Source organism: Leucobacter sp. 1207-22, assembly GCF_052850455.1.
The window spans coordinates 1-57,671 of sequence record NZ_VXCR01000001.1 but is presented as its reverse complement, the minus strand read 5'-3'; the positions used below and the strand labels follow the sequence as shown (position 1 = coordinate 57,671).

Here is a 57,671-nt window from a genome sequence, read left to right as displayed (position 1 = left end):
GATTGCTCCAGCCCTCGCGTGGGAACCCCTGTGAAGGTAACCAACCGAGCCACTGCGACAGCAGCAGAATGCCAAGCAGACCCGCCCAGACAACGGGAATCGCCGATGCAAAGGTGCTTGAAGCTGTGACGATTCTTCCAGCGACGGAGTTTGCACGATACGCGGCAAACACGCCAAGTGGCAAGGCAACGATCAACATGATGATGAGCGAGAGACCGGTGAGGGGGAGGGTGACTTCTGCTTTCTCGAGCAAGCTTGCAGCAACGGGTTGGCCAGTCAGGGCTGAGGTGCCAAGGTCACCTCGCAGTACGCCGCCCATCCAGGAGGCGTACTGCGTCATCAACGGCTGGTTCAGCCCGAGCTGTTCGCGGAGTTCAGCGATGCGCTCTGGCGACGCATTTGTTCCGCCAATCACTTGAGCGACATCGCCAGGAAGCACGCGCAGCGTCGTAAAGATTACGACGCTGGCGAGCAGCCAGGCGAGGACGAGGAGTCCTGCCCGAGTGAGGATGAAACGAGTCACTCTATGAGAGTACCGGGCATTGACCCGGGCTACTTGACGGTGATACCAGCGAGGTTCACGCGGCTATTCGTGTTGACCTCTGGGAAACCAGCAACGTTCGTAGCGACGACGTTGGTCGGCGTGTAGTTGAAAAGCCACTTTGCCGGGGCGTCTTCTGCAACCAGCTTCGCGGCCTGCTGCAACAGGGCCTCCGAGTCTGCCTGATCTGTCGTTGCGAGTGCTTCAGCGTAGAGCTTCTGCACCTCGGCGTTGTCGTACCCGAAGTAGTAGTCCGGGTTTGCGTAGTTCGCAAAATCGCGAGCCTCAGCGTGGTCGACGTAGCTGAGCTGGAAATCGCGGTTCTGGTAAACCTCAGAGAGCCACGTTGCGAACTCGACTGACTTCACCTTTACGGAGACTCCGACTTCTGCCAACTGGCTCGTGACGAGATCGAGTGAGGTCGTGTCGTAGTGGTTCGGCGCGGTGATCGTCAGCGACAAGTTCGGGTGTCCTGCTTCAAGTAGCAGTTCACGTGCACGCTCAGGGTTGTAAGCGTTGACCGAAGTGAGGTCGACGTAGCCAGGTTCGAGCTCGGTGATAGGGCTGCCAATGACCTTTGCGTCGCCGTTCTGGGTGCCAAGTAGCGCCTCGCTGTCAATTGCCATGCTGAGCGCCTGACGAACCTTCGGGTCATTCAAGGGGGCCTGCTGTGAGTTATAGGCAAGCGTGAAGACATCTGAGCTCTCTGCGCGAACAAGCGAGAAGTTCGAGTTGTTTTCGAACTCTGCACGCAGCGGCGGCAAGAGCGCGGTGTGTACGTCAAGGTCGCCGTCCTTGAGCGCGTTCACTGCGGCGCGTCCCTCAGGGAAGAAGCGGAATACTGCGCGATCAAGGGTCGCTGGCTCACCCCAGTAATCTGCATTTCGTGCAAGCGTGAGGCTGTCGCCCTTCTTCCACTGTTCGAAGGTGTAAGGCCCGGTACCGTTTGCGGTGCTCTGCGGGTTGTTTGTTGCCGCGGTTTCAAGGATCAGTCCGCTCTGGTTCGCGAGGAACCACAGGAGCAGGTTATTTGGTTCTGTGAGCGATACCTTCACGGTCTGCGCATCAACCTTGGTCACGGTCGGGGTGAAGCCCACGGTGGAGTCGGTCAGCGATGCGGTGAGCGAATCAACGACGTCGTCCGCAGTCAGTTCGTTGCCAGAATGGAACTTGACCCCCGAATGAAGGGTGAACGTATACTCCCGACCGTCAGCGCTCACTTGTGGCAGCTCGGTGGCGAGAACAGGAACGATTTCAGAGACGGTTCCCGGCTTAATGCCAACGAGGCCCTGGTACACGTTGTCGATGAGGATTTGGCCGGTTGCGACACCGGTGTTCTCCCGCACGTCGAGACTGGAAGGTTCGAGGACGAGTCCGATGGTGATCTCGTTGTCAGCCGCGTTGCCGCCGCCCTTTGGCTTGGTGAGGAAGAACACTGCTGCACCGATGATGAGAGCAATAACTACGATTGCGGTGATGATGATCGGCGTACGCGACTTACCACGCTTGGCGTAGTTTGGCGCTGCGGGAGTGGATTCACTCACGTCGGTTCTCCTTGAAACATGTTCGTCTTCGACCGGTTGGCCGCAGACAGGGGTATGACTGTGCACGGCGCTTCACTGCGCGAGTGGATAACAGCTGACATTACGCGTCAGGCTGTCTCGCTGCCACAAAGATGTCGCCTTGTTGCAGTCTTGTTATCTCGGATCGAGTTCGCGAATGTGATTCGCAAGGTCAACCGGGACTGCTTCATGGAGGTTGTGCGGCCCTGCAATCGTGGCGATTGTTCCCGTCGGAAGTCTGTGCGCAAACTCCTGTGCGAGCGCGGGCGAAACCATCCCGTCTGCTGCGGGAAACAGGACGACACGACACGTCAGGGACTCGAGCGCATCCCACGCGCCGGCATATGGGTGTGGATCATTCGCTGCAGCTGGGTCGGTATCTGCTGGCGCAGCAGAGGGGAGACCGTCAAGATGTGCGAAGTGGTGTGTCCATTCCAGCCGTCCGTCCTCACGGGTCCGCGTGTTCAGTGCGACACCTCGAGTCAAGGCGGTGCGATCTGAACCGATACCAAACGCGACAGCGCGATCCACCGCTTCATCGACGGTCGCGAACGAACGTTGTCCCGTGATGAATTCAGCGACTCCACCGCCATCTGTGCTGGGCGAGACACTTGGGGTGATGTCAACAATCATGAGTTCAAGCAGCATGCCGGGGCGGAGCTTTTCGAACTTGGATGCGACGTACGCTGCAGTCAGGCCGCCAAGCGAATGACCGAGCAGCTTGAAGGGTGCGTCCGGTTGCCCGTCGGCGAGGGTAAGCAGGAATTCAAGGATTGCAGGCGCGAGCACCTCTGGTCGATAGTCGGCGTCTGCGCGCCAGCTGCTGCGGCCGTGGCCGGGGAGGTCAACGGAGATTGCGGGGCGATCGAGTGCCAGCACGAGCGGATCAAAACTGTGTGCGTTCAAGCCTGCGCCGTGCAGCAGCACCAGCTCTACGGGCTGATCAGGCGAAAATCGGAGGGCGCTGAGCGATCCGCCACCCACGCCGAGCGGAAACTCGGTACGCACGACGGTCGGCAGCGCAGCGGTGCGCTCGACACGCGCAGCATCACCAGTAAGGAATCGGAACTCAGATGCATCATTGGGCATTTCACGAGCGTATCCGAGCTTGGTCACAGCAGCGAGATTAGCGAAGGTATCCGCCGTCTTTCAGCCCTGCCTCGATTTCGAACCGGTTCTTGAGCGGATCCTGTCCGGCAAGGCCGTAGAGGAGGGGCATCGCGAGGCCGTAGTGGCGCCACTGTTCCTGATGGACGCGCTCGTGGCGCAGCACCGCCGGGGTGACATTGTTCCCGGTGAGGTAACAGCCGCCGACGCAGACGCCGCCGCGTTTATACGCCCATCTTGGTAGTCCCTGGAATACCCACAACCCATCAACCTTGCGGATCTTGCCCGTCGACATGATGAATCCCCAGGTGAATCCGACAGCCGTTGCGTACGCGTATCCGAGGCGGGCAAGTGGCCATGGCTTGCTCACTTGCTTCCACCAGCCGTGAGAGCGCCAAGGATCCGGAGCACAGTCGCCTGGTCATCTGCTGCTTGCTCCCGGCTTGCCGGCGCGAACCCGCAAATGGCTGCACTGGCGAGCGGGACAACATCGCGTGCCGCGCGGATCGTGTTGACAAGATCAGCGATGCTTAAGCCGAACGGCACCGGAGCGGTGACGGAAGCGAATTCCGCTGGGTCGAGTACATCGAGATCAACATGGATATAGAGCTGGCTTGGCTGCACTCTGTGGAGCCAGTCAACCACTTGCGTCGCGAGCGATAGATCTGGGTCCAGCATGAGGTCTGTCGCGGTGATCTGGCTCAGCCCAGCGTTCTCAATCGCTACAAACTCTGCTTCATCAGTGTCACGGGTACCGATGAGGAGAGTCTGGCTGCCTGCGACAGGGGTGGGAGATGCGAGATCGGGCGTTCCCTCGCCGAGCGCATGGCGCAACGTCATACCGGCTGCGGATCCGGAGGTCGTGGTTGTGGGATGCTGCATGTCTGCGTGGGCATCAAACCAGAGCACGGCAAGCTGCGAGTGTGTCGCTGCGGTGTGCTCCAGAACGCCGAGCGCAGACGCACAATCTCCACCAAGCGCAATGACCGGGCCAGACGTTCGACGCATCGCATCGCGCGTAGCGTCGAGCGTGGCAATGACGCTACTGAGTCGTGACACCTGGGTGCCGAGTGCATCGCCAGCCTTGTCAGGCACTGCGACCTCGATCACAGCAGAAGCTGGGAGATCTTCACGCAGAGATGTGGCGCCGTCGACAATGCGCAGCGCACGAGAGGCCGCAGAGCCTTGCCATTCAGGGATGAGAAGAAAACTCGCTGACACGGTAGTACCTCGTTGTCGCAGTGGACGGTGTGCCTCACATGGTACGCCGCATGACTACGAATTCGCTCCGTCCACGGTGACGAAATCGATGAGATGCTCAACACGGCCCACAAGTTCTGGCTCGAGATCGCGCCAGTCACGAACGCGACCGCGGATCCGCTGCCACGCCTGCGCGATATCGGCGATGTCATCAGATGGCCAGCCAAGTGCGCGACAGATACCGGTCTTCCAGTCGGTGCCACGAGGGATGCGCGGCCATGCCTGCATACCGACACGACTAGGCTTGACCGCTTCCCAGATGTCGATGTACGGATGCCCAACGATGAGGACGTGCTGGCCGTAGGGGCCGCGGGCGATCGCGTCTGCGATCCGCGTTTCCTTACTGCCGGTCACGAGATGGTCGAGGAGCACTCCTGCTCGACGCCCCTTTCCAGGGCCGAAGTCGCGCAGCACATCTTCAAGGTTGTCTGCGCCATCCAAAAGCTCAACAACCACACCCTCGACCCGCAAGTCATCGCCCCACACCTGCTCAACGAGTTCAGCATCGTGCTTGCCCTCTACGAAGATACGGCTTGGCATTGCGACGCGGGCTCTGGCCTGCGGGGCAGCAAACGAGCCAGATGCTGTGCGAGCACGAGCAACCTTCCGCTGCGGCATGACGAGCGTGACCGGCTTGCCCTCGATCATGAAGCCGTCTTGCATGGAAAAGGTGCGGACCTTGCCGCGGAAATCCTCGAGCTGTACGTACCCGTCACGTGCACCGACGACGGCGCCGCACCACTCAGTTTCGCTGTGCTCAACAATGAGTCCCTTTGCGAGCGGTACCGTGAGGCGTTGCACCGGGCCACGCTTGGCCTTCATCGCAGCAACGGGGTCGAGATCATAGCGTTCGTCAAACATCGATACCCAGCCTACGGTGTAGCACCGCCTCTGACACGAAGGCACAGCCCGGGTATAGCCTGGGGCAGTGGTCAACGAAGAACAGCACGCAAAACGTACATCAATGCTCGTTGACCTGACGCCGCTACGTGAGAGCCCGGCGTTTGCACGACTCTGGATTGGCAGCTCAGTCGCCAACATCGGCTCGCAGGTCACGATCGTTGCCGTTGGACTGCACATTTACCAGATCACTGGTTCGACCTTCGCCGTCTCTCTCGTGGCGCTGTGGTCACTCGGCCCCATGATTGTCGCAGGACTACTGGGTGGTGCACTCGCAGACCGTTACGACCGGCGGCTCGTAGCGCTCATCACTGCGCTCCTCGCCTGGGCAAGCATTGGCACGATGACACTCATCGCATTCGTCGGCGTGGAACTGACCTGGCCGTACTATGCGCTCGCCGCAGTGAATGCGGCCTCGGCCACCATCCTTGGCGCAACCAGGGGAGCGATTCTGCCGCGCTTGCTGCTGCCGCAGACGCTGCCAGCGGCAGCAGCACTCAACGGCATCACGATGGGCTTGTCCGTAACGGTCGGGCCGGCGGTCGCTGGTGTGCTTGTCGCAACGGTCGGTGTCCCGTGGACCTATCTGCTTGACGTCGTCCTGTTTACTGCTGCGTTTGTCGGCATCGTTGGGCTACCGAGCATCACTCCAGAGGGCAGTCGTGCGGCACCGGTGCTGCAATCCATGCGTGACAGCATGCGATTCCTGCGTCAGGCTCCCAACGTTCGATCCACGTTTGTGTATGACATCATCGCGATGACCTTCGGAAGCCCACGCGTTGTTTTCCCCGCGGCAGGCGCCCTGATTCTTGGTGGCGGGCCGATTACCGTTGGCGCGCTCACCGCCAGCTTTGCTATCGGGGCGCTGGTCTGTTCGTTGCTCTCTGGCAAGCTCGGCAACGTCAGGTATCAGGGACGTGCGGTTACCATTGCCATCGCTGTACACGGTCTCTGTATTGCACTCTTCGGGCTGGTGCTCCTCGTCTCGACCCTCACCCTTGGGCTCGGGCTGACGGTCCCTGCGACAGAACTCACCGAACCTCGCATCGTTGCGATTGTGCTTGCGGGACTTGCCCTTGCAGGCTCCGGCGCTGCCGATAATGTCAGCTCGATTTTCCGCACCACGATTCTGCAAACCGCAGCCCCAGATGAGGTGCGCGGGCGCATGCAGGGCATCTTTTTCGTCGTCGTTGCTGGTGGGCCACGAGTTGGCGACCTGTTCGCTGGCGCACTCGCAACGGCTGCAGCGATATGGGCGCCACCGCTCTTTGGCGGGCTCGTCGTTATTGCGCTTATGGTGTTCCTCGCTCGGCTACGCCCGGGCTTCCAACGCTACGACGCACACGCTCCACACCCCTAAAACTTCGGGCCGCCTGCTAGCGTGCAAGGTATGGAACACGTGACTGAGACGCCGGTGCTCGTCCATCGCGATGGTGCGATCACTCGTATCACGCTGAACCGCCCCCGAGCGATTAACGCGCTTAACAGCGAAATGCTCGTGCTCATGCGCGAAGCGATCTGCGCGGCGAACAGTGATGGCTCGCGTGCGATCGTGATTGCAGGAGCTGGTGAACGTGGACTTTGCGGCGGCGGTGACATCAAGGAGATCCGCGCCACAAATCAGGCAGAGTACTTCGAGCTGGAGTACGGCGTTGACTACCTGATTCATATCTCGCAGGTGCCGGTTATTGCGTTCATGGATGGCATCGTTATGGGCGGCGGCATCGGAATATCGGGTCACGCTGCGCATCGTGTGGTCACGGAGCGTTCGCGGCTTGCGATGCCTGAGGTGCGGATCGGCATCGTCCCAGACGTTGGCGGTCACCTGTTGCTTGCGCGAGCACCCCGCAGGATGGGGGAGTACCTCGCCGTGACAGCGGGTGAGTTTGGCGCGGCTGACGCAATTGCACTGGGTTTTGCAGACTCGTACGTTCCTAGTTCTCGACTCGTCGAGCTTGCGAATTCGCTCGTTGCTGGCGTAGAACCGGCAGCTGCGATCGCGGTGCTCAGTGAAGAGCCACCAGCAGGACACCTCGACGCTGTCGCACAGTGGTGGCAGCCGCTCGTCGAAGATGTTTTGGCTGCGCATGATCCGCTTTCCGAACCAGTGCTTGCCGCTCAGACGCTGCTTGCTGCGCTGGACGCGAGCCCGCATGCTGACGCACGCAAAACCGCAGACACGATGCGCGGCATGTGCCCCAATTCACTCGCAGTCACACTTGCGCAGCTTGCACGCACGCGGAAGGAAAACCTCGACCTCGCTGCGGTACTTCAGGATGATTTTCGTGTGCTGACTCGTATCGGGAGTCGCTACGACTTCATCGAGGGCGTGCGTGCGCAGGTCATTCACAAAGACCGTAACCCAGCCTGGCAGCCTGCGACGCTCGACGCACTCGATAGCGATGATGTGCGTGCTCAGCTCGCTCCTTCTCGCGCTGATGAGTCCGTGCTTGAACTGACAACATGCAGCACACGTTAGATTCCGCAGGCCTCCCCATCTCACTCGACAGAGAGGCTGAGGCGCCACTCCCTGTTCAGCTCGCTGCTGCACTGCGTGACGCAATTGACCGGTCGCTGGTGCTCCCTGGCGAGAGCCTTCCGGCGACACGCTCGCTTGCAACCCGGCTCGGGGTCGCACGCGGAGTTGTTGTTGCCGCCTACGAGCAACTCATTGGTGAAGGGTACCTCGCAGCACATCGCGGTCGTGGGACCGTTGTGCATCCGGAACTTGCTGGTGGACCAGCCACCGTAGTGACGCGGGGCGACGAACGTCCGGTTGCGGAGACAACGGCGAACGGGGCAAACGGGGCGAACGATCGCACTTCGGCACACGGAAGTGATGCGCCACTTCCGCTCGCACCTGGCAACCCCATTGCGAGTGCCATCGAGAGTCCAGCGTGGCGTGCAGCATGGCGTGATGCTGCGGCTGAAGCCCTCATGATTGCTCCCGCTCTCGGTGACGAAGGCCTGCGCGCTGAGGTTGCCGATCACTTGCGCCGCATGCGTGCAACGGTACGCGCACCCGAAGAAGTGATCGTGACAGCTGGTACCCGAGACGGCCTCGGGCTGCTCCTCACCGCGCTTGGCTCAACACGGGGTCGAGACCTTGCGGTTGGTGTCGAAGATCCAGGCCTTCCGACGCTGCGAGGTGTTGCTTCGCGCTACGGGGCACGTGTCGTAGGACTCCCCACTGATGCCGATGGTCTTGATACCTCCCGCCTGCCAGAGGGCATACTTGATGTGCTGATTGTGACGCCGAGTCATCAGTACCCGCTCGGTGGCTCGCTTTCGCTGCAACGGCGACGTGAGCTGCTTGCGTGGGCCCAGCGCACGGGAGTGGTCATCGTCGAGGACGACTTCGACTCTGAACTTCGTTTTACTGGCAGCCCATTGCCTGCGCTTGCCGCGCTTGACGATCCGGTCAACGGATCCGTCGTGTTGCTTGGAACGTTCTCGCGCACGGTCGCCCCCGCGATCTCGGCCGGCTATCTTGTCGCACCGAACCACTTGCGCAGTCAGATCACTGCGGTGCGCAATGATCTTGGCGGTCCTGTCTCCGCCGTCGTGCAGCGCGCGCTTGCGCGCTACCTCGCGAGTGGTGAGCTGCGTCGGCATACGGCGAGGCTGCTGCGAAGGTACGCGGATCGCCGAGATCGTGTTTCGGATTTGCTCGCCGGCATCCCGGGGGTGCGTGTCCGTCCGATGGATGGCGGTCTACACGCGGTTATCGAGTTCTTGCCGACGTCGCAAGCGACGACTGGCATGAGCCTGGGGGAGCTGGAACGCCTCTCGCTCGAACGTGCAGCCGTTGCGGGCCTCGGTGTTGCGCCGCTTGGGGCATACTGGCAGCGTGCTGGCGCCGGTCGGTCGGGGCTGGTCATTGGCATGGGCGGATCCGACGACAGCTCATTCGTGGCGGGTCTTGCTGAGCTCCGAGTCATCTTGAGCGGGCTCTTTCCCCGCGAGACGCGAAAGTGAAGTACGGAACGCCGCATCTGGAAATTGATCGGTAGCGAGTAGCCTAGACCTGTGCGCGTCGATGATCTCTCACCTAGTATGCAAAATTACCTCAAGGTTATTTGGAGTCTTGAGGAGTGGTCAGACGACCCCGTCACGAACTCGGCGATCTCTGAGGCTGCTGGCGTGCGACTCTCAACAGTCTCTGATGCGCTGAAAAAGCTTTCCGATCTCGAACTCATTGATCACAAGCGATACGGTTCGGTCTCGCTCACTGACCTGGGGCGCCAGCACGCAGTGTCGATGATCCGCCGCCACCGGCTGCTTGAAACGTTTCTCGTGCGAATGCTTGACTACACCTGGGACGAGGTGCATGATGAGGCGGATCGGCTCGAACACGCAGTGTCCGACGAGCTGATCGACCGCATCGATCGGGTGCTGGGGTGGCCCACACGTGATCCGCACGGTGACCCTATTCCGGGTGCAGACGGATCGGTGCATCGACCGGACGCAGTCCAGCTCGGCGACGCACCAGCGCCGTGCCGTGTGCGGGTTGAACGTATTTCAGACGCCGACAATGCGATGTTGCAGTACTTCCAGTCTCGAGGAATCGTCGTTGATGCCGAGCTTGACATGTTGCCTGGCGAACCGTTCTCCGAAACGGTGACGGTGGTCGTGAATGGTCAACCAGTAAGCCTGGGTACGGCCGCCGCGAGTGCAGTGTGGGCCTCGGTGTTGTAAGAAAACCCTGAGCATAGGGAATAATCGTAAGCAGTACGGCGTGGTCACAGCGCCGAAGGCTGTATTGAGAGGGGCGACGTGTTCGGAATCTTTTCGAAGCGCCAAAACGGCAAGCGTGGAGGGTCGGCAAAGAAGCCGCCACGACGTCTGCCGCGTCGTGTTCTCGCGCCCGTAGAGGAAATTGTCGAACAGGGACTTCTCGTTGCCGATGTTGCAGTTCGGATGGAAGTGAAGAACAGCATCATCATGAATGCGCTGAAGCGTCATGAGGATTACGATCGTGAGCGGATCCGCACGCTCGTGCACGACGCCGCGATTGAGCTCGCGGAAGAACGCGAGAAGGACGCCCGTCACATCGCACGTATGCGTGACGAGATTCGTGACACAGGGCGCAGCGCCTGGATCGAGTCCGAGTACGGTAACGAAGACAACCGCACGCTTCGTCATCGGCAGGAAGTATACGAGCGGGTCGCAGAAGAACTTCGTCGGCGCGCTGCTGACGAGGCGTATCTGAACGACACTGCTGAGCGCGCCAGAGCGCTTGCGTGGGACGAAGTGGGCAACTCGCTCAAGGAGCGTGCCTCACACCCGTATTACGCTGGCGGCGGCAGTGCGGATTATCAGGAGCATCGAGATGAGCGCATTCAGCAGCTCATTGACAAGGACCTCACTGAACTCCTGCACGACCGCGCACCGAAGCCTGAAAAGGTGCGGCGAGGGTTCCGACGCGGCTCGAAGGACGCCGACTAGTTACGACGAACTAGCTGCGGCGAAATTCGGGATGCTTCTTGAGGTACCCGTCGATAAACCAGCAGGACGCGAGCGTGCGTCGATCCGCGGCAATATCGGAGGATACGGCAGCGTGCGCAAGCAGACCGGAGAGCCCGGTACCGCGGAGTTCTGGGTCAACAAACGTGTGGTCGAAGTTGATCGTCGCGTCAGGAGACCCGGGCTCGCCACTGAGCGTGTAATGTGCTTCACCGAGCTTGCGCGTTTTCGTTTCGGTTGTGCGGTACAACGCGAACTCTGACTTGCGTGGCTCGTGAACGATCGTGAATCCGTCGGCAGCGGCGGCTTCTTCGGTGAGGTATCTGGCCATGGGGCAAGCATAGCTCGCGGTAATCTAGTGTGTATGAAGCGATTCACCCTAGCTCTCGGTGTTGGTACAGCTGCGGTGTTGGCCACGGGACTCAGTGGTTGCACGTCTGCGGCCCCAGAGCCAGAGCCAGAGCCAGAGACCCTCACGCTTTCTGAAGCGGGAACACGGTACCTAGACGTCGTGTGTCCTGTGAATGCGGCGTGGGATGCGGTTGACCTTGAAATCGACCGATTGCAGATCGGGATCACTCGCGGAGAAGACGATACGCGCTTGTATGCAGAAGCACTCGGCAAGCTCGCAGATGCGAGCAGCGCTGCTGCGAAGGAACTGCAGTCTGCTGACATGGTGTGGCCAGAAGCGGCAGCCCCACTAATCGACAACGTGAGTGCTTCGCTCAGTGCCGACGCGAAGGCAGTTCCTGCCGCGCGCAAACTCACAGCGACCGCGATCATTAGCTACGAATGGCCAGGCGCAACCGAAAGCGGGAAGATCGCCGCGGAAGCACGCGCCGCGCTTGATCTGCCTGAAGACGCATCGGCTGCCTGTGCTGCGCGAGCCGAACAGATCGCCGAAGAACGTGCTGCAGCGCAAGCAAAGAAAGAGGCAGCTCAAGAGGAAGAAAGCGACTCTCAGGCGCCTGAACCTCGTGGTGAAGGTGCCGAGACAGGCTCTTCGTCTAGAAAGGCTTAGGCGCGGAGCGCGAGCAGAGATTATTCGAACAAGAATTCGACTGAGAGGCAAAAATATCGTAAGGTTGAAGACTTATGTCTGAAACCTACGAACGAACTTTTGGCCCAGTAGAGCGCCTCGCCGTATGGCTGCTCCTGGGTTCTGCATTTGTTGTCATCCTCAATGAGACCGTCATGGGCGTTGCGCTGCCGGTACTTATGAGTGACCTCGGTATCACCGCTGCTGCTGGCCAGTGGCTGACTACCGCATTCTTGCTCACTATGAGTGTGGTCATTCCGATCACGGGCATGCTCATTCAGCGTGTGCGAACCCGTACGCTGTTTGGCGTCGCTATGACCCTGTTCTCAATTGGTACGTTGCTTGGCGCAATCGCCTCTGGATTTGGCTTGCTCTTGGTAGCACGCGTCGTCCAGGCGAGTGGTACAGCGATCATGATGCCATTGCTGATGACGACAGTGGTCACCCTGGTTCCTGAACGCCAGCGCGGCGCAATTGTGGGGCGGATCGCGATCGTCATGTCTGTCGCCCCAGCACTTGGCCCTACCATTTCGGGTATGGTGCTGCAGTCGTTGAGTTGGCGCTGGCTCTTCATCATCATGCTTCCAATCGCGCTGATCGCCCTGGTCGTTGGTGTGCTGCGAATGCCAAACGTCGGCGTAACGAGCAAAGCTCCCATCGACGCGCTTTCGGTCGTGCTTTCTGCGCTTGCATTTGGCGGACTCGTCTACGGCCTGAGCGCTGTTGGCGCGGCGGCGAACGGAGCGGCTGGTATCAACCCGCTCATTCCTGTCGGTGTTGGCGTGGTATCGCTCGCGCTCTTTGTTTGGCGACAGCTTTCACTACAGCGCACAAATCGCGCGCTGCTTGACCTCCGAACCTTCCAAAGTCGACCCTTCGCGCTTTCAGTCATCCTGTTTGTGGTGAGCTCAATGGCGCTGTTTGGGTCGCTGATCCTGCTGCCAATTTACGTGCAAAACGTGCTCGGCTACGCCCCGCTCGAAACCGGACTGGTGATGCTGCCTGGCGGTCTCATCATGGGGCTCCTTGGGCCCATCGTTGGACGTATCGTCGATACTCGCGGCCCGCGTATTGCGCTTATTCCGGGTATGACGGTTACGGCAATCGCACTCTGGCTTATGGGGCTATTTACTGCAGACACCAGTATCTGGATGGTTCTCGCGGTCTACCTCGTGCTCAGTATCGGTCTCGCTGGTGTCTTCACGCCACTCTTTGCGGTATCGCTTGGCTCGCTCCCGATGCATCTCGCTTCGCATGGCAGCGCAACAATCTCGACGCTGCAGCAGGTTGCCGGTGCGGCGGGTACCGCCTTGTTTGTTACCGTGATGACGCTTGTGTCTGTGTCCGCGGCTCAGGAACCCGGCGTGGCAGCCATCGACGCGCTTGCGCAGGGAACTCAAGCGGCGTTCATTATTGGCGGGGCGATTGCGACAGTCGGCATCGTCATCGCGTGCTTCGTGCGTCCTGCGACGTCACCCGCGGCGGTCTCTTCCGCGACGGGCGACGTTCAGGTTATCGGCGAATAGCAACGTGGTGAGCGATTCACGACCTCGACATTATTACTAGTCGAGGTCGTGAATCGTACGCCGCACTGCCTCTGAGAGGTGCATGATTGGAGCATCTGCACCCTTCGAAACTGGTGCGGCGAGTATGAGCTCTCGAGAGAATCGAGAAGACTGAATGGGGCGCAAGACCACGCCCTCTGGCGGGTGCGCTCGCATCAAGCTGGGGATGAGTGCGACACCCATTCCTGCGGCGATGAGGCCAAGAACGACGGCGTAGTCGTCGCTTCTCACTGCCGTTGTGAGCGGCTTGCCTGCGCCAACTACCTCACGCACGATTTCATCAACGGCATCACCCGGTGTGGATCCCAACACCCAAGTCTCAGAAACGAGTTGAGCGAGATCTGCCTCGCTTATCGTGTCTGCACCTGCGAGTTTGTGCGTTGCGGGCAGCGCAAGGAGCAGCGGATCAGTCAGTAGATGCAGTGACCGTACCTCGGGGCGGAAAGGCATGTCGAACCCTGGGATGCGGTAGAGCAGTGCTGCGTCGAGTTCGCGTCGGTTCACCTGCTCGAGGAGGTTCGGGACCTCAGCGAGTGTGGTGTCGAGCTCGATGCCGCGGTTGCCGAGCAGCGCGGCGATGCCTGGGAGCAGCCTCGCTGCTGCGGTGGGGAACGTACCAAAGCGAAGCTTGGTACGTCCAACGGCGGCAAGGTCGCGAACGTCGGTGAGCGCACGATCCGCCAGATTGAGGATCTCCTCTCCGCGCTCGCGCATGAGTTGTCCCGGCGCCGTCAATTGGCTCCCGCGACTACTGCGGCTGGTGAGCGGAATCCTGGCGAGCCGATCGAGATTCTTGAGGTGATAGTCGACGGTGGGCTGGCTCCAACCGAGACGGACGGCAGCGCGGGCGACCGAGCCTTCCTCAGCAACGGCGATGAGGGCTTGGATCTGACGGAGATCGATCATAGTGATCCATATCTTATATGGTGCCAGTCAGGAAAATCGCGCTTCCGTGCAAATGAATTCTTGTCCACTCTGGAAGTATGAAGACTTCAATCAATGCAGCTGGGATCCGTGCGGGTGAAGGTGCTCGCATGGACGCCGTAGCTCAGCAGGAAATGCCCTACGTTGATGCGATCAAGCGCTATGCGGCAGCGGGCCCAGAAAACGTTATGGTTCCAGGCCACGGCTGCAACCCCACCGGTGGTGGAGCTCATCTTGCAGAGGTGTTCGGACCGCGCGTCGTTGAACTCGACGTGCCGCTGATGCTCGATGGAATTGACCTTGGCGAGAATTCGCCAATGGAGCAGGCACGTGTGCTCGCGGCAGACGCTTGGGGTGCAAAGCGTACGTGGTTCCTCACCAACGGCGCTTCGCAGGGCAACCGAACCGCAGCATTTGCGGTTCGTTCGCTCGGCGAACGTGTGCTCATGCAGCGCAGCTCGCATTCAAGCTTTACCGATGGCGTATTGCTTGCAGGGCTTCTCCCCGCATTTGTGAAGCCAAGCGTTGATGAAGCGCATGGCATCGCTCACGGCCTCACCCCAGCCGCGCTCGATGACGCGCTGCGAGAGGAGCACGCTGCGGGTCGCGAGGTCTCGAGCGTGTATGTTGTTTCGCCAAGCTACTTCGGTTCGACCGCAGACGTCGCTGGACTCGCTGCCGTCGCCCACTCGTATGGAGCGGCGTTGATCGTTGACGGTGCATGGGGCGCGCACTTCGGCTTCCACCCTGATCTGCCTGAATCGCCAGCGCGCCTTGGCGCAGATCTCGTGATCTCGAGCACCCACAAGCTTGCAGGGTCGCTGACGCAGTCAGCTATGTTGCACCTCGGTGATACTGAGTTTGCTGATCGACTGCTTCCATTCGTGGACCGTGCATTCACCATGACCGCCTCGACCTCGGCGAGCGGCATTTTGACCGGTTCGCTTGATGCAGCGCGTCACGCGCTTGCAAACGGTGAAGCACAGGTTGGCGAGTCCATTCGACTTGCAGAAGAATTCCGTGCGCGCCTCCGGGCAAGTGGACACTTCTCAGTGGTCAGCGACCACTTCGATGCGTTTGACGACATCGTCGAAACTGATCCGCTGCGCATCCCCATTGATGTTTCAGCGCTGGGGGAAAGCGGTCACTGGGTTCGCGATCGTCTGACAAACGATCATCATGTCTACTTCGAGATGTCGACTGCAACGACGATTGTTGCGGTGTTTGGCGCACTCGCGACTCCAGATTTGGATCGCATCATGGCCGCGCTCGAAACGGTTGCCAATGAGGCACTCGCAGCGAAGGCGGCAGCTGGCGCGGAAGCAACTGTGCCAGAAAAGTTCCCTTCGCTGCCCGATGCTGGCACCCTGCGAATGCTTCCTCGAGCTGCCTTCTTCAGTGAAGCCGAGCTGGTTCCTGCCGCAGAGGCTGTCGGTCGCATCTCAGCAGATACGCTCGCGGCATACCCGCCAGGCATTCCGAACCTGGTTCCTGGCGAAGAGATCACCGCAGAGACCGTTGGCTTCTTGCAGGCTGTCGCTGCATCGCCGACAGGGCACGTTCGCGGTGCTGCAGACGCGAGTGTCAGCATGTTCCGTGTCGTACGTGATCCGCTTACCGCAACTGCAAACTAGGCACTTACACCCGTACGCACGAAGGCCCCGGCTCCTGAGGAGACCGGGGCCTTCGTGCGTAGGGGAAAGCGTGTGCGAAGGTGCTGAGACGTGATTTCACGTCTGCGAGCGACGCTGTAATGACACCCCGCGGCAAAATAACTGAGCGGGCGACCAGCATCTGCCGATCGCCCGCTCAGTTATGACGCAGAAACTGAGTTCTACTTCTTCTTCTCGAAGAGATTGCCGATGCCGGTCGAGAGCAGCAGCACGGCTGCGAGGAGCACGAGCATCACGATCGAGATAGCGACCATGTTGTGCGAGTTGCCTGCAGTCGAGAACATTGCGTGGAAGTCGATCTTCTCGCCCTCGGTCGAAGCGAAAGCGGGAGCCGCGATGAACACCGATGCGATTGCGGCGGTCACAGCGGTGGCGATGCGGGTGAAAATCTTCACAGTATCTCCTCGTAAGTCTGGAAGTCGACGAAAATGTCGACACATTACTATTCTGCCCTGAACTGGCGCTGTTTGCGAACTGCCACGCATAGGCTATTTCGTATGACTGATATTTCTGCACCTGTGCAATCGCTTCGATGCCCGTGCCGGAGCGGTGCAAATTATGCAGAATGCTGCGAGGCTATTCACACGGGGGAACGCGATGCGCCTACGGCCGAACGACTCATGCGGTCGAGGTACTCTGCGTTCGTTCTCGAGAACTCAGCGTATCTCCTAGCTTCCTGGCACCCAACGACTCGACCGGCAACGCTTGAACTTGACCCGGCTGTTCGTTGGCTTGGTCTGGTTATTGAAGAAACTGTTTCAGGCGGCCCATTTGACGCTGAGGGTGTTGTTGAGTTCACGGCGATTGGTCGTGACACAGACGGACGCTTCGAACAGCGAGAACGGAGCAATTTCTCGCGCGTCGACGGGCGTTGGGTATATGTGGATGGTGCCAGCGCCTAAGCCCCCTTCACAGAAAACAAGAGCGGGGCTCTCACCGCGTCAATCGGTGAGAGCCCCGCTCTCGTGTGAACGTCTAGTTTGAGCCGGATGGGCGCTGTGCTCGACGCTGGCCGCCGCTTCGGCGCTGACCGGCTTGCTCGCTGCCGCCCTGACGCTGTCCGCTTTGGCTTCGATTCTGGTTGCCGCGCTGCCCATTGCCCTGGCCGCGGTGTTCGCCACCGTTGCTCTGGCCACGTGTCTGACGCTGGCCACCCTGGCCGCCACTGCGCCCTGATGACTGCTGAGCGGCACCGTTGCCTGCGCCGCTACCACGCCCGCTGCGCGCACGTTTGCGCTTCGCGTTTGCGCCCTGCGACTTGCCTGCGCCTGATGGCGCATGGCCTGCAGCGCGCTGCTGCTCCGCCTGAGCCTCTGCGCGGCGACGCTCGGTCTCCTTCGGGTTCACTCGCGGCGCAACCTCGCCAATGAGCGCAAGGATGTCAGGATCGATGTTCTTTGCGAGAGTGTCGACCTGTTTCGGCGTGACGCGGATCTTCGCTGCGCGCATGATCTGCTTCATTTCACCGCGCTGCTCTGGGAGCACGATCGTGACAACATCACCTTCATTGCCTGCACGAGCTGTGCGTCCTGAGCGGTGCAGGTACGCCTTGTGCTCTACAGGGGGGTCAATGTGTACGACGAGTTCGACGCCATCAACGTGGACGCCACGTGCTGCGACGTCGGTCGCAACAAGAACCTTTGCCTCGCCGGAGACGAATTCAGCAAGGTTTCGGTCGCGCGCGTTTTGCGACAGATTTCCCTGAAGTTCAACGGCCGGGATTCCCGCAGCAGTCAGCTGCTTCGCAAGCTTCTTCGCCTGATGCTTCATACGGGTAAAGAAGATTCGGCGTGCAGTGCCCGAAGCGAGCGCTTCAATGAGCGCGTCCTTCTGGCCCTTGCCGGAAACCTCGAAAACGTGGTGTGTGAGGAGGGGGACCGGGCTTTCTGCAGTATCAACGGAGTGCAAGATTGGATCGTGGAGGTACTTCTTCACGATGTTGTCGATGCCGTTGTCAAGGGTCGCAGAGAAGAGGAGTCGCTGGCCTTGCTTTGGCGTCTTGTTCAAGATGCGCGTAACGACGGGCAAGAAGCCCATGTCGGCCATATGGTCTGCCTCGTCGAGAACGGTGATCTCGACGCCGGAGAGGTCGACGAGGTTCTGACGCATGAGATCGTCAAGGCGGCCAGGTGCAGCGACGACGATGTCGACGCCTGCCTCAAGTGCGGCCTCTTGACGTCGCTGGGGAATGCCACCAAAAATTGTCGTAACCTTCACGCCGACAGGGTCGGCGAGCATCTTCACCGTCTCGGCAATCTGGGTGACGAGCTCGCGGGTCGGTGCAAGCACGATCGCGCGTGGCCGACTCGGCTTCCGCTTCTTGGCTGCGTCGTCAGCGAGGTTCGCAACAAGCGGGATGCCAAATGCGATGGTCTTGCCCGAGCCAGTACGTCCACGGCCGAGCACGTCACGGCCTGCCAGCGTGTCAGGAAGCGTGTCGCGCTGAATCGGGAACGGCTCAGTTTTGCCATTCTTCTCGAGTGCTGCCGCGATGGGTGCGGGAACGCCGAGGTCGAGGAAGGATGGGGTGTTGGGGGTCTGTTCAGTCACAGAAACCTTTCAAAGGGGGCAGCGTGAAGTTGCCTAAAACACGTTCGGCTATCAATGCCGTGAATCGCTGCTGGGTCGGCGAGTGCGCGGAACTGCGCATTCGTTCGCCGCGGATAGAAAGTGCACCTTCAAAGGCGCAAACGCGATACCGATGAAGGTACTTGCGCGCATAACATCAGCGACGATAGGGGGAGTGAGAGACTGCCCCGTGCCCTCCAGCCTACGTCATCGCTCGAAGGAGCGCGAGGAAATTGCGATACTTGCTCGACTACTTTCGTCGGGGCATGCCCTGCTGCCCTGCAATGTCAGTGCTACCGGGTAACGTCGTTCGCATCATCTTGTATCTAAGGAGCAGACATGTTCATGCAGCATCGCAGCGGCGGCGGAACTCGCATTATGACGAGTGCAAGCGACCTGACCGCTGCGAGTATGTGCGAATTTGCATTCTTGCGCAGGGTGGATGCCAAGCTGGGGAGAAACGTCGCGGTGCCTGCCGATGATGATCCCATGCTGGCGCGTGCAGCCGCGCTGGGCAACGCTCATGAAGAGCGCGTTCTCGAGCAGTATCGTGCTGAATTTGCTCCTGGGGAAGCCGGGCATGCTGGCGGGGTAGTAGAGATCGCGCGCTGTGATCCACGCGACGAGATTGCGCTTACTCTCGCAGCACAGGCGACGCGAGAAAGTTTGCTCGGGCAAACCGAAGTTGTCTTTCAAGCGACATTCTTCGACCCCGCACAAAAGAGCGTGGCGACAGAGTCTGGCGAAATGGAGCTTGGGTTCCTAGGCTTCGCAGATTTTCTCAAGCTGCAGCCAAACGGCGATTATGAGGTACAAGACACCAAGCTTGCCCGCCGAGCCAAGGTGACTGCGCTCATGCAACTCGCAGCGTATGCCGAGCAACTCGAGCGTATCGGGGTTCCAGTTTCGCCCGAGGCTGTGCTGATTATGGGCGACGGCGCAGAGTCTCGACATAAGGTTGCTGATATCGCTCCCGTCTTTCGAGCACGGAGAGAACGACTGCACCGAATGCTCTTTGACCGAGTGTGTGCGGTGGGGAATGATGGAACGCCAGCCAGCGCCGAACCAGTGCGCTGGGGTGACGCCTCAATTTCGGCGTGCGGCACATGTGAGGTGTGCGAGCCTGAAGTGACGGCTTCACGTGACCCGTTGCTCATCGCTGGAATCACGCGGCGGCAGCGTGACCTCCTGCGCGTTTCGGGGTATGAAACTATCGATTCAGTTGCTGCGCTTGAACATCAGCTGCCCGAAATCGATGGTATTGCTCATGGCGTATTGGAACGCACGGTCGCGCAGGCTGCGGTGCAGCTTGAAACCTCACTCAGTGGCACCTTGGCCGTGCGGGTCGTCGATGCGCAGGCGCTGGCTGCGATTCCTGCGCCAAGCGAGGGCGACCTTTTCTTCGACTTTGAGGGCGACCCGCTGTATCGGGAACCTCAAGGACACCGTTGGGGCATTGATTACTTGTTCGGCATGGTCGATGTCAACGAGCGTTTCACTTCGTTCTGGGCGCACGACTTAGAAGCCGAGAAGCAAGCCCTGCGCGACTTTCTCGATTTTGTGAACGAACGTCGAAGCCGCTGGCCCGACATGAAGATCTATCACTACGCGGCATATGAAAAGTCACATCTCCTGTCGATTGCTGCTCGCCATGGGGTTGGCGAGGTTGAAGTTGATCAACTGCTTCGAGAACACGTGCTTGTTGACCTGTACCCGATCGTTCGACGTGCGCTGCGAGTCGGCTCACGGTCATACTCGATCAAGAAACTTGAACCCTTGTATATGGGCAATGAATTGCGGGATCAAGAGGGGGTGACCTCCGGTGCGCAATCGGTATCTGAATATGCCGAAGCGAGCGCTCAACTCGCATCCAGCGATCTGAACAATCAAGAACTGGGGCAGCGCCGGCTTGACGCCATTGCTGACTACAACCGCTATGACTGCGTGTCAACACTTCGTCTCCGTGACTGGCTTCTATCACTCGCTCGCGCCCACGATGTCGTTCCGTTTTCCCCGACTGAGCTACTTCCCGCAGAGACGCTCCCGAACGTTGAACTCAGCGAGGTCGGTAGCGAGTTGCTCGAACTCGCAGATGCAGAGTTTGACCCGGCCCGAGCGCAAGCTCTGCGGCTTGCTTCGAGCGCGATTGACTACCATCAGAGGGAGCAGAAGTCTTTCTGGTGGTCGCATTACGCGCGACTCACGGACCCAATTGACGACTGGGCAGACACTCGCGACGTGGTCGTCGTTGAATCGTCACTGAGCTATGTTGAGGAAGATTGGCACACGCCAGAAGGCAAACGCGCGAGCAGACGGTATCTCAGAATTCGTGGTGGTATTGCTCCTGGCAGCTCCCTGAAACCGGGAACAAACCTGTTTGCGTTGTATGAGTACCCCGCCCCATTCCCTACAGCCAATTGGCGGCCAGGTGAACGTGCCGCACGCAACGTGACGGTGATTGAGCGGCACCTCGACGGTGTGACAATCGAGGAAATGCTTGGCCGAGATACTGAACCATATGTCGGTCTACCGGTAGCACTCACGCCAGGGGCCCCACCGCATCCGGGAAGGCAGAAGGGAGCAATTGAGGAATGGGGTCGAACACTCGTTGACGCGGTGAGAGCCCAAGGCGTCGTACGAGATCCCGTGTTCGGTCTGCTCTGCAGAGCTGCGCCACACTTGCGTGAAGATTGTGCGCTCGTCGCTGTAGAGTCAGAAGCTGCCCTCGCTACGGTTGATGGCAATGCAGAACACCGCACTATTGGTGCAGTGACTGCTTCGATTCGTTTGCTTGACAGGGCTGCGTTGGCGGTTCAAGGCCCGCCAGGTACAGGTAAGACGTACTTGGCTGCGCGGGTCATCAAACGACTGGTTGAGGAAGACGGCTGGCGGATTGGCGTCGTTGCGCAGTCCCACAAAGTTGTCGAGAATGTGCTTTCTGGCGTGGTGCGGGCAGGTGTCTCCCCAGAGGTCGTTGGCAAAGTGCCGCAGACGGGTACCGGGCCTACGAACGATTCTGACTCCGACTACACGCTCCTTCCAAAGAATGGTCACGGCCGGTTCCTTGCTGGCCTGATCGAGACAAATCGCGGAGGTGTTATCGGAGGTACAGCTTGGGACTTTTCGAATGAGGATCGCATAGCACGGCGTTCCCTTGACCTTCTCGTAATTGATGAAGCTGGACAATTCTCCCTCGCCCCGACAATCGCTGCGTCAGTTGCAGCGGAACGATTGCTCCTACTCGGCGATCCGCAACAGCTGCCACAGGTTTCCCAGGGAAGTCATCCGGAACCCGTCGACACTTCTGCACTTGGCTGGTTGCTGGGTGAGCAGGGGACGTTGCCTGCAGACAAGGGATATTTCCTTGCGGAGACGCGGCGCATGCGCCCTGAACTCACCGAAGTGGTATCTGAGCTGTCGTATGAGAATCGATTGACCGCACATGAGAGCGCGCTCGAGCGCAGCGCCTTCGGAGTCGGAAACGCCGGGCTTTCACTCGTCACGGTCTCTCACTCTGGCAATGCCACGCATTCGCCTGAGGAAGCCGCCGTGGTCGAACAGCTGGTTCGTCGCCTGCTTGCCGGTGAACTTATCTCGGCAGAACATCCTCGTCGTGCAGTGGATCCCGGAGACATAATTGTTGTCGCCGCCTACAACGCGCAGGTCGAATGCATTACAGAGTGGCTGTTGCAAGCAGGATTGGACGGCATTCGCGTAGGTACGGTCGATAAGTTCCAGGGCCAGGAGGCTGCATTCGCGGTCGTGTCGATGGCGGCGTCCAGTGCTGACGATGTGCCGCGCGGCCTGGAATTTCTCCTCATGCGGAACAGGCTGAACGTTGCGATGAGTCGCGCCCAGTGGGCTGCATACTTGGTTGCCTCAGACCGACTGGGGGATGGCCTGCCGACAAGTGCTGAGTCCCTGGCCGCGCTGTCCGGGTATCTTCGACTCCTTGAGCGAGCCTCACACTTACAATTGGAGGTATGAGCAGGGCAACGTCAGCCATTCACCGTGCAACGGATATCGTGTTCGGGGTGTTGTACCCGGGGGTAGATGCCACCACTGAGACAATGCAGATGCAGCGCGAAGTGCGAGCTCTGAGTGCTGCCTTCTATGCCCTGGTCGTGAGTGCAATCGCCGGGCTGCTCTTGTTTCGAGACAGTGTCCCTGCCTGGGGGCTGATTTCTCCTGGCAGTATCGGATTAGTAGCTTCCAGCTTGTGCGCCGGCATTGCATCTGCCCTTGAATATTCGCGAGCTATGCGTTGTGAAGCAACGACCCTCACACTTGGCCGACGCCTGCAACGTTGGTTCGATACCGTGGTGATAGCGCTTGCCCACGCAGGCATCGCAGCCTTGATGATGCTCTTACTTACCGCCGTGGTCGTGCAGGGCGTTATTGGGCTTCGGCTTGATGCGTTGACGAGCACACTCGTTGTCGCGCTTTGTGCAGCTGCCGCTGCATACGCTGGCACTATTTCCGGTGGAAATATCACCATGAAGTCGTTGTCAACTCTGCTTGCAATGTTCATGGTAGGTGGCATTGTTGTTGCAATGCTGACGACATCAGAAGCTGAATGGTGGCAGCTGCACTTTAGCGAGCTAGGCACAGGCGACGACTTCAGCAGCAGCGTGTTCAACATCACGTTTATCGTTGGCGGTTTTCTGTTCGCGTCGCTTGCGTCACAGATTCACAGCGAATTGCGCAAATGGGACGTCGCGTCACTTCCAAGCACTCGGCGCAACACGACATACGTGGCATGGTTGTTCGTCGGGATTGGCATCTGTCTTGCCGGAGTTGGCGTAGTCCCAGTGAACGTGAGTTTGCTCTTTCACAACACGTTTGCGACTGGCATGGCAGTGCTTTTCGGAGCATTGCTCATTGGGCTGCGCTGGTGGCTCGACGGTTTCCCAAAGCCGTTCCTGCTGTTCTCCGATGGTGTGATGATCGCTATCATCGTTGCAGCCTTGTTTTTCTGGCCCATTGGCGCATATAACCTTGCCGCGTTTGAAGTCATCGCGGCTGGCGTGATCGCCATGTGGATCGTAATTTTCTTGCGGCATCTTGCTGCCGCAAGTTCCGACTCTGACACGCCGCAGGCCGAATCCTCCGTGCCTGCTGAGGAGCTGAAATGAGACACGCAATTCCATTTAAGACGCCGCCTGCACATCACACCGGTGGCATTGAGATCCCCCGTAAACGAGGGGGCGGATCAAAACGATCTGAGATTCCTCATTTTGAGGTCATGCGAATCACTGACGAGGTCGCACGACTCCGACTTGCTGGAGAAGACGTCGTATCACTGTGTGCTGGTGAACCCAGTGCCCGTCCAGCGCCAGGCACACTCAAGGCTGTCGGCTACACAGGCCCGCTCGGAACGATGCCGTTGCGTGCGGCAATCGCAAAGCACTATTTCGATTGGTACGGCGTCGACCTTGAGCCCGAGGCTGTTGCGGTAACCACGGGTTCCTCAGGGGCGTTCCAACTGGTATTCCTCGCTGCGTTTGATCCCGGTGACCGTGTTGCGCTGGTGTCGCCGGGGTATCCCGCATATCGGAATATTCTGCGCACACTTGGCGTCGAAGTCATCGAAATTCCGACGGGTCCCCAAACGCGATACCAGCCGACTCCCGAGCTCCTTGACGAAGCAGTTCGAGAGCACGGTGAGCTGGCTGGGCTTGTGGTCGCGTCGCCAGCGAATCCGACCGGAACGATGCTCAATCGTGGCGAGCTCACAGCTCTTGTGGGATGGTGCCAGAGAAACCACACGCGCATCATCAGCGACGAGATCTATCACGGAATTACCTTCCCTCAGCCAGGTGAGGCAGATCCGAGGGGAGTTTCGGTTGCGTCACTCGACCCGAACGCGGTCGTGATCAACTCATTTTCGAAGTACTGGGGTATGACTGGTTGGCGGCTCGGATGGGCGATACTGCCTGAGGACCTGCGTGGCCCAGTCGAGGCGCTAGCATCAAACTTTGCATTGTCCCCACCATCTCCTGCTCAGGAGCTGGCACTCACCGCATTTACTGAAGAATCGTATGCTGAGCGCGATGCAGTTGTTGCCGGATTTGCACGGGCTCGCTCATTGATTCTTGATGCCGCCCCCGAACTCGGATGGGGAACCGCAGCACCATCGGATGGAGCCTTCTACTATTACTCTGAACTCGGGCCATGGCTTGAAGAATTTGGCAGCTCTGCTGCATACGCGAAAGCGCTCCTGAGTGAAGCGAACGTCGCGGTGGTGCCAGGCGTTGATTTTGACCTTGTGCACGGTGATCGGGCAGTGCGTTTGTCATACGCTGCCGGTGAAGCCGCCGTCGAAGAAGCGATTGTGCGAATTCTTCGCTTCCAAGAGCTACGAAAGCGGTAGCGCAGGAATCAAGAGCGTAGCTCTGACGGCATCGTTTACATAGCGAAGCGGCCTCATCATGGAACACATGATGAGGCCGCTTCGCTATGTAAACGCATCGTGAGCGACAGGCTGCTATGCGCCGAAACGAATGACCGTGCCAGAGGAGATACCGACTCTCGTTTGGAGAGCTGCATCAACCGTCGCGACAGGCGTGGCGGTGACATCTGCAGTGATGCCAAGCTCAGCGAGTACTACGGATTCTTTTCCCGAAAGATCCAAGACAAGCGCAGAGATTGAGTCGATCATCGGAGCCTCGAGTCCTGCGACCGCGCGGCTGACCGCTGAACGTACCGCCTTTGCGAGGGAGGCGTCATCGTTGCTCTGCAGCGCCACACGAGAGGTGGTGTAAGCAACCCCGTCTCCAGAGAGTGCCTCGCCTACGATTTCGGTGTCTTCGATGCGAGCACGCAGTTCGAGCACGCTGCTCGTTGAAGCCAGAGGTTTCGTTGCGAATGGGAGGGGAATGCCCGAAGGGGCACCGCCATGATCATGTTGATCAGGTGATGCCCCTCCGAATGAGAACTTCAAATCCATGAAGTCCAGAATACTCCTGGGAGTTACGCGTTTGCTGCGAGAACCTCTGCGAGTTCCGTTGCGGGGAGCTCAGGGAATGCCTGTGCAACGCCGGCGTTGGTGATCTTGCCCTCGAACGCGTTCAGGCCCTTAGCGAGCGCTGCATCTGCGTTGAGTGCCTTAGCCCAGCCCTTGTCAGCGAGTGCGACGACGTAGGGGAGGGTTGCGTTGGTGAGTGCAGCGGTTGAGGTCTCGGGGACCGCACCGGGCATGTTTGCAACACAGTAGTAGATCGAGTTGTGAACCTCGAAGGTCGGGTTGTCGTGAGTGGTTGCAACCGAGTTCTCGAAGCAGCCGCCCTGGTCGATAGCGATGTCGACGAGGACCGAGCCCTTCTTCATCTGAGCGACCATTGCATCGGTAACGAGCTTGGGTGCCTTCTCGCCGGGGATCAGGACCGAACCGATAACGAGATCGGCTTCCTTGAGAGCCTCGGTGATGTTGTGAGCGTTCGAGGTGCGGGTCTGGATGCGACCGTTGAACTCGTCCTCGAGCTGCTTGAGGCGGGGGAGAGCGATGTCAATGACGGTGACCTCTGCGCCCATGCCGTATGCAATACGTGCAGCCTGCTCACCAGCAGCACCGCCACCGATGACAACAACCTTGCCGCGGCGGGTAGCGGTCACGCCACCGAGGAGGATGCCACGGCCGCCGTTTGCCTTCATCAGCGAGTATGCGCCGACCTGAACCGAGAGGCGACCAGCGACCTCAGACATCGGTGCGAGGAGGGGGAGTGCGCGGCTTGCAAGCTGCACGGTCTCGTAGGCGATAGCCGTGGTGCCCGAGTTGAGGACTGCCTCGGTGAGTGCCTTTTCTGCTGCAAGGTGCAGGTAGGTGAAGAGCACCTGGCCCTTACGCATCTTGTCGTACTCAGAAGCGATGGGCTCCTTGACCTTGAGGATCATGTCCGACTCAGCCCAGATCTGGTCTGCACCTTCGATGATCTTCGCGCCTGCAGCAGCGTACTCCTCATCGGTGATAGCCGAACCGAGGCCTGCACCAGCCTGAACGAATACCTCGTGGCCACGGCGAGCGAGCTCGAATACGCCTGCCTCAGTGATGGCAACGCGGTTCTCGTTGTTCTTAATCTCGGTAGGAATACCGACGCGCATGTTTCTCTCCAATTATTCAGAGTTGCTAGTAAGGAAACGAAGCTTCCACCGGAATGTTAACCCGAATTGTAAATACGCGCTAGATTTCGGAAAAGTTCTCTTCTTCGTGAAGTATATTCGATATCGTCAGTGAAGCATCGAATTCTCTGCGAAATCCGCACAAATTGCGGCTTTTGTGGGGCGTGGGAATGCGAAGTGCGAAGGAGGACACGTGTTGGAAGGCTCAAAGCAGACTGGCCGAGCTGTTGATCTTGACGAGGTTGACCTCAAGATTGTGCACGAGCTACAGCTCAATGGACGCATCACGAATGCGGAGCTTGCGGAGCGTGTTGGTGTCGCTGCCTCGACCTGTATTGCGCGCGTCCGCAACCTCGTAACTCGGCGAGTGATTACCGGATTTACCGCGACGGTTGATCCGCGAGCGGTTGGGTTAGATCTTCAGGTGCTCGTGAGCGTGACCGTTCGTTCTGGTGCCCGCCAACTCATCATGGAGCTCAGTGATTCACTGCGTGCACAACCAGAGGTGATGCAGCTGTTCTTCCTCGGTGGTACGGAAGACTTCATCATGCATCTGGGGGTTCGCGACTCCGACCACGTTCGTGATTTCGTCATGGAGAATCTTTCGACTCATCCCGCAGTATCTGCGACTCGAACGAGCATTGTCTTTAGTCATTTTGCGAATCCGGTTTCGATCGGCTCGGTTGACTGAGTTTCGGAAACGCATTTGGGGCGGGCAGATCATCACATCTGCCCGCCCCAAATGTTCACTAAGAACTAGTGATCTGTCGGCGGTGTGAGTCGGTTTTCGTGTGCGTCGAGTGCGAGCGCGACCTGCTGTAGCGAACGGGAACTGTACCGGCCGATCGCACGTTCGTCGAGGAGGGCAGCCCTTTGCGCCTCGAGTGAAACATTTGCAAGTCGAAGATAAGCCTCGGCAGGAGGTTCATGTGTTGACGGATGCGAAGGGCTTGTTGCCCCGAGAGAAATTGCCAACGGAGCGAGCGCGTTCTTGCTGCTCATTCGCGCGCGTTCTGCGATGGGCTCCGGCGTAACGGATCCTCCCGTAATCGCTTCTTTCGCAAGCGTGTCGTCGATCGCCGTGATGCCGGAGTCGATGAGATCTCGACAGAGCACCGCGAGCTCCGTAAAGTCGTTTCCTCCTGTGCCCTCCGGCCAAAGTTTGCGGATCAGTATAGGAAGCGTGAGCCCGTGGAACAGCAGGGTGACTGTTGCGACGATAAACGCTGTAAGGATGATCTGTTCACGAAACGGGACTTCAACGGGAACAGATTGGGCTGCCGCAAGCGTGACAACACCGCGCATGCCCGTCCATGAGAGCAACAGGCCATCGCGCCAACCGAGCTGTGAGTCACGTTCATGAGCTGCATCTGCTGCGGAACGCTGAGCGAGGCGCTTCGTTCGATTCAGCCGCGCGGCTGAAGTGTCAGCGTTCGACTGCATGCGTTTGACGACGAGACCGAGGCCACGGCTTCGGTACTCAATTCGACGGGCGGCATGGCGCATTACCCAAATGGTTGGGACCATGAAAATTGCGCGGCACACGATGAGTACGGCGACCAAGATGAACGAGACGAGCGCGACAAGGCCGAGATGGAACGAAGAATCACCGACGCTGTCGACGAGACTATGCAACTCTAGGCCCATTAAGAGAAAGACGCCGTTGTCGAGTACGAATTGAATGGTGCGCCAATTCAAACGTTCATTCGTGCGGGCGGTTGCGCTGAACTTCAAGGCAGCATGATGACCCGTGTAGAGCCCTGTCACCACAACCGCGAGAACGCCTGAAGCGCCGACTTCCTCGGCTGGGATGAAAGCGAGGAAGGGAACTGCAAAGGAAATAACGGTGTCGTGTACCGGGTTGGAGAGTTTGGATCGTACCCAGACGGTGATAATGCCAACACAGAACCCAACGAGTACTGCCGCTGCAACCGAATAGCTAAACATGCCAACCGCTGGCATAAATGCGAAGCTGCCAGAAAGTGCGATGAGTGCTGTCTTCAGCAGCACGAGCGAGGTAGCGTCATTGACGAGGCTCTCACCCTCAAGAATTGAGACAATGCGATCAGGCATGCCAAGACGTTTGCCGATTGCTGTTGCCGCAACTGCATCAGTCGGGCTGATAACTGCGCCGAGTGCGAAAGCTACGGGAAGTGGAACCTGCGGTACGGCCCAGTGCAGTGTGAACCCGACCACCATGGTGGTGAGAATGACGAGCACCACGGAAAGACCAATCACTGGTCTGAAGTTCCTGCGGAAATCAATCAGCGGCACGTTAACTGCAGCTGCGTATAGGAGCGGTGGCAGCACACCCACAAGGATGATCTCAGGGGAGACGTTGATGTCAGGCATGAATGGCAGGTAGCCAATACCAATGCCGAGCAAGATCAGAATGAGCGGGGCAGCTATTCCGATTCGCGATCCGATGATGGAGCCGGTGATCAAGACGATCACCGCGATGATTGAGATGAGTCCGATCTCCATTGTTGTAGCCTATGCTCTTCTGGGCGAACGGTGTGCAGTGCTGATGCGGATCTCGGTGAGATCTTGGCCGTTGAACGCACTCCAGCGGGCAACATCCTGTGACATCTCGTCTTCGCTTATCTCAGCTCCTGGGAACACATCAATGCACATCTTTTCGCGTTGTTTTGCGTCGCGTCGCCAGGTCCCAATGACCTGGTCGTTGTTAATGATTGTTCCAAGAAAAGCACCGTTCTTGCCTGGCACAATGCGCTCGATGCCACCGACAGGGAGCTGTGGTTCGCGAATGCTGTATCCCAAGAGGTGCTCGTCGAACGGTGCGAGCATCAATGCCTCTTGCATGGGCCGAATCTCTTTACCGATCAACTCGTTGTGCACCCAGGCTTCTCCGTGGGACCCGGTCATCGCCTCGCCATGTTCGTCAGTGAGCGTCACCGCAACGAGTGTTCCAGCTTCTGTCGCGGCGGCGAGTCCCTGCTTCACCTCCCGCACTCCGAGCCCGGACCACCAAGCAAGGTCCTTGGCGCGGATCGGTCCCCTCGCGAACGTGTATCGAGAGGCAAGCTCGACGAGCGCTGAGATCTCGTCTAGCTGACGTGTAGCAGGCAGCCATGTCTCGGCAAGAACCAGTCTTGGCTCTGCAAATTCTTGAACAGGGCCAAGGGTGGCAAGTCCGTTCTGACAGAGCCACCAAATGAGGTGGTAACGCCAGTTCGACTGCCAAGGGATAGCTGCTGCGGTCCAAGCTTCGGAAAGCTGGTTACGGTCCAGGCCCGCAATACCGGCCGCCCGCAGGGCTGCGAGTGACGTATCGATGAGCCGAGCGAAAATCTTCTCATCTAGGCCAAGAACTTCTCGACGTTTCGGAGCTGTCGCCAGCGGCTTCTTATTCGTCAGGTTCTGCAGCCATCCGATGTCCTCTGCCGCAACTAAGTGGATCGTGCCGCGCATCGGCCAAGATCGAACAATCTGACCGGCATTCAGCGCATCAACGACAGATTGCCGTGAAGCTGACGCTACGCGTCGACCAACCGCCCACTGCGAAGCCTGCCAGTCCTGGCCCTGCGTCGCCAACATCATTGCGGTGACTTGGGCGACGTCGGCTCCGAGCCCTTGGTCAGCGTGGTGTAAACCCTGAGCATCAGCACGAAGGGCTCGTACATGTTGCGGAGTGAGAAGTTCGGACATGATGCTCAGTGTAAATTGCGCCACCGACATCGCAGGATTATTTCGACCGATGTTGCGCCTGTTCAGTAAGGCGGGCGTTGCAGGCAAGGGAAATGTGGGTGGTCTGTGGGAAGGTTGTTGTGATGACCTCGCAAGCACGCTGCAAGGAGCGAACATGCATGAAATTCAATGCCCCCACTGCGGTAAGGCGTTCACCGTCGATGAAGCCGGCTACGCGCAGATTTTGCAGCAGGTGCGTGACACTGAGTTTGATCAGCAGCTTCATGAACGGTTGAAGCTGCTGGAGCAGGAGAAGCTCCAAGAGCTCGAGCTTGCCAAAGTGAAGGCAGCTGGCGAACTTCAACGCGCGACGGCAATGAAAGACTCAGAAATTCAACGTCTGGAGTCCCTTGTCTCCGCTGGCGAGTCAGCACAGAAGATCGCAATCGCCGATGCACTCGCGGCAGTCGAAAAAGAGCGTGATCGGATGGCATCTGAACTTGCAGAGGTCAGGGCGGCGCAGGTCGCCCAGGCAGAACTCGTTGAGGCTCGGTTTGCTGTTCAGCTGCAGCAAGCCGAAACTACCCTGAACTCCCAGATTGCAGAGCTGAAGTCTCGGTTGAGTGCAGCAGATACAGAACAGGAGCTCGCGGTTACCCAAGCAGTAGGCAAGGTATCAAAGGAACGCGATGAACTGCAGAATGAGTTGCAGCGAGCAACCCTTGAGAAAGAGCTCGCTGAACGCTCAATCACTGAACGTTTCGAAGTGCAGTTGAAAGACCGTGACGATGCCATCGAGCGCCTGCGCGACATGAAGTCTCGACTCTCGACGAAGATGATCGGGGAGACGCTTGAGCAACACTGTGAGAACACGTTCAATCAGATTCGCGCGACTGCGTTCCCTCATGCGTATTTTGAGAAAGACAACGACGCGCGCTCTGGCAGCAAAGGTGATTACATCTTCCGCGATTCGGACCCGAACGGCGTCGAAATTGTCTCGATTATGTTTGAGATGAAGAACGAGGCTGATACAACTTCGACCAAGCAGAAGAATGAGGACTTCCTTAAAGAGCTCGACAAAGATCGCAATGAGAAGGGGTGCGAGTACGCGGTGCTCGTTTCGCTGCTCGAATCAGACAGCGAGCTCTACAACACTGGTATCGTCGATGTATCGCATCGGTACCCCAAAATGTATGTTGTGCGCCCACAGTTCTTTTTGCAGATCATCACATTGCTGCGAAACGCAGCGTTGAATGCGTTGCGCTACAAGTCTGAGCTAGAACTCGTGAAGGCGCAGAACATTGATATCACCACTTTCGAAGGTGAGCTCGACGCGTTCAAGGGTGCATTTGGGCGCAACTATGATCTCGCTTCCAAGCAATTCCAAGAAGCGATCAAGCGTATTGATACCTCGATTTCTGAAATGCAGAAGGTCAAAGAGCAACTGCTGAAATCAGAAAACAACCTGCGACTTGCGAACGATAAGGCGCAAGGGGTCTCGATCAAGAAATTGACTCGTGGGAATCCGACCATGCAGGCAAAATTTGCGGAACTCGATCAGGGTAGTGCCCGTTCGGAAGACGCCTAGAAAGCAGGAACCCTTCACATGAACCTCGGCGCTGTCCTAGAAAACTCAACGTTTAGCGAGCCCGATGAGATCTTTGCCGCCTTCGAAGCCTGGGCACTCGAAGAGCGGGGCCTCAGCCTGTATCCGGCTCAGGAAGAAGCTGTGCTTGGCATGACGCTCGGCTCGAACGTCATTCTGGCAACGCCGACCGGCACCGGCAAATCAATGGTCGCGCTCGGCGCCCATTTCGCTGCACTCGCTGAGGGACGCCGCACGGTGTACACCGCGCCAATTAAGGCATTGGTGAGTGAAAAATTCTTCGACCTTGTTGAGATCTTTGGTGCTGAACGCGTTGGTATGGTGACCGGTGATACCTCTATCAATCCAGATGCGCCGATTATCTGCTGCACAGCAGAGATTCTTGCCAACCTCGCAATCCGAGATAAGAACGTCGACAACGCAGAGGCTGACGGCTTTACACAGGTAGTCATGGATGAGTTCCATTACTACGCTGACGCTGAGCGTGGTTGGGCATGGCAGGTTCCGCTGTTGCTTATGCATGACGCCCAGTTCCTCTTGATGTCAGCAACCTTGGGCGACGTCACTGACCTTGCAGCAGACCTTGAAGATGCCACCGGTCGGAGCGTTGAATTGGTCACTGGCGTTGAACGCCCTGTTCCGTTGAGCTTTAGATATGAAGTCGCCTCAGCCCAAGAAGTTGTGGAACAGCTGCTTGCGGACAAGGAAGTGCCGGTATATCTGGTGCACTTCAATCAGTCGCACGCGGTTGAGCAAGCGCAGGCGCTGGCGAGTATCAAGATTGTGGATCGCGCAGGTCGTGATGAGATCGCGGCAGCTATTGGCGGATTCCGGTTCTCAGCAGGTTTCGGGCAGACGCTTTCGCGGCTGGTTCGGTCGGGCATCGGAGTCCATCACGCTGGCATGTTGCCGAAGTATCGCCGTTTGGTTGAGCAGCTTGCCCAGAGAGGTCTGCTGAAAGTTATCTGCGGTACCGACACGCTCGGCGTCGGAATTAACGTTCCAATCCGAACCGTCCTCATCACCGCTCTCACAAAGTTCGATGGTGAGAAGATGCGTCGCTTGTCAGCACGCGAGTTCCATCAGATCGCTGGTCGTGCAGGCCGTGCGGGCTACGACACCGAGGGAGATGTTGTCGCCCTCGCGCCAGAACACGAGATCGAGAACGCAAAGTCTGCAGCGAAAGCTGCGGCGAAGGCAGCAGGCGGTAAAAAAGCGAAGCCTGTGAAGAAGAAAACTCCGCCACAGGGATTCGTTGCATGGAATGAGCAAACGCTCGACAAGCTTGTCGCGTCAGAACCCGAGCCGCTGGTGAGTCGAATGCGTGTCACCCACGCGATGGTTCTTGGCGTCATCGGAAGAGGCGAGTCCTGGCAGGGCGAGGCTCTCAACACGATGCAGATGCTCATCTTCGACAGCCATGAACCTCGAGCGAAGCAGTTTGAGCACGCGCGAACTGCGATCGAGATCTTCCGCACACTGCGCAACAGCGGCATCGTTGAAGTGCATGAGAAGAATGGCGAAAAGCTGCTCGGGTTGACGGTTGACCTGCAAGCAAACTTCGCGTTGAACCAGCCGCTCTCCCCATTTGCCATCGCAGCGATTGAGCTACTTGATCCAGAGTCTGAGACTTATGCGCTTGACGTTATCTCTGTGATTGAGTCGACGCTTGAGGATCCGCGCGCCATCTTGCGGGCACAGGAGCACAAGGCCCGCGGCGAAGCTATCGGTGCGATGAAAGCTGAGGGAATCGAGTACGAAGAGCGGATGGAGCTCCTTGAGGAGATCACCTATCCCAAACCGCTCCAAGAACTCCTCGACGAGGCCTACGAAGCCTACGTGAAGGAAGTTCCTTGGGCGCGAGACTACGAGCTGAAGCCAAAATCTGTGGTGCGAGACATGATCGAGCGTGCGTTTGGGTTCCGTGACCTGGTTTCTTACTATGAACTTGGTCGGGCTGAAGGAGGCGTCCTACGCTACCTCTCCGACGCATATCGAACGTTCGAACGAACGATTCCCGAGAGTGCAAAAAATGAGCAACTCGAAGAGCTCATTGAGTGGCTCGGCGAGCTCGTGCGCCAGGTCGATTCGAGTCTGGTGGACGAGTGGACAGCCGCGCTCGATCTTGAACAGGGCGTCGATACTGCCGCGATTGAACAGGCACATGAGGCGCGTGAATCCATCGCCCCGCCAACAGCTCGAAGCCTGCTCGCAAATGAACGCGCGTTCCTGGTCATGGTGCGAAACGCGCTATTCCGACGGGTACAGGCTGCGTCACTCGAACGCTACAAAGAGCTTGACGAACTTGATGGACCGCATGGGTTTGGCGAAGCACAGTGGCGCGAGGCGCTCGATGGTTATTTCACCGAGTACGACGAGATCGGCGTCGACGCGAATGCGCGTAACGCGGCACTCGTTGAACTCGACAGGGGCCAGGACGTTTGGCGATTCCGCCAAGTGCTGCTTGATCCGAACGGTGACCGCGACTGGGGCATCGAAGGAGAAATTGACCTAGCAGAATCTGAAGCTCGCGGGGAAGCGGTCGTTGTAGTGCAACGAGTCGGCCCGTTGAGTGACGCGAGCTAGCAGGCGATTCGTACACTTCAGTTCCGCTTTGAATAGGATGACGAGTATGACGCTTACTCCAGAGCTATTTCTCGCAAACGCTGATCACACGCTCCTTGCGCCAGGGACAACCCCTGCTGAACTCTCGGATTTCATGGACCAGGCGGTTAAACTCGGTGTTGAACGGGTCTGCGTGAGCCCATCGCTGCTGCCCGTTGCGAAGCGCGGGCTTGAGATCGTAACGGTTGTGGGCTTCCCCTCTGGTGCTCACCACTCAGAAATCAAAGCAGCAGAGGCGGCGCTGGCTATCGCTCACGGCGCCGATGAAATCGACATGGTCGTGAATGCGGCATTTGTCCGTGCAGCAGACTGGGAAGCTTTGGAAGCAGAGATTCGTGCAGTGCGCATGGCCGTGCCAGCACCACACGTTCTCAAAGTCATCCTGGAAACTGCGGCGCTCACGCCCGAGCAAATTCGTTCGGCCAGCCTCGCTGCAGCTGCAGCCGGCGCAGACTTCGTGAAGACTTCTACCGGTTTTAGTCCTGCTGGAGGCGCGAGCATCGAAGCTGTGCGAATGATGTCGCAAACAGTGGGGGCCTCAGTCGGAGGCATTCTCGGGGTGAAAGCCTCTGGCGGAATTCGAACGGCTGCTGATGCGCGCGCGATGTGGGAAGCGGGTGCCACACGATTCGGTGTCTCGGCTACCGCGGCAATTGTTGCGGACTGGGCAAGTACCGAATCCCCGGTTGCAGACCGAGCGGGCTACTAGCCATGAAGCTGGTTGTGCAGCGTGCGAGTCGCGCAAGCGTCACTGTCGCAGATGAAGTCGTCGGGAGCTTCGAAGAGCAAGGACTCGTGGTACTCGTCGGTGTCACCCACAGTGACACTCCTGAGATCGCAAAGCGGCTTGCTGAAAAGGTTTGGAACCTGCGTGTGCTCGACGACGAACAGTCATGTGCGATGCGCAACGCCCCAATTCTCGTGGTGAGCCAGTTCACGCTCTATGGGGACATTCGAAAAGGCACGCGCCCGTCCTGGAGCAATGCGGCACCAGGAGCCGTTGCCGAACCACTCGTTGAGGCGTTTGCCGTGGCGCTTCGTGAGCTGGGCGCGACCGTGCCCACCGGGAAGTTTGGTGCGCACATGGAGGTGCAGCTCGTGAACGACGGCCCGATTACGTTGGTTGTGGACAGCGAGATGTGGAACGAGCCGCGCCGCTAGCTGGGTTGGCAGGCCGCGCAACCGGTCTATTCCGTATCTTCGTCGACCCACTCCATCGACTTGGTGACAGCCTTCCGCCATTGGCGCAGCAGCCGGTCACGCTCGGAAACAGGAAGTTGCGGCTCCCACCGATGCCCCTCTTGCCAGTTGCTGCGTAGCTCATCTGTGCTTTGCCAAAAACCGACGGCGAGACCAGCAGCGTATGCTGCACCGAGCGCCGTTGTCTCAGCGACCTCCGGGCGCACGACTGGTACTCCGAGCATGTCTGCCTGGAACTGCATGAGCGTGTCATTCGCCACCATGCCGCCGTCAACGCGCAGTTCAGTCAACGCAACCCCGCCTGCTGCGGTCACATCGGCGTTCACCGCATCGAGCACATCACGGGTTTGATACGCGACCGCTTCGAGGGCAGCACGTGCGATGTGGCCACGGTTTGAATACCTCGTGAGGCCGACGATTGCTCCGCGCGCGTCGGGACGCCAATACGGGGCAAACAGTCCGGAGAAGGCTGGCACAAGGTAAACGCCACCGTTGTCTCCAACAGTTGCTGCAAGCGGTTCAATGTCTGCAGCTGCGTGGATCAGCCCGAGTTGATCTCGTAGCCACTGCACAAGGGAACCAGTGACCGCAATCGATCCCTCAAGCGCGTAGCGCGCTGGTTCGTTCCCGAGCTTGTAAGCGACTGTTGAGAGGAGCCCATTAGCTGACCGCACGACTCGCTCACCCGTTTGGAAGATGAGGAAGCAGCCAGTGCCGTAGGTGTTTTTCGATTCGCCAGCAGCAAAGGCCGCCTGTCCGAATGTCGCCGCCTGCTGATCTCCGAGAATTCCGGCGATGGGTACCCCGCGCAGCAGCGAGTTGTCTGAAACAACTCCGTACACCTCAGAGGATGAACGAATCTCGGGCAACATCGCGCGAGGAACATCGTAGGCTGCGAGGAGTTCTTCGTCCCACTCGAGCGTTTCGAGATCCATGAGCATGGTGCGCGACGCGTTGGTGACGTCCGTGGCGTGGACGCCGTTGTGCGCGCCACCGGTGAGGTTCCACAACACCCAAGTGTCTGTTGTGCCGAAGAGGAGTTCACCGCGTGCAGCGCGGGCACGCGCGTTGGGAACGGAGTCAAGGATCCAAGCGATCTTCGATGCAGAGAAGTAGCTCGTGAGAGGAAGCCCGGTACGTTCGCGGAACCGATCCGCGCCCAGTGGCGACTGCTCAGCCAGCGCATCGACCAGACCCTGCGTGCGCGTGTCCTGCCACACGATCGCCGGGTGAATCGGTTCACCGGTCGCACGGTCCCAGACCACGGTGGTCTCACGCTGATTGGTGATCCCGATTGCGGCGATGTGCTTCTCGTTGAGGTCAGCCTTTCCGAGCGCTGTGCCGATGACCTCCTGCACGTTTGCCCAGATTTCAAGGGCGTCATGCTCCACCCAGCCAGCTTGTGGCATGTGTTGCGCATGCTCGCGTTGGCCAACAGACACCACCCTGCCAGCATGGTCGAACACAATCGCTCGCGTCGAGGTCGTTCCCTGATCAATCGCCAGGACATGTGTGGCCTTCGAAATCACCATGCTGTCATCCTCCCACGCCAGGTTGGCCAAGCGTCACGCGATGTGCGTCACGCAGAATTGCGGTTGCACGCTCGACCTCACTGAGTTGTGATTCCGTATCCCAGCCAAGGGCGGGGGCGATTGCCGCCGCAATCTCAAGGAGAGAGTTGTGTGTGAGCCCGCCGCGGAATGCGAGCGAGGTCCGACGCAAAAGAATGTCGTCGAGGTGTACGACGTGTTCTGAAGCGGCGAGGTACGCGAGCTCATCGCGCGAGTATTCCGGGTGCGAAGTCAGCGGCGTCAGTTCGTCTGGCAGCGCGGCGAGTATCTCGGCCGCGCGGGTTCCGTAGCGATCAAGGAGGATCTCTACGGTGCGCGGATCATGTCGCCCGCTGTGCTTTGCGACCCAGAGTCGCCGGGCAGCACCATCCTTTGGGAAACCCGCGCCACCGCCGATCGGCGTAGACCTCGTATGGTTTCGACGATCCGCGCCCAGCAGCGTGAGCGTCTCATCTGCGAGATGCTCAGCGAGCGCGCGGAACGTCGTCCACTTGCCACCCACCAGGCTCAGTGACCGAACCGCGCCCAACCAACCATGCTCAATGCGGTAGTCCCGAGAGACAAAACCGGGCAGCGTGTCATCATGCCGGGGGAGCGGACGCACGCCAGAGAACGTGTACACAATGTGTGACCGGTTGACGGCGACCGTTGGGAAGATATGGGCAATGAGGTCAAAGAAGTAGTCGATCTCGTCATCGGTACACACGTGGTCGCCGTCAGGCCTTGCTTCGGTGTCAGTAGTGCCGACGAGCACCCGATCCTTGAGCGGATAGATGAGTACGATTCGACCGTCAGAATGCTCGAAGAAGATTTCACGCCCGCCGGTTGCTGCAAGGAGCTCAGGGTGATCCAAGACGACATGGGATCCCTTGGTGCCGCCCATGTATTCAGTGGGTCGACCCAATGCGGCGTTCGTCGCGTCCGTCCATGGGCCGCTCGCGTTCACAATCGTGCGTGCGGTAAACGCGAACTCTTCGCCAGTGACCTCGTCACGCAGTATGGCCTTGCCGTCCTGGAACCCCGTGAGCGCGGTGTAATTCCAGGCGCGAGCTGTCGCACTTTGCGGGCCGGAACCGGCGATGAGGCCGTCGGTCAGGACGTCGAGGGCGAGCCGCTCTGGATCGTGCATTGACGCGTCGTAGTAGCTTGCGGTGTATTTCACCCCGGGATTCAGGCGTGGCAGGGTGCGGATCGAGCGGGTGCGGCCGAAGAACTTGTGGCGTGGCACCTGGCCGCCATCACGCGAGAAGGTGTCGTAGATTTCGAGACCGATCTTGATGAGCACTGCGCCACGCTCGCGAGGCTTTCCTCGCCCGTGTGTGACAAGCAGTCGGAAGGGCGCAGCAATGATGCCTGAGAATGTCGAGAAGATCGGAATGGTGGTGAGCAGCGGCTTCACATAGTGTGGGGCATTCTTGATGAGTCGGTTGCGTTCTTGGACTGCCTCACGCACGAGTCGCAGTTCACCATTTTCGAGATAGCGAATTCCGCCGTGAACCATATGACTTGACGCAGCAGATGCGCCAGAGACGAAGTCGTTCTTTTCTACCAATGCGACGTCGACGCCTTGTAGCGCAAGCTCACGGAACGTCGCCAGGCCGTTGATGCCGCCGCCGATGATGAGCACATCTGCGCGTGGCCGATCCCTGAGTGAGGTGAGGCGGTGGGAAGAACGCTGCGTCGTCATGTTGGACTCCTCTGCTCGCGTCGGCGCGGCCGTCGGGCTTTCTCTTAGCCTAGCGAGAGATGTCGGTGGCGTGTGGTGCAATAGAGGTATGACGAAAACCGATCCTGGCTGGCGGCATGAGCCTTCAATTCTGCACGCCGATATGGACTCGTTCTTTGTCTCAGTTGAGCTGCTCGAACGGCCAGACCTCGTCGGTACACCGGTTGCGTCTGCGTTTGACGGTGAGCGCTCTGTGGTGTCAAGCGCAAGTTATGAAGCGCGCAAATTTGGTGTGAGATCAGCAATGCCCGTCGCGCGCGCCAAGCAGCTGTGCCCGCACATCGTATTGATTCCGCCTGACATGGCAAAGTATGCCGCGGCGTCAAAAGAGATCATGCAGATTTTTCGGGAGTTCACTCCACTTGTCGAACCCATTAGCGTCGACGAAGCCTTTCTCGATGTGGCAGGTTCGGTGCGGTTGTTCGGGCAGCCAGTAGAGATTGCGCGACAGATCCGCGAGCGGGTTCGTGAGCGGACCGGGCTACCGGTTTCTGTCGGCCTTGCCGGGTCGAAGTTCATTGCGAAGCTTGCTTCGCAGCGAGCGAAACCAGATGGGCTGCTTGAGATTCCGCCAGCGCGCACGCTGGAGTTCTTGCATCCGCTCCCCATCGGTGCGATGTGGGGCGTTGGCGCTGCGACAGAACGTGCGCTGTCTGGTCGTGCGATCCACACGGTCGGAGACCTTGCGCGCGAGCCGCTGGAATCGTTGCGTCGCATTGTGGGAAACGCGAGTGCTGAAAAGCTGCACTCGCTTGCGAACGGACGTGACGTGCGGTCGGTGAACACTTCACGTGTTGAGAAGAGTGTCGGGCACGAAGAGACGTTTGCGCACGATGTCAGTGACCCTGTGCTGCTTGAGCGTGAGCTCCTCCGCCTGTCGGCAAAAATCGGTGAACGATTGCGTGACAAAGGATTCGTCGCGAGAACTCTGGCTATTAAGGTGCGATGGTCAAGCTTCGAGACGGTGACGCGTTCGAAGACGCTTGCCGATCCGACCGATGCGACCCAGCGCATCTATCTCACTGCGAAGGAGCTCTTCTCGGAGTTTGGCTCCGCAATGCGGCCGGTGAGGCTTATCGGTGTGCGGGCAGAACAGCTTTCACTCGGCGGCGGCGCATCTCTGGCGCTGTGGGACGACGACGAACAGTGGCGTGCGGTTGACCACGCGGTTGATGAGGTACGCGAGAAGTTCGCTGGTCTCGGGCTGCAGCCGGCTCGCCTGCTTGGCGGACGCGGCCGAGTGGTAGACCCGCGTTCCCTCCGCACTCCAGACGACCTCAGCTAATCCGAAGCGCGCGGTGTGCGCCACCGAAGTTACGGTCTAGAGCGTCTGGTCAGGGGCATCGTTCGGCACTGAATCGTCATCGTGTAGAACTTCTGTGAGTACGACAATTGACTCCAGAAGCCCGGCGAGCCAGTCATAGACCATGACGGTTCCGCGGGTGTCTTCGTCATCGATGAGCCGGTCGTGATCCGCGTCAGACCCAATTCCGATACGGGCAGCAAGCGCGATGCGCAGTGACGTGACGGTTCGTAGCCAGGGGAGTAGGCTCGCCTCGGTAATGCTGACTTCGACTGCCGAATCAGGATCTGCGCGCCCGAGGCCGAGGTCACCTGTGACCTGCATGGCGTCTTGGAGCTTCCGGTTGATGAGGCCCTGTTCCGTCACCCGTCGGAACTGTGCGGCCTCTTCGGCGTCTTCGAAGGCGTTCGGAAACAGCGCGGCGAGTGCGGGGTCTTCAGGGAGTTCGTCTGAACCACCCACCTCAAGACTTGCGAAGAGTGGGTCAGGATCAAGTGTTGTGCTGCTGTGGCTCTGCACCAGTCCGATGAGCTGGCCCACAAGGTGGTCGAGCATGCCTGCTTCTTCAGCCTCGAGCCGGAGCACCAGGTCGTCACCGCTCGTGTACATGCGCATGGTTAGCTCACCTTGTGTACGGTTGCCGAGAGGCCGTACCCATGCATTGCCTCGACGTGCAATTCCATGGCCTCGCGGCTCCCTTCTGCAACGGCAGCACGGCCGTCATTGTGTACCTTGAGCATGAGCTCTTCCGCGTGATCTTGCGAGAAACCGAAATATGAACGGAAGACGTAGCTGACATACGACATGAGATTGATGGGATCATCCCACACAATCGTCTGCCAGGGCTGTTCCGGATCCACCTGGGCGGTGTCCTGCGTTGACGCGGATCGTTCGGCGATAGCAACCATTTATCCCCACCCCAGTTCGTGAATACGTTCTTCCGTTATGCCGTAGAAGTGTGCAATCTCGTGCACGAGTGTGATTCTGATTTCAGCCATGAGTTCATCGAGATCAGCGCAGTGCTCAAGCAGGTTCATGCGGAACAGGATGATGCGGTCTGGTTCTTCACCGTACCCGTATACGCCACGTTCTGCTACAGAAAACCCCTCATAGACACCGAGAGTATCGCTGCCATCTTCTGGTGCATCTTCGACAAGGAAGATCACATTGTCGAGCTCCGCCATCATTTCAGGGTGGAGTGAATCGAGACCATCGGCCACGAGCTCCTCAAATGATTCTGCAGAGATTTCGAGCATGTTCTCACCTTATCTGTCCCTGTGCGTCAACGGGGCGCTGAGTATTTATGAGGTGCTTGAACTCAGTTCGGCAAGGATCGCTTTGGCCGCATCTCGACCAGCGCGATTCGCGCCGACGGTCGACTGCGAAGCCCCGTAGCCGATGACGAATAGGTGTGGCTCATCTAGGGAGCGCCCGCGGGAGACGCGGATCCCACCAGCACTCGTGCGTAGGCGAAGCGGGTGCAGATGTCGAATCTCGGCGTGAAATCCAGTTGCCCACAGAATGACGTCTGCTGGCTCGAAGCTGCCGTCGGGCATCCGAACACCGTTCGCCTCGATACGTTCGAACATCGGGTGCGCGTTGAGTACCCCGCGTGCCGCAGCTCGTTTTACCCACGGGGCTGCAAACATGCCGGTCACTGAAGCCACGCTCTGTGGAGGGAGACCTGCTTTCGTTCGCGCCTCGACCGCCTCCAACGATTCGATGATTTCTTGTTGCGTGAAGTGTGGCACCCACTCTGGTGCCGTGCGGGTGACCCAAAAGGTGTCGGTATAGCGGGAGATCTCCTCGAGGAGCTGCGTTGCCGAAATCCCGCCTCCAACAATCACCACACGCTTGCCGATGAACGCGTCAGCTGCGACGTAATCTCGAACGTGAAGTTGCTCACCCGTGAAGTCCTGTGCCCCGGGGTAGAAGGGAACGTACGGCCGCGACCAGGTTCCGGTCGCGTTAATGATGAAGTCAGCTGTCCAGTCGCCATTCGAGGTTGCGACGGTGAAGTGGGGCGGGGATCCGCCGACGCCGCGGTGCACCGCGAGGACTTGCACTGGGCGCTGTACGTCGAGGTCGAATCGTCGCTCGTATGCGGCAAAGTATGCGGGGAGTACTGCATTGCTGCGCGCCTCAGGGGGCGCGGGAGGGACAGGGAAACCCGGGAGTTCGTAGATATTGTTGACGGTCGACATTGTGAGTGACTCCCAGCGATGTTGCCATGCGCCGCCCGGTGTCTCATTCCCGTCGAGTACCGCAAAGGTGCGGTCAGTCACGTCGGCACGACCTTCTGGAACAAGCCCACGATGTTGCAGGTGGTAGGCGGCAGAGAGCCCTGCTTGGCCTGCTCCGATCACCAAAACGTCAACATGCGGCATGTGTACCCCCTGGAAAGTGAGAACGCCCTCGCTTGATGATCTCAGAGATCTTCAGTGAGGGCGTTCAAGCCTGAATGAAATTTCAGACGAGTCGTGTGCGCCGATTACGCAGCGCGGACCTGCTTCATAGCGGCAGTCCATGCGACGAGCTGATCGAGCATGGGGTCAACCGAAGCTGCCTGCATCTCTGTCGGCTTGAACGTGGAGAAGTTCTCGAAATCGGTGAAGAGTGAGAACATGCCCTGCTTCTGAACGTGCGCGATCTGCATCTCTGACAGGATGCCGCGAAGGTGCTCTGCTGCGCGAACACCGAATGCCGAGCCGTAGCCGACAATGCCTGCTGCCTTGTTTGCCCACTCGTGGTTGAGGTAGCTGATTGCGTTGGTCAACGCAGCGGGAACCGAGTGGTTGTACTCACCGGTAACGAAGACGTAGCCATCAAACTCTGCGATCTTCGCTGAGAATGCCTTCGTGTGTTCCTGTGAATACTGCGCGTACGCAGCGGGTGCAGCCTCGTCGAGAATGGGGAGGTTGAAGTCTGCGATGTCGACAAGCTCATACTGAGCGTCGTTGCGGAGGTTTGCGCGCTCGAGGAGCCAAGCGGCAACGTCTGCGTTTACACGGCCGGGACGGGTGGTGCCGGTGATGATGGCGATCTTGTTCAAGAACGGTCCTATTCGTTGAAGAAACTACTACTCGATGGCGCGGGGGAACATCTGTAATGCGTCACGCCAATCGGAAATCGCGGATGCCGCGACCACGGAGATAATGTTTTCACAAATATATCTTTCGCGCAAGATGTTTCCAAGTGAGCAATTCCTGTGTACGCTCTTTCCTAGATAATTGAGTGTCGCTCAGAGAGTGAACGTGGTCGGAAATCGTGAAGGGCGTGAGTTACGTGGTAGATGATGCAACCGCAGTTGAATTGTGGGGGCGAGTAATTCACGGTTTTCAGGCAACGAATCGTCGACTCCACGTAGAGATTCGACAGGACTTTGACCTCAATGAAGCTGAAGCTGAGACGCTACTTGAACTCCACCGGCAGCCAGAACATCGCGCGCGGCTGAACCTTCTCGCGAAGGGTGCTGGTTTTTCGACGGGCGGCTTCACAAAAATCGCTGACCGGCTTACGAATCGAGGACTCGCACTGCGGGCAGCATGTGATGCGGACCGTCGGGTCTCGTACCTTGGTCTGACCGAGGCTGGCCTGGAAATGGCGTCCAAACTGACGGCAGTTGTTGCTGATGCCAACCGACGGCACTTTATTGACGTGCTCGGTGAAGAGCAGGCTTGCCAGGTGGCTACTGCGATGACGCACCTGTATCGGGCGAACGCGGCCTAGCTGTGTGCTGACCTGCGTGCGCCTTTCGCGCGCAGCTTCAGTGGCGTTTGTGGCTCAGTACCCAGCTCGTGAACGCTCCCGCTGCGAGTAGCGTTGCGGCGGGCGCGCTACGAGCTGAGCTTTGAGATCTCGGAAATACTGCGCGCGATAGTCGGTTTCTCTCTTGCGTGCTTGGGCAAAGAAAACGATGAGGCAACGCGAGCTTCTGTGGGGTGTGAGCAAAAAAGAACGAGGTGTGAATTTTCGACTGATTAATCAATCGAGAATTCACACCTCGTTTACTGGGGTGGACAACGGGACTTGAACCCGCGACCACCGGCACCACAAGCCGGTGCTCTACCAACTGAGCTATGCCCACCATGCTGACCCTGTGCAGTGCACCTGGCAACCTGATAACTATAACCCACCTCGCCCTGCACTTGTCTAATTGGTTGTTGCACTCGGGAATGTCGCGCCTACATTTGCCAGCATCAGGGCGCTCTCATTGCATCTTCTCGGCGGTATGCTGGGGGAGTTGGCGAACCATATGGCGTCAAAGGGGAGCAGTGGCGCCATGGTGGCGCATTGCTTTCGGCGGTGGATTCATGCCGCCAAGACGGCACATCAGAGGAGGAGTGTTCAGTGACACGCACCATTAACCTTGCAGTGATTCCCGGTGACGGAATTGGTCAGGAAGTTACTGCGCAGGCAAACCGAGTGCTCGATGCGGTGCTCGTTGGCAGCGATGTTGCACTGAATCGCACCGAGTTTCAGCTTGGCGCAGAACGCTTCCTTGCGACTGGCGAGACGCTTCCCGCAGCTGAGCAGGCCGCGATTGCCGAGAATGACGTGATTCTGTTTGGTGCTGTTGGCGGTGCGCCTGGTGATCCGCGCCTCGCAAATGCAAACATCGAGCGCGGGCTCCTGCTAAAGCTCCGATTTGACTTTGATCACTACGCAAACGTACGCCCGTGCACGCTCTTCCCTGGCGTGGACTCCTCACTGAAGTCGCCAGGTGAAGTTGACTTCGTTGTCGTGCGAGAAGGCACCGAGGGCCCGTATGTTGGCAACGGTGGTCGTCTGCGCGAAGGAACCGTTCATGAGGTTGCAACCGAGGTGTCGGTGAACACCGCGTTTGGAGTCGAGCGAATCGTGCGTCACGCGTTCCAGGTTGCCGCTTCGCGCGAGCGCAAGAAGCTCACCTGGGTGCATAAGACGAACGTGCTTGTTCACGCGGGCGCGATTTGGCAGCGCGTTGTGAAGACGGTAGCTGCGGAATACCCAGAGATCGCCGTCGACTACATGCACGTTGACGCCGCGACAATTCACATGGTGCAGAACCCCTCGCGCTTTGACGTGATCGTGACTGATAACCTGTTCGGAGATATCCTCACAGATCTGGCCGGCGCTATCGGCGGCGGCATCGGCCTCGCAGCCAGCGGAAACATCAATCCCGATGGCACGTTCCCGAGCATGTTCGAGCCAGTCCATGGCTCTGCGCCCGACATCGCGGGCCAGCAGATCGCGGACCCCACGGCGGCCATCCTGTCCGTGGCGCTGATGCTTGATCATCTTTCGCTCGCAGACGAAGCTGCACGTGTGCGTGCTGCGGTTCGTGCAGACCTTGCAGGTCGCGGCGACGATGCTCGCTCGACCACTGACGTCGGCGACGCTGTCATCGCTCAGCTTCCTGCGCGAGCATAAACTCCTCATCAACAATTTCACCGCGCCTTGCGCGCGAGAAAGCTGACGTCATGACTGACCTCACCTTCACCCTTTCCGAGGCTGTACGCCTGCCCGCCGCTGAGCGCGAGGCAATTCTTGAGAACCCCGGCTTCGGCAATTACTTCACCGACCACATGGTCTCGATCTCGTGGAGCCGTGAAGCGGGCTGGCACGATGCTGCTGTTCTGCCCTACGGTCCGCTTGCAATTGATCCGGGTTCGTCGGTGCTGCACTACGGCCAGGAGATCTTTGAAGGACTCAAGGCGTACCGTCGCCCCGATGGTTCGATCGTGAGCTTCCGACCGATCGAGAACGCACGTCGCTTGAACGAGTCTGCTGCTCGTCTTGCGTTGCCTGAGCTCCCGGAAGAACTCTTCGTTGAAGCATGTCGCCAGCTTGTGCAGATTGATGCCGACTGGGTTCCTGCCGGTGAGGATCAGAGCCTCTACCTCCGCCCGTTCATGATTGCTGACGAGAGCTTCCTCGGCGTTCGTGCGGCTGAGAAGGCGCGCTTCCTCGTGATTGCATGCCCCTCTGGCGCATACTTCACTGGTGGTGTGAAGCCGGTGTCGATTTGGCTCTCACAGGGTCTCTCGCGCGCAGGCGATGGTGGAACCGGCGCTGCAAAGTGCGGCGGCAACTACGCGGCATCGCTGCTTCCGCAGCAGGTTGCAGCTGAGAACGGCTGCCAGCAGGTGCTCTTCACCGACGCCCAGGAGGAGGGCCGCATCGATGAGCTCGGTGGCATGAACCTCTTCCTCGTGCGCGCTGACGGCACGTTGCTCACTCCTGAGCTCAATGGCAACATTCTGCCTGGCATTACTCGCCGGAGTCTCATCGAGCTCGCTGAAGCGCGCGGTCACAAGGTTGAGGAACGTGCGGTCACCGTTGCGGAGTGGCGCGCAGGCGTTGCTGACGGCAGTATCGTCGAGGCGTTCGCCTGCGGCACCGCCGCTGTCATCACGCCTATTGGCAAGCTCAAAGCCCCTGAGTTCGAAATCGACTTTGGTGAGAACGCTCCTGGCACACTTACCATGTCGCTTCGTGAGGAACTCACGGGCATCCAAACTGGTGTCGTCGCAGATAGCCATAACTGGTTGACTGAGTTCGTTCCTGCACCATAAATTCACAGCATCGGAGAGGTGGATCGCATGAAGGTCGCACGCTATGAGTACGAAGGAGAGATCTCCTTTGGCATCCTCGACCAGGCAGAGTCTGGCGACGGCATAGAGATCGTTGAGCTGTCCTCCGATCCGATGATGGCTGAATATGACACGACCGGACGGCGCATCCCGTTCGCTGACGTGCGCCTGTTGGCCCCCGTGATTCCGCGCTCGAAGATTGTGTGCGTTGGCAAGAACTATGCCGACCACGTTGCTGAGATGGCGGAACTCACGGGGCCAGCTCCCACGCCCGACGCTCCCTTGCTGTTCCTGAAGCCGAACACCTCGATCATTGGCCCTGGCGATCCGATCTTGCTTCCCTCTGTCTCGAACCGTGTTGAACACGAGGGTGAACTCGCAATCATTATCGGCGCGGTCGCGAAGAACGTCACTGAAGACGAAGCGCTGTCGGTGGTGTTTGGGTTCACTTGCGCGAACGATGTCACCGCGCGTGACATTCAGATCGCTGATGGCCAGTGGATGCGCGGCAAGAGCTTCGACACGTTCTGCCCGATTGGTCCGATTGTTGAAACCGATCCTGACCTTGCAGATGCGCTGATCACCACCCGAGTGAATGGTGAACTGCGACAGGAGGGCCGTACTTCCGAGCTGATCTTTGGGTTGGCGCGGATCGTGTCATATGCGTCGCAGGCGTTTACGCTCTTGCCTGGCGATGTCATCTTGACCGGCACTCCGGCAGGTGTTGGTCCGATCGTGGCTGGCGACACTGTCGAAGTACACATTGATGGAATCGGAACCCTGCGAAACCCCGTACGCGCCGCGTAACTTGCCAGCCGTTTCGACGCTCCCAACTTGAGATGCGACAATAGACGGTAATGGATCCCAACAAGCTCAATCACGGCAAGGCTGCGGAAGAACCGAAGTTCACGAAGACCCGCCCTCGTTCCGGCGACTCGGAGCCGCGCGCCCAGGTTCGCCCGAAGACTGAGGGCTGGAAGCAGCTCACCTCGGCCGACGGCCGCCCGACCCTGCAGTTCGCTTCGCCCCGCGTGAAGCAGCCTGACACGCACCTCGCAGACATGACCCTCGCCGAGCGCGAGGCGAAGATTGTCGAGCTTGGCCTCCCCAAGTTCCGTGCGAAGCAGATCTCGAAGCACTACTTCGAGCACCACACGACCGATCCCGAGCAGATGACTGATTTGCCAAAGGACCGTCGTGACGAGGTTGCTGCAGCATTCTTCCCGCCGCTGCTCACTGAGGTGAAGCGCCTCGTGACCGATGACGGTGACACGATCAAGTTCCTGTGGCGACTGTTTGACGGCGCGCTCGTCGAGTCGGTGCTTATGCGTTACCCGGGCCGCATTACCCTGTGCGTGTCGAGCCAGTGTGGCTGCGGCATGAATTGCCCGTTCTGCGCGACTGGCCAGGCTGGCCTCACCCGCAACATGTCGACTGCGGAGATTCTTGACCAGGTGGTGCAAGCGAACCGGGTCATCGCCGAGGGTGGCCTCGGCCGTAAGCGTCGTGCCGGGAACGGTGCTGAAGCTGAACGCGTCAACAACATCGTGTTCATGGGCATGGGGGAGCCGCTCGCTAACTACAAGCGCGTCATGAATGCCGTGCACCGCATGGTTGCCCCGTCTCCCGAGGGACTCGGCATGAGCGCGCGTGGCATCACGGTTTCTACGGTTGGCCTCGCACCAGCGATCCGTAAGCTCGCCGACGAAGACCTCGCGATCACGTTTGCGCTCTCGCTCCACGCTCCTGACGACCAGCTCCGTGATGACCTGATCCCCGTGAATAGCCGGTGGAAGGTCGATGAGGTGCTCGATGCTGCGTACTACTACTACGAGAAGACAGGTCGTCGCGTTTCGATTGAGTACGCACTCATCAAAGACATGAACGATCACGCCTGGCGAGCAGATTTGCTTGCTGAGCGTCTGAACCAGCGCGGTCGCGGCTGGGTGCATGTGAACCCGATTCCACTCAACCCGACGCCCGGCTCGATTTGGACCTCTTCAACGAAGGCCGTCACACGTGAGTTTGTTGATCGCTTGAACGCTGCAGGTGTTCCAACGACGCTCCGCGATACTCGCGGTAAAGAGATCGACGGCGCCTGTGGTCAGCTCGTTGCGACTGAGCAGGACAAAGCGGAAGCGGCTGCGGCCGTAGCTGGTGACGTGATCGAAGCTCCTTCGGTGAACTAATCGCGCAGCGCTTTCGCAAGCATTGAAACGTCCGCATCGGAGTTCCAGACATGGAACGCGATGCGGGCGTTTCCTGCTCTTCCAGAGGCAGTAATGCCTGCAGCCTGCAGGCGGGCAAGGTCGGTGCCGTCTGGATCCGCCCACGTGACGATCGCTGAGTTGCCTGCGGGCATCCCAAGTACGGCACGAGCGCTATTGGCGAGCTGCAACACGTGGGCGTGGATCGCGACTGCGTCATGGGTAGCAAAGTATTCGAGCGCTCGTTCGGTTCCGGTCACCGCAGGCCAGACGGGGGAGAGGTCGAAACGCCTGGCGGTGTCTGCGAGGGGAGTGTGCCCGGCGTAGGTTGCGGTCCAGGGGTCTGCTGACGAACACCAGCCCGCGGCGAGCGGGATTGCTCGGGTAATGAGCTCAGGGCGCATGGTGAGAAACGCGGTGCCGCGTGGTGCGCACAACCACTTGTATGCGTGGCAGACGGTGAAATCAAACCTCTCGGCACCAATCGGGAGCCAACCGAGAGACTGTGTGAGATCCACGCAGGTCAAGACGTCATGTCGAGCTGCCGCTGCGGAGATGGCTTTGTGATCCGCAAGTTCGCCGGTTGCTGACTGGACGAGCGAGAACGCAACGAGCGCGGTTTCTGGTCGAATGGCTTCCGCGAGTTCCGAAAGTGGCACGTACCGAACGGTGATTCCGCGGTCTTTGAGCTGTTCGAACGGGTGCGTCAGCGAAGAAAAATCGCCAGCTGCGCACAGCACCTCGGTGCCGTCGGGTACGGCGGTCGCGATGATAGAAACGAGTTGTGAGGTCTGCGCGCCGATCGCAACCTGGTCGGGAGCAACCTTGGCAATGCGTGCAAACAGCGCTCGGCTACGTTCAAGACTGTTGCCAAGTTCGACCGCATCAAGGCATCCGTGTGACCAATCATCAACGAACTCCCGCATGGCCGCAGCGGTCGCGTGAGTGGGCACGCCGACCGTGCACGCGGAAAGATACCCGGGGGTTGCGTCAAAATCAGCGGTGAATGCGGTGCTCATATTGTCACTGTAGGGCGGCCCGCAAGATAAGAAAACCGAATAGTTCTTATGAAACAGTTCCATTGTGGTTATGATGTCCGTGTGAACACACAGCGCCCCCTTGGTGACCCCCTCGGCACGATCGACTCGACGGAACTGCGCATCCTGCATACGCTCGCGGTGACGGGTTCGTTGACGTCAACTGCTGGCGTACTCGGGCTGAGCCAGCCAGCGATTAGTCAGCGCATCAAGCGTGTGGAGACGCGCCTTGCAGTCCCGCTGATTGAACGATCGGGACGCGGCATTCGCCTGACGAACGCGGGGCAGATTCTCGCGGATCATGGCCGCACCGTCGTTGCGGAAATCGACGCAGCACTTGCAGCGATCGATGACTTGCGTGGCGAGCGCGCGGGGACACTGCGCCTGGTGGGCTTCCCGTCGTCTTCGGCAACCATCGTCCCAGAGCTCATGCGCAGGCTCGCGGTCGAGGCACCAGATGTTTCGTTGCAGTATCGCGAAGCTGAGCCGCCAGAAGCCGCGGCAATGTTGCGCGATGGCGAGGTGGACTGTGCGCTCATCTTCGACTATGAGGGTGCAGTCGGTTTGCCGGCAGGAAGTGCGTTCCTGCCAATGTGGCGGGAGAACGTGTACCTCGTCGTGTCTGACCGCCACGACGTGCCCGAGAGCGGACAAGCTGACCTCGGCGACTACGCGACTGAGCACTGGATCGCAGGCTGTGAGAAGTGTCGTGGGCACCTGCTTGCAGCCGCAGCGGATCACGGCTTTGAGCCTGACATTATTCAAGAAACCGATAACGTCCCGGCAATGCTCGCGATGGCGGCGGCAGGCGGTGCAGTGGTGCTCGTCGCAGGCCTCGCGCTCGCAGCAGCACCCTCTCTGCCTGATGGTGCGGTCGCGCTAACCCTTGATCCGCCGCGGTATCGCCGCATTGGACTGGTGTCGATGGCGACTGCGAACGAAAGCCCGCAGGTACGTCTCGCGAAGCGACTGCTTGCGCAGGTTGATGGGGAACCCTGGGGGATCGTTCCGGTGAGTGGGGACGTGCAGTGACCCACGTAATTCAACGGCGTACGGTTGCAGTTCTTGCTGCAGCAACGGTACTCGGCGGTCTCGGCGTTGGTGCTTCCATTTCGGCTGGCTCGCTACTCATCGCGGAAATCACCGGGAATCCGGCGCTCTCTGGATTTGGCGCCACCCTAAGCACTGCCGGGGCCGCGGCGGCTGGAATTCCGCTTGCACGACTCGCAATGCGCAAGGGGCGGCGGATCGCCCTTTCCCTAGGAAACTTCATTGCGTTCAGCGGAGCGCTGCTCGTCATCCTCGCTGCAGCGCTGCCCCTCTCATGGCTGTTGTTTCTTGGGCTCGGCATGCTCGGTGTCGGGTCAGCAGTGCAGCTGCAATCTCGGTTTGCTGCAGCGGACCTTGCAGTGCCGCAGACGCGCGCGCGTGATCTTTCGCTCGTCGTGTGGTCGATCACGGTTGGCGCCGTGACTGGGCCGAACCTGCTGTCGCCCGGTGCTCGGCTTGGTGAACAACTGGGGCTTCCCGGGCTGGGCGGCGTGTTTGTGTTTACTGCGGTTGCCCAGCTGTTGGCTGGACTCGTGGTGTGGTTCGCACTGCGTCCAGATCCGCTGCTCACGGCCCAGGAAGCCGCACGAGATCGCGCGAACGCAGCGACCAGTGGCTCCGCCCGTGCGGCAGATGCGGCGTCGAGCCCGGCGGAGAAGCGCGCTGCTACGATCCGCCAATATGCGGTGATTGTTGCGATCGCCATGGGGCACGCAATCATGGTTGGGCTCATGGCAATGACGCCGTTGCACCTGCATGAGCACGGAGCTTCAGTGACCTTTATTGGCTTCACGATTAGCCTTCATGTTGCAGGAATGTATGCGTTGTCGCCGCTTGCAGGAATGCTTGCAGGCAAAATTGGATCGCGCGCAGTCATGATGATCGGCTTCGTCATACTCGCGATTTCGGCAGTGGGCACAGCGACTGCGGGTGCAAACGGAACGCTCATTCAGATCTCGTTGACGCTTGTCGGGCTCGGTTGGTGCGCAGTGACGGTTGCCGGTGCGGCGTTGCTCACAGAACTGACGCCTGACTCGGTGCGCCCACGACGCCAGGGGCAGTCCGACACGGTGATGAACATCGCTGGTGCGGCCTTTGGTGCGGTGGCGGGTGTGTTCTTCACTGCTGGTGGATTCCCGCTGTTGTCAGTCATTGCCGGAGCACTGTTGGTGATTGGTGTAATCGCGACAATCCGGACACGCGTGCCGCACGAGATCGTAGGTGAAGACCGCGCGCCAATGGAATAACGACCCCATCTTGCCAAACAGGTCTAGAATGAAGGTGATGTCTCACAGCGATGCACCCCAGTTCTCGCAGGCCACCGGCACTGATGTCCGCGTGCGCTTCTGCCCATCTCCGACCGGAACGCCGCACGTCGGCATGGTCCGCACTGCCCTGTTCAATTGGGCATATGCGCGTCACACCGGCGGCAAGTTTGTCTTCCGAATTGAAGACACCGACGCAGCTCGCGATAGCGAAGAAAGCTACGCGCAGATTCTTGACTCCCTTCGTTGGCTTGGCCTCGACTGGGATGAGGGAATCGATGCAGGCGGTGAGCACGGTCCATACCGTCAGTCGCAGCGCGGTGAGATCTACCAGGGCATCATTGAGAAGCTTCGTGCGGGTGGCTACCTGTATGAGAGCTACTCGACCGCTGAAGAGATCGATGCACGTAACGAGGCGGCTGGTCGCCCGAAGCAGCTCGGCTATGACAACTACGATCGTGATCTGACGGACGAGCAGGTTGCTGCGTTCCGCGCAGAAGGTCGTCAGCCTGCACTGCGCTTCCGCGTGCCCGACACTGACCTGTCATTTGATGATCTCGTCCGTGGCGAAGTAACGTTCCCAGCGGGATCCACCATCGACTTCGTGGTGGTTCGGCCCAACGGTGCTCCGCTGTACACGCTCGTGAACCCCGTCGATGATGCGCTCATGGGGATTACCCACGTGCTTCGCGGCGAAGACTTGCTTTCCTCGACCCCGCGCCAGATTGCTCTGCACAGTGCGTTGGTTGAGCTGGGACTCGAGCCTGCAATCCCGCGCTTTGGTCACCTGCCCTACGTCATGGGTGAGGGCAACAAGAAGCTGTCAAAGCGTGACCCAGAGTCGAACCTGCTGCTTCATCGCGAGCGCGGCTTCATTCCCGAGGGCCTGATTAATTACCTGTCCCTCCTGGGTTGGTCGTTCTCTGCAGATCGCGACGTCTTCACGCGTGAGGAGATGGTCGAAGCATTCGACATCGTCAACGTGAACCCGAACCCGGCTCGCTTCGATCAGAAGAAGGCAGACTCGATTAACGCAGACCACATCCGTCTGCTGACCGAAGATGATTTCTTTGAGCGCATCGTGCCGTACCTCATTGCAGGTGGAGCCCTTCCCGTCGAGCCGAGTGATGCAAAGCTTGAGACTGTTCGACGCGCGGTCCCACTGGTGCAAAGCCGAATCGTCGTGCTGTCTGAGGTCGTCGGAATGCTCGGTTTCCTTTTCACAACCGCGGCGCAGTTGCAGTACGAAGAGGACGGCCTGAAGTCGCTCCGCGCAGACTCGCCCCAGGCGCTGACTGCGGGCTCGGCAGCACTTTCAGCGATTGCTGAAGCAGACTGGAACACTGAAAACATTCAGAACGCTTTGCAAGACGCGTTGACCGACCCTGAGAAGGGACTCGGCCTAAAGCCCCGCGTCGCATTTGGCGCGCTTCGTGTTGCCGCGTCGGGACGTCGCGTATCGCCACCGCTCTTTGAATCCTTCGAGCTGCTCGGCAAGGAAGAGACGCTTGCCCGTCTCCAGCGCCTGCTCGACCATCTCGCACAGAACGCAGAAACCAAGGAGTAACGCATGGCTGGGGTCGTCGAACCCGCACCGCAGCTCGATGATTCAGTGCCGTTTGGCGTTGTGATTATCGGCGGCGGACCCGCCGGACTATCTGCAGGCCTGCAGCTTGTCCGCGCGAACCGTCGCATTGCGATCATCGATAGTAACCGACCCCGCCATGCAGCAACGCTGCAGTCGCATGGGTTCCTCACCCGAGACGGCGCATCTCCGCTCGATTTGCGTCGTCTCGGTCGAGAAGAATTCGAGGCATATCCGACTGCACGTTTCGCTCAGGCCGTGACGAACTCGGTAGAACGCTTGAGTGAAGCGGAAGCGCTTGCTGTCGGGTTCCCCGATGGCATTGGCTTCCGTGTCACAGCGAAGGGCGTACGCGGCGCGGCCGATGTTGAGTTCGTTACTCGTCGCGTGCTTGTCACTGCTGGACTCACAGAAGAACTCCCACAGTTCCCGATGGTGCGTGCGTACTACGGCACTGCGCTGCACTCATGCGTTGAATGTGACGGCTTTGAAAAGTCTGATCGCCCGCTCGTCCTCATTGGCGAAACGAGCGATCTGTTCGCTCGAGCATTGCTCATCAGTCGCTTCAGCTCGGATCTCATCGTCTTCACGAATGGCGCTGACACGATCCGCCCGGAACAAGAAGCACAGCTTGCTGCGATTGGCATCCGTGTTGAACGTCGTGAAATTGAAGACATCGTTGGCGAGAAAGCTGACATGACTGGAGTGCGCCTGGTCGATGGTGAGGTGATTCCACGCGTTGGAGGCTTCCTCCGTCCCCGCTGGCATGCGCCAATTGAGTTCCTGGGTGATCTGAACGTCGATCGTGACGACTGGGGACTCGTGCAGGTCAACGAGCGCGGCGAGACATCGCAGCGTGGTGTATTTGCAGCGGGCGACATCGTTCCGCCTGGGCCGCAACAGCTCATTATTGCTGCGGGCAATGGGGCGCGAGTCGCTGCGAAACTGAACATGGACATGATCAGAGGCGCTCTCGGCGTGGGTGTGATTGATGAGTGATCTGGACGTGACTGTGGCAACCGAAGAAACGCAAGACAAGTATGTGACGCCTGGTGCGCGTGCAGCTGCTGCCGGAGCTCGATACGCCACCATTTCGGCTGCGTTCGTCGGAATCTTGCTCATTTCAAATGTTGTTGCTGTCAAACCGATTACCTTTGGTTCGATCACTCTTGGCGCGTTTTCGCTTCCAATGATCTTCGACGGTGGAGTGTTCCTCTTTCCGCTCGCCTACATTCTCGGTGACGTGCTTGCCGAAGTGTATGGGTTGAAGGCTGCACGACGCGCAATTTTCACTGCGTTCGCACTTGCAGCACTTGCGTCGCTCACAATCTTGATCGTGCAGATTTCACCACCGGCTGACGGTTGGGGAAATCAAGAGGCGTTTGCAGCCGTGCTCGGTTTTGTTCCTCGAATCGTGGCAGCAAGCCTCGCGGCATTCTTGATCGGCCAGCTACTCAACGCCTGGGTGCTCGACAAGATGCGAAAGCGCACGGCAGGTCGATACTTGCGCACGCGCCTCATCGTTTCGACGATGGCTGGTCAGCTACTCGACACACTGGTGTTCTGCACTATCGCTTTCGCCGGGATCATCACTGGCGTCGACTTTGTCATGTACGTGGTGCTTGGTTATGTGGTGAAGGTGCTCGCTGAGATCGTGCTGTTGCCTCTCACCACCCGGGTTATTAGTTCGGTGCGACGAGCAGAGACGGCGTAATTGCTATAGACAGGTGCCGCTCTGCAACGCATCAGGTTCTGCACATGAGGGGCTGGTGAGTCTGAAACTTCGGACTCACCAGCCCCTCATGTGCGTTCAGCCGATGTGAGCTACCGCGTTAGTCCTGCTTGGACTGTTTCGGGTACAGGCGACCGAGCGTCTCGTCACGGAACTCAGCGAATGTCCCGTCGATCATCGAGGCTCGGATCTGATCAACCAAGCGAACGATGAACCGCTCGTTGTGAATCGTTGCAAGGGTTGACGACACCATTTCTTTTGCTTTGAAAAGGTGATGGAGGTATGCGCCTGTGTAGTTCTCACAGGTGTAGCAGTCGCAATCATCATCGATCGGGCCAAAGTTGCGACGCTGCTTTGCTGCCTTGGCGTTGATTCGACCTTGACTGGAATACATCGTGCCGCCGCGTGCCTGGCGTGAGGGAGCGACACAGTCGAAGGTGTCTGCGCCCGCAGCGACGGCCGCAAAGAGGTCATCGGGTTCGGAGATGCCGAGCAAATGGCGAGGTTTGTTCTCTGGCAACTCATCGGTGACCCAGCCACAGATCTCGCCGAGCTGGCTCTTCTCGATCGCGCCGCCGATGCCGAACCCATCGAAGGTCTGGCCCTCGGCGTCAGCACCATGCATCTCAGCGAGTCCGCGGGCGGCCTTTCGCCGGAGGTCCTCGTACTGTGCGCCCTGTACGACGCCAAAAAGTGCCTGATATGGCCGATGCGTACGTTCAGCTGTCTGGCGGGCATGCTCGTCGAGGCATCTCACGGCCCAGCGTGCGGTGCGGTTCACTGAGTCTTCTTGATATGCCCGAGTGTTCATGAGCGTCGTGAGCTCATCGAACGCGAACATAATGTCTGCGCCGAGCTGATGCTGAATCTGCATGGAGATCTCAGGCGTAAACCTGTGACGGTCGCCGTTAATGAACGACTTGAAGGTCACGCCGTCCTCATCAACGTGAGCGAGACGCTCTTTGTTCTTCGCGATCACTGCATCTGACTCGTGGAGATCCTCGGTCATCGAAATAACCTTCTTGAAGCCAACGCCGAGTGACATCACCTGGAAACCACCAGAATCAGTGAATGTCGGACCGTCCCAGTTCATGAACTTGCCAAGACCGCCGGCGGCGTCAACGATGTCACTGCCAGGCTGCAAAAAGAGATGATAGGCATTTGACAGCACGGCCTGTCCACCAAGTTCGCGCACGGTTGCAGGAAGCAGTGACTTTACCGTCGCTTTAGTGCCAACCGGGATAAACGCTGGCGTTTGAATCTCACCGTGTGGAGTGCGGATCGTTCCCGTGCGCCCAAGCGGACGTCCATCAGAACCATGCTCTCCGTCTTGCTCAAGACGATGCTCGACAGTAAAGCCAAAGTCTGCGGGCGACGGGGGAGGGTTGAGCGGCGCATTGGCCAGGGCTGAGTTGTTCACGGATCCATCTAAGCAGCTTCAACTGCACGTCGTGCAATGCCCTGATCGCCCTACCGCTCGTGGACGGAGGTGTGTGGTCCTGCATGTATTGAGGTTGAAGTGCTTGAGATGGGGTGTTTCCTGCGAAAGTGGGTCTTTCTTGCGCAAGTAAGGGGTGTTTTGGTGGGGAAGCCCTGGTTTCGAGGGTGTGAGGGGCGTGGTGGGCTCGATGGGTTGAGGGGGGTGGGTACAGGGTGGCCTGGTGTTGGGTGACACGGGCGTTCTTTCAGACACGCCCGTGTTTCTGTTCTGGTTTGCGTTCGGTCTGGGTTGGGCGTAATGTAATCCCTTGTCGCCGCAACGCAGCCGGGCAGCAAAGCTGGCCTGGTTGATTTGGTTTGCGGTTTCACCGGAACGTT

51 protein-coding genes and 1 tRNA gene (1 of these 52 running past the window's edge) are annotated in these 57,671 nt (G+C 59.1%); 28 read left to right on the top strand and 24 right to left on the bottom strand.

Annotation, left to right across the window (positions count from 1 at the left end):
- The 6 genes from FW756_RS00260 to FW756_RS00235 all read right to left on the bottom strand — a co-directional run.
- Positions 1–523, bottom strand: partial view of an ABC transporter permease gene (locus tag FW756_RS00260; RefSeq protein WP_446428181.1) — the 5' portion only. 431 nt of this gene lie to the left of the window's left edge; only the first 523 of its 954 coding nucleotides appear in the window; the start codon lies at positions 521–523; its stop codon lies off the left edge, out of view.
- A 29-nt stretch (positions 524–552) separates the two neighbouring features.
- The gene (locus tag FW756_RS00255; RefSeq protein WP_446428180.1) at positions 553–2,085 is read right to left on the bottom strand and encodes an ABC transporter substrate-binding protein; all 1,533 of its coding nucleotides are present in this window, start codon (positions 2,083–2,085) and stop codon (positions 553–555) included.
- 153 nt (positions 2,086–2,238) lie between these two features.
- Positions 2,239–3,219, bottom strand: coding sequence for an alpha/beta fold hydrolase (locus tag FW756_RS00250; protein ID WP_446428179.1), 981 nt, complete (start codon positions 3,217–3,219; stop codon positions 2,239–2,241).
- Between the two features lie 10 nt (positions 3,220–3,229).
- Complete coding sequence (locus FW756_RS00245) at positions 3,230–3,580, bottom strand: Fe-S oxidoreductase (RefSeq protein ID WP_446428178.1); 351 nt, start codon at positions 3,578–3,580, stop codon at positions 3,230–3,232.
- Positions 3,577–4,431: an arginase family protein gene (locus FW756_RS00240; protein WP_446428177.1), complete on the bottom strand. Its 855-nt coding sequence runs from the start codon at positions 4,429–4,431 to the stop codon at positions 3,577–3,579. Before FW756_RS00240 ends, FW756_RS00245 begins: the two co-directional genes overlap by 4 nt.
- 54 nt (positions 4,432–4,485) lie before the next feature.
- Positions 4,486–5,331, bottom strand: a complete 846-nt coding sequence (locus FW756_RS00235) for a DUF3097 domain-containing protein (RefSeq protein ID WP_446428176.1) — start codon at positions 5,329–5,331, stop codon at positions 4,486–4,488.
- A gap of 103 nt (positions 5,332–5,434) precedes the next feature.
- Between FW756_RS00235 and FW756_RS00230 the strand changes: the two genes are divergently transcribed.
- The 5 genes from FW756_RS00230 (at position 5,435) to FW756_RS00210 (ending at position 10,818) form a co-directional block, all read left to right on the top strand.
- A complete protein-coding gene (locus FW756_RS00230; protein WP_446428722.1) occupies positions 5,435–6,730 on the top strand; it encodes an MFS transporter in 1,296 nt (431 codons plus the stop codon).
- Between the two features lie 30 nt (positions 6,731–6,760).
- On the top strand, positions 6,761–7,849 hold the full coding sequence (locus tag FW756_RS00225) for an enoyl-CoA hydratase/isomerase family protein (RefSeq protein WP_446428175.1): 1,089 nt from the start codon (positions 6,761–6,763) through the stop codon (positions 7,847–7,849).
- Entirely contained in the window at positions 7,834–9,348 is a 1,515-nt protein-coding gene (gene pdxR / locus FW756_RS00220; protein WP_446428174.1) for a MocR-like pyridoxine biosynthesis transcription factor PdxR, read from the top strand. Before FW756_RS00225 ends, pdxR begins: the two co-directional genes overlap by 16 nt.
- Positions 9,349–9,399: 51 nt before the next feature.
- Positions 9,400–10,068: a metal-dependent transcriptional regulator gene (locus tag FW756_RS00215; RefSeq protein WP_446428173.1), complete on the top strand. Its 669-nt coding sequence runs from the start codon at positions 9,400–9,402 to the stop codon at positions 10,066–10,068.
- Positions 10,069–10,146: 78 nt separating this feature from the next.
- Positions 10,147–10,818, top strand: a complete 672-nt coding sequence (locus FW756_RS00210; protein ID WP_446428172.1) for an asparagine synthase — start codon at positions 10,147–10,149, stop codon at positions 10,816–10,818.
- Positions 10,819–10,828: 10 nt separating this feature from the next.
- On the opposite strand, the gene FW756_RS00205 is transcribed toward FW756_RS00210, so the two are convergent.
- Positions 10,829–11,167 carry a GNAT family N-acetyltransferase gene (locus FW756_RS00205; RefSeq protein ID WP_446428171.1) on the bottom strand — a complete coding sequence of 113 codons (339 nt, stop codon included), beginning with the start codon at positions 11,165–11,167 and terminating at the stop codon, positions 10,829–10,831.
- A gap of 33 nt (positions 11,168–11,200) precedes the next feature.
- Between FW756_RS00205 and FW756_RS00200 the strand changes: the two genes are divergently transcribed.
- Positions 11,201–11,857: a hypothetical protein gene (locus FW756_RS00200; protein WP_446428170.1), complete on the top strand. Its 657-nt coding sequence runs from the start codon at positions 11,201–11,203 to the stop codon at positions 11,855–11,857.
- A gap of 74 nt (positions 11,858–11,931) precedes the next feature.
- Positions 11,932–13,401 (top strand): MDR family MFS transporter, encoded by a 1,470-nt coding sequence (locus tag FW756_RS00195; protein ID WP_446428169.1) that lies wholly within the window; start codon positions 11,932–11,934, stop codon positions 13,399–13,401.
- Positions 13,402–13,437: 36 nt separating this feature from the next.
- Here FW756_RS00195 and FW756_RS00190 read toward each other — a convergent pair whose 3' ends face one another.
- On the bottom strand, positions 13,438–14,346 hold the full coding sequence (locus tag FW756_RS00190; protein WP_446428168.1) for a LysR family transcriptional regulator: 909 nt from the start codon (positions 14,344–14,346) through the stop codon (positions 13,438–13,440).
- Between the two features lie 77 nt (positions 14,347–14,423).
- Here FW756_RS00190 and FW756_RS00185 point away from each other — a divergent pair, with 77 nt between their 5' ends.
- A complete protein-coding gene (locus FW756_RS00185) occupies positions 14,424–15,998 on the top strand; it encodes an aminotransferase class I/II-fold pyridoxal phosphate-dependent enzyme (RefSeq protein ID WP_446428167.1) in 1,575 nt (524 codons plus the stop codon).
- A gap of 200 nt (positions 15,999–16,198) precedes the next feature.
- On the opposite strand, the gene FW756_RS00180 is transcribed toward FW756_RS00185, so the two are convergent.
- Positions 16,199–16,432: a hypothetical protein gene (locus FW756_RS00180; protein ID WP_446428166.1), complete on the bottom strand. Its 234-nt coding sequence runs from the start codon at positions 16,430–16,432 to the stop codon at positions 16,199–16,201.
- Positions 16,433–16,534: 102 nt separating this feature from the next.
- Between FW756_RS00180 and FW756_RS00175 the strand changes: the two genes are divergently transcribed.
- The gene (locus FW756_RS00175; protein WP_446428165.1) at positions 16,535–16,939 is read left to right on the top strand and encodes a YchJ family protein; all 405 of its coding nucleotides are present in this window, start codon (positions 16,535–16,537) and stop codon (positions 16,937–16,939) included.
- Between the two features lie 73 nt (positions 16,940–17,012).
- Here the strand turns inward: FW756_RS00175 and FW756_RS00170 are convergent, their stop codons facing one another.
- A complete protein-coding gene (locus FW756_RS00170) occupies positions 17,013–18,587 on the bottom strand; it encodes a DEAD/DEAH box helicase (RefSeq protein ID WP_446428164.1) in 1,575 nt (524 codons plus the stop codon).
- A 357-nt stretch (positions 18,588–18,944) separates the two neighbouring features.
- Here FW756_RS00170 and FW756_RS00165 point away from each other — a divergent pair, with 357 nt between their 5' ends.
- The 3 genes from FW756_RS00165 (at position 18,945) to FW756_RS00155 (ending at position 24,978) form a co-directional block, all read left to right on the top strand.
- A complete protein-coding gene (locus tag FW756_RS00165; protein WP_446428163.1) occupies positions 18,945–22,592 on the top strand; it encodes a TM0106 family RecB-like putative nuclease in 3,648 nt (1,215 codons plus the stop codon).
- A complete protein-coding gene (locus FW756_RS00160; protein WP_446428162.1) occupies positions 22,589–23,740 on the top strand; it encodes a DUF998 domain-containing protein in 1,152 nt (383 codons plus the stop codon). The genes FW756_RS00165 and FW756_RS00160 overlap by 4 nt, the downstream gene beginning before the upstream one ends.
- 110 nt (positions 23,741–23,850) lie before the next feature.
- Positions 23,851–24,978: a pyridoxal phosphate-dependent aminotransferase gene (locus tag FW756_RS00155; RefSeq protein WP_446428721.1), complete on the top strand. Its 1,128-nt coding sequence runs from the start codon at positions 23,851–23,853 to the stop codon at positions 24,976–24,978.
- A gap of 114 nt (positions 24,979–25,092) precedes the next feature.
- On the opposite strand, the gene FW756_RS00150 is transcribed toward FW756_RS00155, so the two are convergent.
- Both FW756_RS00150 and ald read right to left on the bottom strand, forming a co-directional pair.
- Positions 25,093–25,440, bottom strand: a complete 348-nt coding sequence (locus FW756_RS00150) for a hypothetical protein (RefSeq protein WP_446428161.1) — start codon at positions 25,438–25,440, stop codon at positions 25,093–25,095.
- A 137-nt stretch (positions 25,441–25,577) separates the two neighbouring features.
- Positions 25,578–26,705 carry an alanine dehydrogenase gene (gene ald, locus FW756_RS00145; RefSeq protein WP_446428160.1) on the bottom strand — a complete coding sequence of 376 codons (1,128 nt, stop codon included), beginning with the start codon at positions 26,703–26,705 and terminating at the stop codon, positions 25,578–25,580.
- Between the two features lie 211 nt (positions 26,706–26,916).
- Here ald and FW756_RS00140 point away from each other — a divergent pair, with 211 nt between their 5' ends.
- Positions 26,917–27,414: an Lrp/AsnC family transcriptional regulator gene (locus FW756_RS00140; protein ID WP_446428159.1), complete on the top strand. Its 498-nt coding sequence runs from the start codon at positions 26,917–26,919 to the stop codon at positions 27,412–27,414.
- Between the two features lie 65 nt (positions 27,415–27,479).
- On the opposite strand, the gene FW756_RS00135 is transcribed toward FW756_RS00140, so the two are convergent.
- Both FW756_RS00135 and FW756_RS00130 read right to left on the bottom strand, forming a co-directional pair.
- The gene (locus tag FW756_RS00135; protein ID WP_446428158.1) at positions 27,480–29,207 is read right to left on the bottom strand and encodes a cation:proton antiporter; all 1,728 of its coding nucleotides are present in this window, start codon (positions 29,205–29,207) and stop codon (positions 27,480–27,482) included.
- 9 nt (positions 29,208–29,216) lie between these two features.
- Entirely contained in the window at positions 29,217–30,392 is a 1,176-nt protein-coding gene (locus tag FW756_RS00130; RefSeq protein WP_446428157.1) for a winged helix DNA-binding domain-containing protein, read from the bottom strand.
- Positions 30,393–30,546: 154 nt separating this feature from the next.
- Between FW756_RS00130 and FW756_RS00125 the strand changes: the two genes are divergently transcribed.
- From FW756_RS00125 to dtd, 4 genes are read left to right on the top strand one after another with little or no spacing between them, the layout of a single operon-like run.
- A complete protein-coding gene (locus tag FW756_RS00125) occupies positions 30,547–31,959 on the top strand; it encodes a DUF2130 domain-containing protein (RefSeq protein ID WP_446428156.1) in 1,413 nt (470 codons plus the stop codon).
- 18 nt (positions 31,960–31,977) lie between these two features.
- Positions 31,978–34,563 (top strand): DEAD/DEAH box helicase, encoded by a 2,586-nt coding sequence (locus FW756_RS00120; protein WP_446428155.1) that lies wholly within the window; start codon positions 31,978–31,980, stop codon positions 34,561–34,563.
- Positions 34,564–34,609: 46 nt separating this feature from the next.
- Positions 34,610–35,311 (top strand): deoxyribose-phosphate aldolase, encoded by a 702-nt coding sequence (deoC, locus tag FW756_RS00115; protein WP_446428154.1) that lies wholly within the window; start codon positions 34,610–34,612, stop codon positions 35,309–35,311.
- A gap of 2 nt (positions 35,312–35,313) precedes the next feature.
- A complete protein-coding gene (gene dtd, locus FW756_RS00110; protein ID WP_446428153.1) occupies positions 35,314–35,763 on the top strand; it encodes a D-aminoacyl-tRNA deacylase in 450 nt (149 codons plus the stop codon).
- 26 nt (positions 35,764–35,789) lie between these two features.
- Here dtd and glpK read toward each other — a convergent pair whose 3' ends face one another.
- Together glpK and FW756_RS00100 are read right to left on the bottom strand one after the other, a co-directional pair.
- Complete coding sequence (gene glpK / locus FW756_RS00105; RefSeq protein WP_446428152.1) at positions 35,790–37,334, bottom strand: glycerol kinase GlpK; 1,545 nt, start codon at positions 37,332–37,334, stop codon at positions 35,790–35,792.
- 4 nt (positions 37,335–37,338) lie between these two features.
- Positions 37,339–39,060 (bottom strand): FAD-dependent oxidoreductase, encoded by a 1,722-nt coding sequence (locus FW756_RS00100; protein ID WP_446428151.1) that lies wholly within the window; start codon positions 39,058–39,060, stop codon positions 37,339–37,341.
- An 88-nt stretch (positions 39,061–39,148) separates the two neighbouring features.
- Between FW756_RS00100 and dinB the strand changes: the two genes are divergently transcribed.
- Positions 39,149–40,384, top strand: a complete 1,236-nt coding sequence (dinB, locus tag FW756_RS00095; RefSeq protein ID WP_446428150.1) for a DNA polymerase IV — start codon at positions 39,149–39,151, stop codon at positions 40,382–40,384.
- A gap of 36 nt (positions 40,385–40,420) precedes the next feature.
- Here dinB and FW756_RS00090 read toward each other — a convergent pair whose 3' ends face one another.
- The 5 genes from FW756_RS00090 to FW756_RS00070 all read right to left on the bottom strand — a co-directional run bounded on the left by FW756_RS00090 (position 40,421) and on the right by FW756_RS00070 (position 43,454).
- Complete coding sequence (locus tag FW756_RS00090; RefSeq protein ID WP_446428149.1) at positions 40,421–41,017, bottom strand: DUF2017 family protein; 597 nt, start codon at positions 41,015–41,017, stop codon at positions 40,421–40,423.
- 2 nt (positions 41,018–41,019) lie between these two features.
- Positions 41,020–41,310, bottom strand: a complete 291-nt coding sequence (gene clpS, locus FW756_RS00085) for an ATP-dependent Clp protease adapter ClpS (protein ID WP_446428148.1) — start codon at positions 41,308–41,310, stop codon at positions 41,020–41,022.
- The gene (locus FW756_RS00080) at positions 41,311–41,658 is read right to left on the bottom strand and encodes a metallopeptidase family protein (RefSeq protein WP_446428147.1); all 348 of its coding nucleotides are present in this window, start codon (positions 41,656–41,658) and stop codon (positions 41,311–41,313) included.
- Between the two features lie 45 nt (positions 41,659–41,703).
- A complete protein-coding gene (locus FW756_RS00075; RefSeq protein ID WP_446428146.1) occupies positions 41,704–42,789 on the bottom strand; it encodes an NAD(P)-binding domain-containing protein in 1,086 nt (361 codons plus the stop codon).
- Positions 42,790–42,893: 104 nt separating this feature from the next.
- A complete protein-coding gene (locus FW756_RS00070) occupies positions 42,894–43,454 on the bottom strand; it encodes an NADPH-dependent FMN reductase (protein ID WP_446428145.1) in 561 nt (186 codons plus the stop codon).
- Between the two features lie 224 nt (positions 43,455–43,678).
- Between FW756_RS00070 and FW756_RS00065 the strand changes: the two genes are divergently transcribed.
- Entirely contained in the window at positions 43,679–44,131 is a 453-nt protein-coding gene (locus FW756_RS00065) for a MarR family winged helix-turn-helix transcriptional regulator (protein ID WP_446428144.1), read from the top strand.
- A gap of 282 nt (positions 44,132–44,413) precedes the next feature.
- Here the strand turns inward: FW756_RS00065 and FW756_RS00060 are convergent.
- A tRNA-His gene (locus FW756_RS00060) sits at positions 44,414–44,489 on the bottom strand.
- 263 nt (positions 44,490–44,752) lie between these two features.
- On the opposite strand from FW756_RS00060, the gene FW756_RS00055 reads away from it, so the two are divergent.
- The 4 genes from FW756_RS00055 to rlmN are packed head-to-tail and all read left to right on the top strand — an operon-like array spanning position 44,753 to position 49,166.
- Positions 44,753–45,814 (top strand): 3-isopropylmalate dehydrogenase, encoded by a 1,062-nt coding sequence (locus FW756_RS00055; RefSeq protein WP_446428143.1) that lies wholly within the window; start codon positions 44,753–44,755, stop codon positions 45,812–45,814.
- A 50-nt stretch (positions 45,815–45,864) separates the two neighbouring features.
- Positions 45,865–46,959 carry a branched-chain amino acid aminotransferase gene (locus FW756_RS00050; protein ID WP_446428142.1) on the top strand — a complete coding sequence of 365 codons (1,095 nt, stop codon included), beginning with the start codon at positions 45,865–45,867 and terminating at the stop codon, positions 46,957–46,959.
- Between the two features lie 27 nt (positions 46,960–46,986).
- Positions 46,987–47,784 (top strand): fumarylacetoacetate hydrolase family protein, encoded by a 798-nt coding sequence (locus FW756_RS00045; RefSeq protein ID WP_446428141.1) that lies wholly within the window; start codon positions 46,987–46,989, stop codon positions 47,782–47,784.
- 50 nt (positions 47,785–47,834) lie between these two features.
- Positions 47,835–49,166, top strand: a complete 1,332-nt coding sequence (gene rlmN / locus FW756_RS00040; protein ID WP_446428140.1) for a 23S rRNA (adenine(2503)-C(2))-methyltransferase RlmN — start codon at positions 47,835–47,837, stop codon at positions 49,164–49,166.
- On the opposite strand, the gene FW756_RS00035 is transcribed toward rlmN, so the two are convergent.
- Complete coding sequence (locus FW756_RS00035; RefSeq protein ID WP_446428139.1) at positions 49,163–50,203, bottom strand: aminotransferase class V-fold PLP-dependent enzyme; 1,041 nt, start codon at positions 50,201–50,203, stop codon at positions 49,163–49,165. The genes rlmN and FW756_RS00035 overlap by 4 nt on opposite strands.
- A gap of 81 nt (positions 50,204–50,284) precedes the next feature.
- Between FW756_RS00035 and FW756_RS00030 the strand changes: the two genes are divergently transcribed.
- The 5 genes from FW756_RS00030 to FW756_RS00010 are packed head-to-tail and all read left to right on the top strand — an operon-like array spanning position 50,285 to position 55,835.
- Entirely contained in the window at positions 50,285–51,253 is a 969-nt protein-coding gene (locus tag FW756_RS00030; RefSeq protein ID WP_446428138.1) for a LysR family transcriptional regulator, read from the top strand.
- Positions 51,250–52,518: an MFS transporter gene (locus FW756_RS00025; protein ID WP_446428137.1), complete on the top strand. Its 1,269-nt coding sequence runs from the start codon at positions 51,250–51,252 to the stop codon at positions 52,516–52,518. The genes FW756_RS00030 and FW756_RS00025 overlap by 4 nt, the downstream gene beginning before the upstream one ends.
- A 37-nt stretch (positions 52,519–52,555) precedes the next feature.
- Complete coding sequence (gltX, locus tag FW756_RS00020) at positions 52,556–54,103, top strand: glutamate--tRNA ligase (protein ID WP_446428136.1); 1,548 nt, start codon at positions 52,556–52,558, stop codon at positions 54,101–54,103.
- Between the two features lie 3 nt (positions 54,104–54,106).
- Complete coding sequence (locus FW756_RS00015; protein WP_446428135.1) at positions 54,107–55,120, top strand: NAD(P)/FAD-dependent oxidoreductase; 1,014 nt, start codon at positions 54,107–54,109, stop codon at positions 55,118–55,120.
- The gene (locus FW756_RS00010; RefSeq protein WP_446428134.1) at positions 55,113–55,835 is read left to right on the top strand and encodes a queuosine precursor transporter; all 723 of its coding nucleotides are present in this window, start codon (positions 55,113–55,115) and stop codon (positions 55,833–55,835) included. The genes FW756_RS00015 and FW756_RS00010 overlap by 8 nt, the downstream gene beginning before the upstream one ends.
- 118 nt (positions 55,836–55,953) lie before the next feature.
- On the opposite strand, the gene tgt is transcribed toward FW756_RS00010, so the two are convergent.
- Positions 55,954–57,273: a tRNA guanosine(34) transglycosylase Tgt gene (tgt, locus tag FW756_RS00005; protein ID WP_446428133.1), complete on the bottom strand. Its 1,320-nt coding sequence runs from the start codon at positions 57,271–57,273 to the stop codon at positions 55,954–55,956.
- Between the last annotated feature and the right edge of the window lie 398 nt (positions 57,274–57,671).

Coding starts and splice junctions, on each gene's coding strand:
- FW756_RS00235 (WP_446428176.1), bottom strand. CDS start 5,331: ATGTTTGACGAACGCTATGATCTCGACCCCGTTGCTGCGATGAAGGCC.
- FW756_RS00230 (WP_446428722.1), top strand. CDS start 5,435: ATGCTCGTTGACCTGACGCCGCTACGTGAGAGCCCGGCGTTTGCACGA.
- FW756_RS00225 (WP_446428175.1), top strand. CDS start 6,761: ATGGAACACGTGACTGAGACGCCGGTGCTCGTCCATCGCGATGGTGCG.
- pdxR (WP_446428174.1), top strand. CDS start 7,834: ATGCAGCACACGTTAGATTCCGCAGGCCTCCCCATCTCACTCGACAGA.
- FW756_RS00205 (WP_446428171.1), bottom strand. CDS start 11,167: ATGGCCAGATACCTCACCGAAGAAGCCGCCGCTGCCGACGGATTCACG.
- FW756_RS00200 (WP_446428170.1), top strand. CDS start 11,201: ATGAAGCGATTCACCCTAGCTCTCGGTGTTGGTACAGCTGCGGTGTTG.
- FW756_RS00195 (WP_446428169.1), top strand. CDS start 11,932: ATGTCTGAAACCTACGAACGAACTTTTGGCCCAGTAGAGCGCCTCGCC.
- FW756_RS00190 (WP_446428168.1), bottom strand. CDS start 14,346: ATGATCGATCTCCGTCAGATCCAAGCCCTCATCGCCGTTGCTGAGGAA.
- FW756_RS00185 (WP_446428167.1), top strand. CDS start 14,424: ATGAAGACTTCAATCAATGCAGCTGGGATCCGTGCGGGTGAAGGTGCT.
- FW756_RS00175 (WP_446428165.1), top strand. CDS start 16,535: ATGACTGATATTTCTGCACCTGTGCAATCGCTTCGATGCCCGTGCCGG.
- FW756_RS00165 (WP_446428163.1), top strand. CDS start 18,945: ATGTTCATGCAGCATCGCAGCGGCGGCGGAACTCGCATTATGACGAGT.
- FW756_RS00160 (WP_446428162.1), top strand. CDS start 22,589: ATGAGCAGGGCAACGTCAGCCATTCACCGTGCAACGGATATCGTGTTC.
- FW756_RS00155 (WP_446428721.1), top strand. CDS start 23,851: ATGCGAATCACTGACGAGGTCGCACGACTCCGACTTGCTGGAGAAGAC.
- ald (WP_446428160.1), bottom strand. CDS start 26,705: ATGCGCGTCGGTATTCCTACCGAGATTAAGAACAACGAGAACCGCGTT.
- FW756_RS00135 (WP_446428158.1), bottom strand. CDS start 29,207: ATGGAGATCGGACTCATCTCAATCATCGCGGTGATCGTCTTGATCACC.
- FW756_RS00130 (WP_446428157.1), bottom strand. CDS start 30,392: ATGTCCGAACTTCTCACTCCGCAACATGTACGAGCCCTTCGTGCTGAT.
- FW756_RS00125 (WP_446428156.1), top strand. CDS start 30,547: ATGCATGAAATTCAATGCCCCCACTGCGGTAAGGCGTTCACCGTCGAT.
- FW756_RS00120 (WP_446428155.1), top strand. CDS start 31,978: ATGAACCTCGGCGCTGTCCTAGAAAACTCAACGTTTAGCGAGCCCGAT.
- deoC (WP_446428154.1), top strand. CDS start 34,610: ATGACGCTTACTCCAGAGCTATTTCTCGCAAACGCTGATCACACGCTC.
- dtd (WP_446428153.1), top strand. CDS start 35,314: ATGAAGCTGGTTGTGCAGCGTGCGAGTCGCGCAAGCGTCACTGTCGCA.
- glpK (WP_446428152.1), bottom strand. CDS start 37,334: ATGGTGATTTCGAAGGCCACACATGTCCTGGCGATTGATCAGGGAACG.
- FW756_RS00100 (WP_446428151.1), bottom strand. CDS start 39,060: ATGACGACGCAGCGTTCTTCCCACCGCCTCACCTCACTCAGGGATCGG.
- dinB (WP_446428150.1), top strand. CDS start 39,149: ATGACGAAAACCGATCCTGGCTGGCGGCATGAGCCTTCAATTCTGCAC.
- FW756_RS00090 (WP_446428149.1), bottom strand. CDS start 41,017: ATGCGCATGTACACGAGCGGTGACGACCTGGTGCTCCGGCTCGAGGCT.
- clpS (WP_446428148.1), bottom strand. CDS start 41,310: ATGGTTGCTATCGCCGAACGATCCGCGTCAACGCAGGACACCGCCCAG.
- FW756_RS00080 (WP_446428147.1), bottom strand. CDS start 41,658: ATGCTCGAAATCTCTGCAGAATCATTTGAGGAGCTCGTGGCCGATGGT.
- FW756_RS00075 (WP_446428146.1), bottom strand. CDS start 42,789: ATGCCGCATGTTGACGTTTTGGTGATCGGAGCAGGCCAAGCAGGGCTC.
- FW756_RS00050 (WP_446428142.1), top strand. CDS start 45,865: ATGACTGACCTCACCTTCACCCTTTCCGAGGCTGTACGCCTGCCCGCC.
- FW756_RS00045 (WP_446428141.1), top strand. CDS start 46,987: ATGAAGGTCGCACGCTATGAGTACGAAGGAGAGATCTCCTTTGGCATC.
- rlmN (WP_446428140.1), top strand. CDS start 47,835: ATGGATCCCAACAAGCTCAATCACGGCAAGGCTGCGGAAGAACCGAAG.
- FW756_RS00035 (WP_446428139.1), bottom strand. CDS start 50,203: ATGAGCACCGCATTCACCGCTGATTTTGACGCAACCCCCGGGTATCTT.
- gltX (WP_446428136.1), top strand. CDS start 52,556: ATGTCTCACAGCGATGCACCCCAGTTCTCGCAGGCCACCGGCACTGAT.
- FW756_RS00015 (WP_446428135.1), top strand. CDS start 54,107: ATGGCTGGGGTCGTCGAACCCGCACCGCAGCTCGATGATTCAGTGCCG.
- FW756_RS00010 (WP_446428134.1), top strand. CDS start 55,113: ATGAGTGATCTGGACGTGACTGTGGCAACCGAAGAAACGCAAGACAAG.